At 71.0% G+C, this 56,918-nt stretch carries 52 protein-coding genes, 1 rRNA gene and 2 pseudogenes (2 of these 55 running past the window's edge); 40 read left to right on the top strand and 15 right to left on the bottom strand.

Going from position 1 to position 56,918, the window contains the following annotated elements; all coding sequences use genetic code 11:
- A 5S ribosomal RNA gene (gene rrf / locus N8I84_RS09950) occupies positions 1–14 on the top strand; it begins 103 nt to the left of the window's first position.
- A gap of 120 nt (positions 15–134) precedes the next feature.
- On the opposite strand, the gene N8I84_RS09945 is transcribed toward rrf, so the two are convergent.
- Complete coding sequence (locus N8I84_RS09945) at positions 135–1,055, bottom strand: hypothetical protein (protein WP_263235059.1); 921 nt, start codon at positions 1,053–1,055, stop codon at positions 135–137.
- 270 nt (positions 1,056–1,325) lie between these two features.
- Here N8I84_RS09945 and N8I84_RS09940 point away from each other — a divergent pair, with 270 nt between their 5' ends.
- Positions 1,326–2,060, top strand: coding sequence for a tetratricopeptide repeat protein (locus N8I84_RS09940; RefSeq protein WP_263234721.1), 735 nt, complete (start codon positions 1,326–1,328; stop codon positions 2,058–2,060).
- Between the two features lie 63 nt (positions 2,061–2,123).
- Here N8I84_RS09940 and N8I84_RS09935 read toward each other — a convergent pair whose 3' ends face one another.
- A complete protein-coding gene (locus N8I84_RS09935) occupies positions 2,124–3,413 on the bottom strand; it encodes a DUF1015 domain-containing protein (protein WP_263229184.1) in 1,290 nt (429 codons plus the stop codon).
- A 72-nt stretch (positions 3,414–3,485) separates the two neighbouring features.
- Between N8I84_RS09935 and N8I84_RS09930 the strand changes: the two genes are divergently transcribed.
- The 4 genes from N8I84_RS09930 to N8I84_RS09915 are packed head-to-tail and all read left to right on the top strand — an operon-like array spanning position 3,486 to position 7,561.
- Complete coding sequence (locus N8I84_RS09930) at positions 3,486–4,514, top strand: HAD hydrolase-like protein (RefSeq protein WP_263229183.1); 1,029 nt, start codon at positions 3,486–3,488, stop codon at positions 4,512–4,514.
- 53 nt (positions 4,515–4,567) lie between these two features.
- Positions 4,568–5,611 carry a FecCD family ABC transporter permease gene (locus tag N8I84_RS09925; RefSeq protein ID WP_263229182.1) on the top strand — a complete coding sequence of 348 codons (1,044 nt, stop codon included), beginning with the start codon at positions 4,568–4,570 and terminating at the stop codon, positions 5,609–5,611.
- Positions 5,608–6,645, top strand: a complete 1,038-nt coding sequence (locus N8I84_RS09920; protein ID WP_263229181.1) for a FecCD family ABC transporter permease — start codon at positions 5,608–5,610, stop codon at positions 6,643–6,645. The genes N8I84_RS09925 and N8I84_RS09920 overlap by 4 nt, the downstream gene beginning before the upstream one ends.
- 37 nt (positions 6,646–6,682) lie before the next feature.
- On the top strand, positions 6,683–7,561 hold the full coding sequence (locus tag N8I84_RS09915; RefSeq protein ID WP_263229180.1) for an ABC transporter ATP-binding protein: 879 nt from the start codon (positions 6,683–6,685) through the stop codon (positions 7,559–7,561).
- Here N8I84_RS09915 and N8I84_RS09910 read toward each other — a convergent pair.
- Positions 7,545–7,892, bottom strand: a complete 348-nt coding sequence (locus tag N8I84_RS09910) for an SCP2 sterol-binding domain-containing protein (protein WP_263229179.1) — start codon at positions 7,890–7,892, stop codon at positions 7,545–7,547. The genes N8I84_RS09915 and N8I84_RS09910 overlap by 17 nt on opposite strands.
- A gap of 52 nt (positions 7,893–7,944) precedes the next feature.
- On the opposite strand from N8I84_RS09910, the gene N8I84_RS09905 reads away from it, so the two are divergent.
- The 6 genes and pseudogenes from N8I84_RS09905 to N8I84_RS09880 all read left to right on the top strand — a co-directional run bounded on the left by N8I84_RS09905 (position 7,945) and on the right by N8I84_RS09880 (position 14,181).
- Positions 7,945–8,262, top strand: coding sequence for a hypothetical protein (locus tag N8I84_RS09905; RefSeq protein ID WP_263229178.1), 318 nt, complete (start codon positions 7,945–7,947; stop codon positions 8,260–8,262).
- A 55-nt stretch (positions 8,263–8,317) separates the two neighbouring features.
- Positions 8,318–9,133, top strand: coding sequence for a TlyA family RNA methyltransferase (locus N8I84_RS09900; RefSeq protein WP_263229177.1), 816 nt, complete (start codon positions 8,318–8,320; stop codon positions 9,131–9,133).
- Positions 9,130–10,035: an NAD kinase gene (locus N8I84_RS09895; RefSeq protein WP_103844455.1), complete on the top strand. Its 906-nt coding sequence runs from the start codon at positions 9,130–9,132 to the stop codon at positions 10,033–10,035. Before N8I84_RS09900 ends, N8I84_RS09895 begins: the two co-directional genes overlap by 4 nt.
- Before the next feature lie 209 nt (positions 10,036–10,244).
- Positions 10,245–11,963 carry a DNA repair protein RecN gene (gene recN / locus N8I84_RS09890; RefSeq protein WP_263234720.1) on the top strand — a complete coding sequence of 573 codons (1,719 nt, stop codon included), beginning with the start codon at positions 10,245–10,247 and terminating at the stop codon, positions 11,961–11,963.
- A 40-nt stretch (positions 11,964–12,003) separates the two neighbouring features.
- Positions 12,004–12,810, top strand: a complete 807-nt coding sequence (locus N8I84_RS09885; protein ID WP_263234719.1) for a hypothetical protein — start codon at positions 12,004–12,006, stop codon at positions 12,808–12,810.
- Between the two features lie 235 nt (positions 12,811–13,045).
- A pseudogene (locus tag N8I84_RS09880) lies at positions 13,046–14,181 on the top strand (glycosyltransferase family 4 protein).
- A gap of 7 nt (positions 14,182–14,188) precedes the next feature.
- Here N8I84_RS09880 and N8I84_RS09875 read toward each other — a convergent pair.
- Entirely contained in the window at positions 14,189–15,829 is a 1,641-nt protein-coding gene (locus N8I84_RS09875) for a PucR family transcriptional regulator (RefSeq protein WP_263229176.1), read from the bottom strand.
- Positions 15,830–15,878: 49 nt separating this feature from the next.
- Positions 15,879–17,258: an FAD-binding oxidoreductase gene (locus N8I84_RS09870; RefSeq protein ID WP_263229175.1), complete on the bottom strand. Its 1,380-nt coding sequence runs from the start codon at positions 17,256–17,258 to the stop codon at positions 15,879–15,881.
- 586 nt (positions 17,259–17,844) lie between these two features.
- Between N8I84_RS09870 and N8I84_RS09865 the strand changes: the two genes are divergently transcribed.
- Both N8I84_RS09865 and N8I84_RS09860 read left to right on the top strand, forming a co-directional pair.
- A complete protein-coding gene (locus N8I84_RS09865) occupies positions 17,845–18,279 on the top strand; it encodes an ATP-binding protein (RefSeq protein ID WP_263229174.1) in 435 nt (144 codons plus the stop codon).
- 23 nt (positions 18,280–18,302) lie between these two features.
- Positions 18,303–18,719 carry a Fur family transcriptional regulator gene (locus N8I84_RS09860; protein ID WP_263229173.1) on the top strand — a complete coding sequence of 139 codons (417 nt, stop codon included), beginning with the start codon at positions 18,303–18,305 and terminating at the stop codon, positions 18,717–18,719.
- Positions 18,720–18,986: 267 nt separating this feature from the next.
- On the opposite strand, the gene solA is transcribed toward N8I84_RS09860, so the two are convergent.
- The 5 genes from solA to N8I84_RS09835 form a co-directional block, all read right to left on the bottom strand.
- Positions 18,987–20,132: an N-methyl-L-tryptophan oxidase gene (solA, locus tag N8I84_RS09855; RefSeq protein ID WP_263229172.1), complete on the bottom strand. Its 1,146-nt coding sequence runs from the start codon at positions 20,130–20,132 to the stop codon at positions 18,987–18,989.
- Between the two features lie 20 nt (positions 20,133–20,152).
- Positions 20,153–21,556 (bottom strand): NAD(P)/FAD-dependent oxidoreductase, encoded by a 1,404-nt coding sequence (locus N8I84_RS09850; protein WP_263229171.1) that lies wholly within the window; start codon positions 21,554–21,556, stop codon positions 20,153–20,155.
- Between the two features lie 41 nt (positions 21,557–21,597).
- Positions 21,598–21,888: an SDR family oxidoreductase gene (locus tag N8I84_RS09845; RefSeq protein ID WP_263229170.1), complete on the bottom strand. Its 291-nt coding sequence runs from the start codon at positions 21,886–21,888 to the stop codon at positions 21,598–21,600.
- Between the two features lie 221 nt (positions 21,889–22,109).
- Positions 22,110–22,622, bottom strand: a complete 513-nt coding sequence (locus N8I84_RS09840; RefSeq protein WP_263229169.1) for a RidA family protein — start codon at positions 22,620–22,622, stop codon at positions 22,110–22,112.
- A gap of 23 nt (positions 22,623–22,645) precedes the next feature.
- The gene (locus N8I84_RS09835) at positions 22,646–23,326 is read right to left on the bottom strand and encodes a haloacid dehalogenase type II (RefSeq protein ID WP_263229168.1); all 681 of its coding nucleotides are present in this window, start codon (positions 23,324–23,326) and stop codon (positions 22,646–22,648) included.
- A gap of 303 nt (positions 23,327–23,629) precedes the next feature.
- On the opposite strand from N8I84_RS09835, the gene N8I84_RS09830 reads away from it, so the two are divergent.
- Entirely contained in the window at positions 23,630–24,316 is a 687-nt protein-coding gene (locus N8I84_RS09830; protein ID WP_263229167.1) for a GntR family transcriptional regulator, read from the top strand.
- A 648-nt stretch (positions 24,317–24,964) separates the two neighbouring features.
- On the opposite strand, the pseudogene N8I84_RS09825 reads toward N8I84_RS09830, so the two are convergent.
- Positions 24,965–25,417, bottom strand: a pseudogene (locus N8I84_RS09825) (Tn3 family transposase); the annotation flags it as partial.
- Between the two features lie 401 nt (positions 25,418–25,818).
- Between N8I84_RS09825 and N8I84_RS09820 the strand changes: the two are divergent.
- From N8I84_RS09820 to N8I84_RS09785, 8 genes are all read left to right on the top strand, one after another.
- Positions 25,819–26,304: a RidA family protein gene (locus N8I84_RS09820; protein WP_263229166.1), complete on the top strand. Its 486-nt coding sequence runs from the start codon at positions 25,819–25,821 to the stop codon at positions 26,302–26,304.
- 124 nt (positions 26,305–26,428) lie between these two features.
- A complete protein-coding gene (locus N8I84_RS09815) occupies positions 26,429–27,535 on the top strand; it encodes an alanine racemase (RefSeq protein WP_263229165.1) in 1,107 nt (368 codons plus the stop codon).
- 73 nt (positions 27,536–27,608) lie between these two features.
- Positions 27,609–28,343, top strand: a complete 735-nt coding sequence (locus tag N8I84_RS09810; protein WP_263229164.1) for an SDR family NAD(P)-dependent oxidoreductase — start codon at positions 27,609–27,611, stop codon at positions 28,341–28,343.
- Positions 28,344–28,698: 355 nt separating this feature from the next.
- Positions 28,699–29,655 carry an ABC transporter substrate-binding protein gene (locus tag N8I84_RS09805; RefSeq protein ID WP_263229163.1) on the top strand — a complete coding sequence of 319 codons (957 nt, stop codon included), beginning with the start codon at positions 28,699–28,701 and terminating at the stop codon, positions 29,653–29,655.
- A gap of 7 nt (positions 29,656–29,662) precedes the next feature.
- The gene (locus N8I84_RS09800; protein ID WP_263229162.1) at positions 29,663–30,616 is read left to right on the top strand and encodes an amino acid ABC transporter permease; all 954 of its coding nucleotides are present in this window, start codon (positions 29,663–29,665) and stop codon (positions 30,614–30,616) included.
- The gene (locus N8I84_RS09795; RefSeq protein ID WP_313884247.1) at positions 30,613–31,380 is read left to right on the top strand and encodes an amino acid ABC transporter ATP-binding protein; all 768 of its coding nucleotides are present in this window, start codon (positions 30,613–30,615) and stop codon (positions 31,378–31,380) included. Before N8I84_RS09800 ends, N8I84_RS09795 begins: the two co-directional genes overlap by 4 nt.
- Before the next feature lie 92 nt (positions 31,381–31,472).
- Positions 31,473–31,805: a hypothetical protein gene (locus N8I84_RS09790; protein WP_263229161.1), complete on the top strand. Its 333-nt coding sequence runs from the start codon at positions 31,473–31,475 to the stop codon at positions 31,803–31,805.
- A 5-nt stretch (positions 31,806–31,810) separates the two neighbouring features.
- Positions 31,811–33,289 (top strand): NAD-dependent succinate-semialdehyde dehydrogenase, encoded by a 1,479-nt coding sequence (locus N8I84_RS09785; protein ID WP_263234717.1) that lies wholly within the window; start codon positions 31,811–31,813, stop codon positions 33,287–33,289.
- A gap of 118 nt (positions 33,290–33,407) precedes the next feature.
- Here N8I84_RS09785 and N8I84_RS09780 read toward each other — a convergent pair whose 3' ends face one another.
- Positions 33,408–35,210 (bottom strand): glycoside hydrolase family 15 protein, encoded by a 1,803-nt coding sequence (locus tag N8I84_RS09780; RefSeq protein WP_263234716.1) that lies wholly within the window; start codon positions 35,208–35,210, stop codon positions 33,408–33,410.
- A 493-nt stretch (positions 35,211–35,703) separates the two neighbouring features.
- Here N8I84_RS09780 and N8I84_RS09775 point away from each other — a divergent pair, with 493 nt between their 5' ends.
- The 14 genes from N8I84_RS09775 (at position 35,704) to der (ending at position 51,563) form a co-directional block, all read left to right on the top strand.
- Complete coding sequence (locus N8I84_RS09775) at positions 35,704–37,380, top strand: CTP synthase (RefSeq protein ID WP_263234715.1); 1,677 nt, start codon at positions 35,704–35,706, stop codon at positions 37,378–37,380.
- Between the two features lie 84 nt (positions 37,381–37,464).
- Complete coding sequence (locus N8I84_RS09770; RefSeq protein ID WP_103840763.1) at positions 37,465–38,094, top strand: NUDIX domain-containing protein; 630 nt, start codon at positions 37,465–37,467, stop codon at positions 38,092–38,094.
- A 265-nt stretch (positions 38,095–38,359) separates the two neighbouring features.
- Positions 38,360–40,429 (top strand): tetratricopeptide repeat protein, encoded by a 2,070-nt coding sequence (locus N8I84_RS09765; RefSeq protein ID WP_263229160.1) that lies wholly within the window; start codon positions 38,360–38,362, stop codon positions 40,427–40,429.
- Positions 40,430–40,565: 136 nt separating this feature from the next.
- Complete coding sequence (gene ald, locus N8I84_RS09760; RefSeq protein WP_263229159.1) at positions 40,566–41,690, top strand: alanine dehydrogenase; 1,125 nt, start codon at positions 40,566–40,568, stop codon at positions 41,688–41,690.
- Positions 41,691–42,111: 421 nt separating this feature from the next.
- The gene (locus N8I84_RS09755) at positions 42,112–43,245 is read left to right on the top strand and encodes a ParA family protein (protein ID WP_103840758.1); all 1,134 of its coding nucleotides are present in this window, start codon (positions 42,112–42,114) and stop codon (positions 43,243–43,245) included.
- Positions 43,230–43,823: a hypothetical protein gene (locus N8I84_RS09750; protein ID WP_263229158.1), complete on the top strand. Its 594-nt coding sequence runs from the start codon at positions 43,230–43,232 to the stop codon at positions 43,821–43,823. The genes N8I84_RS09755 and N8I84_RS09750 overlap by 16 nt, the downstream gene beginning before the upstream one ends.
- Positions 43,824–43,842: 19 nt before the next feature.
- A complete protein-coding gene (locus N8I84_RS09745) occupies positions 43,843–45,150 on the top strand; it encodes a segregation and condensation protein A (protein WP_263229157.1) in 1,308 nt (435 codons plus the stop codon).
- A complete protein-coding gene (gene scpB / locus N8I84_RS09740) occupies positions 45,147–45,818 on the top strand; it encodes an SMC-Scp complex subunit ScpB (RefSeq protein ID WP_263229156.1) in 672 nt (223 codons plus the stop codon). Before N8I84_RS09745 ends, scpB begins: the two co-directional genes overlap by 4 nt.
- Positions 45,818–46,888 (top strand): pseudouridine synthase, encoded by a 1,071-nt coding sequence (locus N8I84_RS09735; protein WP_263229155.1) that lies wholly within the window; start codon positions 45,818–45,820, stop codon positions 46,886–46,888. Before scpB ends, N8I84_RS09735 begins: the two co-directional genes overlap by 1 nt.
- Before the next feature lie 171 nt (positions 46,889–47,059).
- Positions 47,060–47,422, top strand: a complete 363-nt coding sequence (aroH, locus tag N8I84_RS09730) for a chorismate mutase (protein ID WP_263229154.1) — start codon at positions 47,060–47,062, stop codon at positions 47,420–47,422.
- Positions 47,419–48,504 (top strand): prephenate dehydrogenase, encoded by a 1,086-nt coding sequence (locus N8I84_RS09725; RefSeq protein WP_263229153.1) that lies wholly within the window; start codon positions 47,419–47,421, stop codon positions 48,502–48,504. Before aroH ends, N8I84_RS09725 begins: the two co-directional genes overlap by 4 nt.
- A gap of 164 nt (positions 48,505–48,668) precedes the next feature.
- Positions 48,669–49,364, top strand: coding sequence for a (d)CMP kinase (gene cmk / locus N8I84_RS09720; RefSeq protein ID WP_263229152.1), 696 nt, complete (start codon positions 48,669–48,671; stop codon positions 49,362–49,364).
- Complete coding sequence (locus tag N8I84_RS09715) at positions 49,361–50,008, top strand: lysophospholipid acyltransferase family protein (RefSeq protein WP_263229151.1); 648 nt, start codon at positions 49,361–49,363, stop codon at positions 50,006–50,008. Before cmk ends, N8I84_RS09715 begins: the two co-directional genes overlap by 4 nt.
- 73 nt (positions 50,009–50,081) lie before the next feature.
- Positions 50,082–51,563: a ribosome biogenesis GTPase Der gene (der, locus tag N8I84_RS09710; protein WP_263229150.1), complete on the top strand. Its 1,482-nt coding sequence runs from the start codon at positions 50,082–50,084 to the stop codon at positions 51,561–51,563.
- Between the two features lie 70 nt (positions 51,564–51,633).
- On the opposite strand, the gene N8I84_RS09705 is transcribed toward der, so the two are convergent.
- Complete coding sequence (locus N8I84_RS09705; RefSeq protein ID WP_263229149.1) at positions 51,634–51,960, bottom strand: hypothetical protein; 327 nt, start codon at positions 51,958–51,960, stop codon at positions 51,634–51,636.
- Between the two features lie 84 nt (positions 51,961–52,044).
- Positions 52,045–52,818, bottom strand: coding sequence for a hypothetical protein (locus tag N8I84_RS09700; RefSeq protein ID WP_263229148.1), 774 nt, complete (start codon positions 52,816–52,818; stop codon positions 52,045–52,047).
- A 541-nt stretch (positions 52,819–53,359) separates the two neighbouring features.
- On the opposite strand from N8I84_RS09700, the gene N8I84_RS09695 reads away from it, so the two are divergent.
- The 3 genes from N8I84_RS09695 (at position 53,360) to N8I84_RS09685 (ending at position 56,135) form a co-directional block, all read left to right on the top strand.
- Positions 53,360–54,016, top strand: coding sequence for a LysM peptidoglycan-binding domain-containing protein (locus N8I84_RS09695; protein WP_263229147.1), 657 nt, complete (start codon positions 53,360–53,362; stop codon positions 54,014–54,016).
- A 240-nt stretch (positions 54,017–54,256) separates the two neighbouring features.
- Complete coding sequence (locus tag N8I84_RS09690; protein WP_263234714.1) at positions 54,257–55,051, top strand: hypothetical protein; 795 nt, start codon at positions 54,257–54,259, stop codon at positions 55,049–55,051.
- Between the two features lie 46 nt (positions 55,052–55,097).
- Complete coding sequence (locus N8I84_RS09685; RefSeq protein WP_263229146.1) at positions 55,098–56,135, top strand: helix-turn-helix transcriptional regulator; 1,038 nt, start codon at positions 55,098–55,100, stop codon at positions 56,133–56,135.
- On the opposite strand, the gene ctaD is transcribed toward N8I84_RS09685, so the two are convergent.
- Positions 56,017–56,918: the 3' portion of an aa3-type cytochrome oxidase subunit I gene (ctaD, locus tag N8I84_RS09680; RefSeq protein WP_263229145.1), read on the bottom strand. It continues 790 nt past the right edge of the window; only the last 902 of its 1,692 coding nucleotides appear in the window; its start codon lies off the right edge, out of view; it ends in the stop codon at positions 56,017–56,019. The two genes, N8I84_RS09685 and ctaD, sit on opposite strands and share 119 nt — an antisense overlap.

Below are 56,918 nucleotides of genomic sequence, written 5' to 3'. Positions count from 1 at the left end.
GGACGCCGCCGAACAATCTTTGGAGGACCCTTGGTCCCAGCGACATGCTGGGACCAAGGGTCCTTTTTCGTTTTCCCCGGGCGCGCCGGGTACCCGGCTGCGCGACAATGATTTTGCGGTACCGAAGACAGGAGTCACCCATGTCCACCAACTCTCCCGACGAGCGTCCTGAGCGCGACCAGCGCCGCCGGGACAGTGGTGACCGTGGCGGCTACCGCGGCGGCCCGCGCCGCGGCGACGACCGTGGAGGCTACGGGCGGCGCGACGATCGCCGTGGAGACGACCGCCGGGTCGGCGACCGCGGCGACAAGAGCGACAGGGGCGACCGAGGCGGATTCCGTAGCCGGGACGACCGCGACCGTGGTGGACGTCCTTCCTTCCGCCGTGACGACCGCTCGTCCGGCCCGCGCCGTGACGACCGCGACCGGGGCTTCCGCCGCGAGGGCGACCGCCCCTCCTTCCGTCGAGACGACGACCGTGGCGGGCACGGCCGTCGGGACGACGACCGTGGCGGATACCCCCGCCGGGATGACGACCGTGGTGGCTACGGCCGCCGGGATGACGACCGTGGTGGCTACGGCCGCCGGGACGACGACCGTGGTGGCTACGGCCGCCGGGATGACGACCGTGGTGGCTACGGCCGCCGGGACGACGACCGTGGTGGCTACGGCCGCCGGGATGACGACCGTGGTGGCTACGGCCGCCGGGATGACGACCGTGGTGGCTACGGCCGCCGGGATGACCGCGGCTTCCGTCGTGACGACCAGCGCGGTGGTCACGGCCGTCGTGACGATCGAGGCGGCTACGGACGTCGTGACGACCGGCGGGATGACCGTCGCGACGATCGTCGTGACGACCGCCGTGACGGCGACCGAGGCGGATTCCGTCGGGATGACCGTCGTGACGACCGGCCGTCCGGCCCGCGCCGTGACGACAGCCGCGACGATCGTGGCTACCGCCGTGACGACCGCGGCGACGATCGTGGCTACCGCCGTGACGACCGCGGCGACGATCGTGGCTTCCGCCGTGACGACAGCCGCTCGGACCGTGGTCACCGCCGTGACGACCGCGGCGACGATCGTGGCTTCCGTCGTGACGACAGCCGCTCGGACCGCGGTCAGCGCCGCGACGACAGCCGTTCCGACCGCGGCGGTTTCCGTGGGCGTGACGATCGCGGTGGGCGTCCCGGTGGCTTCCGTGGGCGTGACGACCGCGGTGGGCGTCCCGGAGGGTTCCGTGGCCGCGACGACCGGCGTGGTGACGACCGGCGCGGTGGTGGCCGGTTCCGCGATGAGCGGGACCGGGACCGTGAGCCGATCAAGCGGCTGCCGATCCCCGAGGACGTCACCGGCGAGGAGATCGACAAGGACGTACGGCAGGAGCTGCAGAGCCTGCCCAAGACGCTCGCCGAGGACGTCGCCAAGAACCTGGTGATGGTCGCCCGGCTCATCGACGAGGACCCGGAGGGCGCATACGGCTACTCGAAGGTGGCGCTGCGCCTCGCGTCACGCGTCGCCGCCGTGCGCGAGGCGGCCGGCTTCGCCGCGTACGCCAACCAGAAATACAGTGAGGCGCTTGCCGAGTTCCGGGCCGCCCGGCGTATGACGGGCACCGTCGACCTGTGGCCCGTCATGGCGGACTGCGAGCGTGGTCTCGGCCGGCCCGAGAAGGCGCTGGACATGGCCGGGGCGCCCGAGGTCCACAAGCTCGACAAGGCCGGTCAGGTCGAGATGCGGCTGGTGGCGGCCGGTGCGCGCCGCGACATGGGGCAGCTCGACGCGGCGATCGTGACGCTGCAGAGCCCCGAGCTGGCGTCCAACTCCGTCCAGCCGTGGACCGCGCGGCTGCGGTACGCGTACGCCGACGCGCTGCTGGCCGCCGGTCGGGAGGGCGAGGCGCGCGAGTGGTTCGCCAAGGCCGTCGAGGCCGACAGGGACGGCAGCACGGACGCCTCCGACCGGCTCGCCGAGCTGGACGGTGTGGAGTTCGTCGACGCCCTGGACGAGGGCGAGAGCGAGAGCGAGCCCGACGCGGCCGAGGACGACGACGACAACGACTGACGCCGGTCGGCGACACCGGGACGAGACAGGGCGGGACCCCAGCGGGTCCCGCCCTGTCGCATGTCAGAGCTCCAACGCCCGCAGCACCAGCCCCGACGCCGGCTTCGGGCCGAACGACGTCGACTTGCGCGGCATCGTCACCCCCTGGCGGGCCAGTGCGCGGACGACCTCCTCGCGGACCGGGTGCATCAGGACCGCCGTGCCGCCGTCGCGCTCGGCCTTCTCTACCGTGGCGGCCGTGTCGTGGATGTAGGCGATGTGTTGCGGCGAGTCCTCGGGGATGCGCCAGACGTGTTCGAGGAGCGCGGCATGCAGGACCGTCGCGTCCAGCGTGCGCCAGGCCTGAGGGCGGTCAGCCGGGACCGTACGGGCCAGGAGGTCCGGGGACGGCTGGTCGACCAGGTGGAAGGCGCCGTCGCCGGCCAGGAGGTAGGCGTTGCCGGCGCAGGCGGCGTCGGCCAGCACCTCCAGGGCCTCGGGCAGCGGCAGGTGCAGGTCCCGCACGCGGAACAGGCCGTCCAGGGCGGACAGCGCCTCGGCGACCGGGAGCCGGTGCAGGAGGCGGTGGATCGCCCGGACCCTCAGCGGGTAGCGGGCGGTGTCCACCAGCAGGACAAGGCCGTAGTCCCACGGGCTCGGGGAGGTGTGCTCCGCGCGTAGACGCACGTAGGTCGCCCAGCGGTGGTGGCCGTCTGCGATCAGGGCCTGTTGCCGGGCCAGGTCGGCCCGGATCTCCGCAAGGGCGTCGGGATCCGTCACCGACCACAGGCGGTGGCTGAAACCGTCCTCCGTGGTGGTGGCGAGCAGTGGCAGGCGTTCGACGGTGCGCTCGACGACGGCCGTCGCACCGGTCTCGGAGCCGTTGCCGCGGTAGGTGAGCAGCAGGGGTTCGAGGTTGGCGCAGGTGGCGCGCATCAGAGCCGCACGGTCCGCGACGACGTGCGGCATGACGTCCTCGTGGGGCAGCACCACACCCTCCGAGGGCTCCGAGACGCGCAGCGCCCCTATGAGGCCGCGCTGGAGCACCCCGCCGCCCCGCTGCTCGTAGACGTACAGGCCGGGCTCGGTGTCGGTCCTCAGGACGCCCTCGGCGAGCCAGCGGCGCAGGGTCTCCGCCGCCTGCTTGGTGCGTGCCGCCGGGGTGGCCGCCTGGGGCAGTATGAGGCGCACGATGTTGTGCGGGTCCGCCGACTCCAGATGGAGGAGTCCGTCCGGGCGCACGACCACGTCGTACGGCGGTGAGGTGACCGCGGCGAGGCTGCCGACGCGGTCAGGGTCGTAGCGCAGGCCCTGGAAGGGGGCCAGGTCAAGGCCCGTGTGCGCCGGTACGTCCCCGCCACCTGCAGTGTTCATTGATGCATCGTAAGTGTGTCAGCGCCGTGCGGGATGATCGGGGGAAGGCGATCGAACGAGGAGCGATGCGTAATGAGCCAGACCGTCAGGACGCGGCCCGAGGGCAGTGATGCGCCCCTGAGCGAGGCGTACGACACGGCGCTGCTCGACCTGGACGGCGTGGTGTATGCGGGTGGGATCGCGATCGCGCACGCTGTGGAGTCGCTGGGCGCGGCGAGCCGGGGCGGGATGCATCTGGCGTACGTGACGAACAACGCGCTGCGTACGCCGGACGTGGTGGCCGAGCATCTGACGGAGCTGGGGATACCGACGGGTGCCTCGGACGTCATCACGTCCGCGCAGGCGGTGGCCAGGCTGATCAGTGAGCAGGTGCCCGCCGGGGCGCGGGTGCTGGTGATCGGTGGCGAGGGGCTGCGGGTCGCGCTGCGGGAGCGGGGGCTCGTGCCGGTCGAGTCGGCCGACGACGACCCGGTGGCGGTGGTGCAGGGCTATGGCGGGCCCGAGCTGCCGTGGGGGCGGTTCGCGGAGGCGTGTTACGCCATTGCGCGCGGAGTTCCGTGGTTCGCGTCGAACACGGATCTGACGATCCCGAGCGCCCGCGGCATCGCGCCGGGGAACGGGGCGGCCGTCGAGGTCGTACGCATCGCGACCGGTGCGGAGCCGCAGGTGGCGGGCAAGCCGCTGCCGCCGATGCACCGCGAGACGATTCTGCGCACGGGCGCGGAGCGGCCGCTGGTGGTGGGCGACCGGCTGGACACGGACATCGAGGGCGCGTTCAACGGCGGAGTCGACTCGCTGCTGGTTCTGACGGGCGTGACGGACGGCGCGCAGTTGCTGGCGGCGCGCCCGCAGCACCGGCCGACGTACGTGGACGCGGATCTGCGCGGGCTGCTGACGGGGCAGCCGGAGGTGGTCGCGGCGGGCGGCGGTTTCCGCTGCGGCGGCTGGACGGCGACCGCACAGGAGGAGAGGCTGCAGCTGGAGGGTGACGGGGAGGCTCTGGACGGGCTGCGGGCGCTGTGTGCGGCGGCCTGGGGGGCAGCCGGGGAAGGGTCCTGCGGGTTGGACGGGGGGAAGGCGCTGGCGCGGCTGGGGCTGTGAGCGGAGGGGACGGCCGGTCGAGACGCGAAGCGAGGGTAGGCTAACCTAACCTGGTGTTGGTCGACAGCCCTCCCGAACCGCGCGCGGACACCGCCCCCGCGTCCCCGACCCGCCGGGCGATACGGTCCCTCGGGCTCCTCGTCTCGGTCGTGATCCTGGCGTCCGTCGCGCTGGCGAGCATCGCGATCGGGGCGAAAGGCCTCTCGCCGGCGCAGGTCTGGCACGGCCTGTTCCACGACTCGGGGACGTACGCCGACGTCGTGGTCGGCGACCGGCTGTCGCGCACGGTGCTCGGCCTGCTCGCCGGCGCCGCGCTCGGTCTCGCCGGTGCCGTCCTGCAGGCGCTCACCCGCAACCCTCTGGCCGATCCGGGCCTGCTCGGCATCAACGCGGGCGCGTCCGCGGCGGTCGTCACCGCCACCACGTACTTCGGTGTCACCAGCCTGAGCGGCTATGTGTGGTTCGCCTTCCTCGGCGCGGCCGCCGTCGGGGCCCTGGTGTGGTTCCTCGGCGGCAGCCGGGGCGCCACACCGGTGCGGCTGGCGCTCGCCGGCACCGCGATCAGCGCCGCGCTCTACGGCTACCTCCAGGCCGTGATGATCATGGACGACGCGGCGCTCGGCAGGATGCGCTTCTGGACCGTCGGATCCCTGGCCTCGGCGACGGACGCGACCATTCGGCAGGTCCTGCCGTTCCTGCTGGCCGGTACGGTCCTCGCACTCGCGCTCGCCCGCCCGCTGAACGCCGTGGCGATGGGCGACGACACCGCCCGTGCACTCGGCGCGCACCTGGGCCGCACCCGCGCCCTGTCCATGGCCGCCGCCACCGTGCTCTGCGGGGCCGCGACCGCCGCCTGCGGGCCGATCGTGTTCGTCGGGCTGATGGTCCCGCACGCCGTACGGTCCTTCACCGGCCCCGACCTGCGCTGGATCCTGCCGTACGCGACCGTCCTGTCGCCGGTGCTGCTGCTCGGCGCCGACGTCGTCGGACGAGTCGTCGCCCGGCCCGCCGAGCTCCAGGTCGGCATCGTGACCGCGCTGCTCGGTGGCCCGGTCTTCATCCTTCTCGTACGGCGGCGGAGGACGGCCCGACTGTGAAGTCCCAACGTGTCCTCAGGGCCCCCGGCGGGCTGTCCTTCCGACTGGACGTCCGGGCGCTCGCCGTCGTCGTCCTGCTCCTGCTCGTCGCGCTCACCGGGAGCGTGCTGCTGATCGGCACCGGGGACTTCCCGATCCCGGCCGGAGACGTCCTCAGAACACTGGTCGGCGGCGGCAAACCGGGTCAGGAGTTCATCGTCACCGAGCTGCGGCTGCCGCGTGTGCTCGTCGGCCTGCTGGTCGGCGCCTCGCTCGGACTCGGCGGCGCACTGTTCCAGTCCGTATCCCGCAATCCGCTGGGCAGCCCGGACGTGCTCGGCCTCAATCAGGGTGCGACGGCAGGGGCGCTGGTGGTGATCGTGCTGTTCTCCGGCAGCGCCACCCAGGTCGCCCTGGGCGCGCTCGCCGGCGGCCTGGTGACCGGAGCCGCCATCCATCTGCTCGCCTGGAGGCAGGGCGTGCACGGTTACCGGCTCGTCCTGGTCGGCATCGGCGTGTCCGCGATCATGACGGCGGTCAACGGGTTTCTGCTCACCAAGGCCGACATGGTCGACGCGGCCCGCGCGGTCGTCTGGATGACGGGCTCGCTCAACGGCCGCGACTGGGACCAGGTCCGGCCGCTGTTCGCGCTCTGCGCCGTCCTCGTACCGCTCGTCCTCGGCAACGCCCGTGGGCTGCGGATGATGGAGATGGGCGACGACGTCTCGAGCGCCCTCGGGGTACGGGTGGAGCGTGTGCGGCTGCTGCTGATGGTGTCCGCGGTGCTGCTCACCGCCGGTGCCACGGCCGCCGCGGGCCCCGTCGGGTTCGTGGCGCTCACCGCGCCGCAGCTCGCCCGTCGGCTCAGCCGCTCGCCCGGCCCCAGCCTGGTGCCCTCCATGGTCATGGGCGCCGCCCTTCTGATCGTCGCCGACTGGGCCTCGCAGCGTCTCTTCGGCGCGGACCAGCTTCCCGTGGGCGTGGTGACCGGAGTCCTCGGTGGCGCCTATCTGCTGTGGCTGCTGGTCACCGAACGCAGGGCGGGCCGGATATGAGCCCGCGGAAGGTCCGGCCAGGGCGGAAGGGCCGGACATGAAGGCCACGGGCGGACCGGACACGAACGACACCAGGACCACGAGGAGCACTGTGAACCGCCTCTGCGCCGACGACGTCACCCTCGCCTACGACCAGCGCGTGATCGCCGAGCGGTTGTCCGTGGAGATCCCCGACAACTCCTTCACCGTGATCGTCGGGCCGAACGCCTGCGGCAAGTCCACGCTGCTGCGCGCACTGTCCCGGATGCTCAAGCCGGCGCAGGGGCGGGTGCTGCTGGACGGGCAGGTCATCCAGTCGATGCCCGCGAAGAAGGTCGCGCGCACCCTGGGCCTGCTCCCGCAGTCCTCCGTCGCACCCGACGGGATCACCGTCGCGGACCTGGTGGGGCGGGGGCGGTACCCGCACCAGGGGCTCCTGCGCCAGTGGTCCGGCGAGGACGAGCGGGTCGTGAAGGAGTCCATGGCACGGACCGGCGTCGCGGAACTGGCCGACCGCCACGTCGACGAGCTCTCCGGCGGCCAGCGGCAGCGCGTGTGGATAGCCATGGCGCTGGCCCAGCAGACCCCGCTGCTGCTGCTCGACGAGCCGACCACCTACCTCGACATCCAGCACCAGATCGACGTGCTCGACCTGTGCGCCGAACTGCACGAGGAGCAGGGGCGCACCCTGGTGGCGGTCCTGCACGACCTCAACCACGCCGCCCGGTACGCCAGCCACCTCATCGCCCTGCGCGACGGCAGGGTCGTCGCCGAGGGCGCCCCGAACGACATCGTCACGGCCGAGCTGGTGGAGGAGGTCTTCGGCCTGCGCTGCCAGGTCGTCCCCGACCCGGAGACGGGAACACCGCTGGTGGTCCCGGCGGCCCGCAGGGCACGGGCGCAGGCGGCCGCCGCGGCCGCTAGAGAAGCTTCCTGAGGCGGAACAGGTCCCTCAGTCCCGCCTCCAGCTTGACCCGGCCCGAGCCCCACGCCTTGGCGAAGTGAAGTTCCCCGTCGACCATCGCCACCAGGTCGTCCCCGGCCATGGCGAGTCTGATCTGGGCCTTCTCGCGCGGTGGCCCCTGGAGCGTGTCGAGCACCTGGATCCGGCCGTCCTCGAGGCGGCCGACGAAGGTGACGTCCAGGTCGGTGATATGACAGCTCAGCGAGCGGTCCAGGGCCGTGGCTTCCCGCACGTCCCCTTCGGCGCCCGCCAGGTTGTCCGAGAACTTCTCGAGTGCGCTGCGGCACTCCTCAATCGTCGCCATCGTGAGCGACGGTACCTCAGAGCCTGTCGGCGCTTCGCGGTAGCGTCGTGGCATGAGCGACTCTGTGACGGAGGCCGGAGCCCCGGCGGAAGCAGCGGTACCGGGGCCGGACGCCCCGGCGGACTCCGCGTCCGAGCGGGAGGACGCCCCCTCCGCGCCCGTCCCGCTGAACGTGCCCAGGACTCCCACCGGCAACGCCGATGTGGACGCGGCCCTGGAGCGTCTCGCCGACGCCGACCACCTCGCCACGGACGGGCACATCGAGGTGTACGAGGATGTGCACCGGGGGCTGCGCGACGCGCTCACCGCGCTCGACGCCCGCCCGGGACCTCCGGCTCCCACCCGGCACCCGACCACCACCCCTCGATGAGACCCTTCGGGTCGTACCTTGTGAATGACGTACGGGAACAGGAGCTGAACCGAACGTGGCAGGAGCCGCACGCCGCCGTCTCGACGCGGAGCTGGTCCGTCGGAAGCTCGCGCGCTCGCGCGAGCACGCCAGCCAGCTGATCGCCGCCGGCCGGGTCACCGTCGGCAAGACCGTCGCGACCAAGCCCGCCACGCAGGTCGAGACCGCCGCCGCCATCGTGGTGGCGCAGGACGACGGCGACCCCGACTACGTCTCGCGCGGCGGCCACAAGCTCGCCGGCGCCCTGAAGGTCTTCGTCCCCCGGGGCCTGGTCGTCGAGGGACGGCGGGCGCTGGACGCCGGCGCGTCCACCGGCGGCTTCACCGACGTCCTGCTGCGCGCGGGCGCCGCCCATGTCGTCGCCGTCGACGTCGGATACGGACAACTGGCCTGGTCTCTCCAGAGTGATGAACGCGTCACCGTCAAGGACCGTACGAACGTGCGCGAGTTGACGCTCGAAGCGATCGATGGGGAGCCAGTGGATCTTGTCGTGGGGGATCTGTCCTTCATCCCGCTCGGACTGGTGCTGCCCGCCCTGGTGCGGTGCGTGAAGCCGGACGCCGACCTGGTGATGATGGTCAAGCCGCAGTTCGAGGTGGGGAAGGAACGGCTCGGCAGCGGCGGCGTGGTCCGCAGCCCGCAGCTGCGCGCCGAGGCCGTGCGCGGGGTGGCCGAGCGGGCCGCGGAACTGGGGCTCGGGGTGAAGGGCGTGACGGCCAGCCCGCTGCCCGGGCCGTCGGGCAATGTCGAGTACTTTCTGTGGCTGCGAGCCGGAGCACCCGCGCTGGACCCGGCCGACGTTGACCGTGCTGTGGCGGAGGGGCCGTGTTGACAACGAACCGAGCTCGTACTGTTTTCCTGCTGGCCCACACCGGTCGGTCCGCCGCCATCCGCAGTGCCGAGCTGGTGGTCAAGGGCCTGCTGCGCTCCGGGATCGGCGTGCGTGCTCTGGAGGACGAGGCGGCCGACCTTCCGCTGCCGGACGATGTGCAGCTGGTCAAGGAGGCCACCCCGCAGTGCCTCGACGGGTGCGAGCTGCTCATCGTGCTCGGCGGTGACGGCACCCTGCTGCGCGGCGCCGAGTTCGCCCGCGCCTCCGGGGTGCCGATGCTGGGCGTCAACCTCGGCCGGGTCGGCTTCCTCGCCGAGGCCGAGCGCGACGACCTCGACCGGGTCGTCGACCGGGTGGTGATGAAGGCGTACGAGGTCGAGGAGCGGATGACGGTCGACGTCGTCGTGCACAAGAACGGCGACATCGTGCACACCGACTGGGCGCTCAACGAGGCGGCCGTGCAGAAGGTCTCCGCCGAGAAACTTCTCGAGGTCGTCCTGGAGATCGACGGGCGGCCGGTGACGGGGTTCGGCTGCGACGGCATCGTGTGCGCCACCCCGACCGGGTCCACCGCGTACGCCTTCTCCGCGGGCGGGCCCGTGGTGTGGCCGGAGGTGGAGGCGCTGTTGATGGTGCCCATCAGCGCGCACGCCCTGTTCGCCAAGCCGCTGGTGACCTCGCCGGACTCCGTGCTCGCCGTGGAGGTGCAGCCGGACACGTCGCACGGGGTGCTGTGGTGCGACGGGCGGCGGATGGTGGAGCTGCCGCAGGGGGCGCGGGTGGAGGTGCGGCGGGGGGCTGTGCCGGTGCGGCTGGCCCGGCTGCACCACGCGTCGTTCACCGACCGGCTTGTGGCGAAGTTCGCGCTTCCGGTGTCGGGGTGGAGAGGCCGACCTCACTGACCGGGTTGTCCGTCGGGTGCCGGTCCGTCGTGGTTGCTCCCGCCCCAAGTTCTCTGCTTCGCTCGAACAGGGGGACCCCCATCGCGGCGTAGCCGCGTGTCGGACGCAGCCACGCGCCCCTTTCGGGGCGCGTGTACCTCCCGGGAGTGACACGGGCCGCTCGCACTTCCCCAGCCGGACCTCGTAAGGTCTTCTCCGTGTTGGAGGAGATGCGGATACGGTCCCTCGGAGTCATCGACGACGCGGTCGTCGAGCTGTCGCCCGGCTTCACCGCCGTGACCGGTGAGACGGGTGCGGGTAAGACCATGGTCGTCACCAGTCTCGGGCTGCTGCTCGGCGGGCGCGCCGACCCCGCACTCGTGCGGATCGGGGCGAAGAACGCGGTCGTCGAGGGGCGGATCGCCCTGCCCGAGGACGCCTCCGTCGCCGTACGCGCCGAAGAGGCCGGGGCCGAGCTCGACGACGGGGCGCTGATCGTCAGCCGTACCGTTTCCGCCGAGGGACGCTCGCGGGCGCACCTGGGCGGGCGTTCCGTGCCCGTCGGCGTGCTGGCGGAGCTGGCCGACGAACTGGTCGCCGTGCACGGGCAGACCGACCAGCAGGGCCTGCTCAAGCAGACCCGGCAGCGGCAGGCGCTGGACCGGTACGCCGGGGACGCCGTCGCCGTACCGCTCGCCAAGTACCAGGAGGCCTACCGGCGGCTGCGCGCGGTCTCCGCCGAGCTGGACGAGATCACCACGCGCGCCCGTGAGCGCGCCCAGGAAGCCGACATGCTGCGCTTCGGGCTCGAGGAGATCGCGGCCGTGGAGCCGCGGCCGGGCGAGGACGTGGAGCTGGCCGAGGAGGCCGAGCGGCTCGGGCACGCCGAGGCGCTGGCGTCGGCAGCGACGGCCGCGCACACGGCGCTCGCGGGCAACCCCGAGGATCCCGAGGGCGTCGACGCCTCCACCTTGGTCGCGGGCGCCCACCGGGCGCTGGAGGCGGTGCGGTCGCACGACCCGGCGCTTGCGGGGCTCGCCGACCGGATCGGGGAGATCGGCATCCTGCTGGGCGACGTGGCCGGTGAGCTGGCCGGGTACGCCGACGACCTGGACGCCGACCCGCTGCGGCTCGCGGCCGTGGAGGAGCGGCGGGCCGCACTCACCGCACTGACCCGGAAGTACGGCGAGGACATCAACGCCGTTCTCGTCTGGGCCGAGCAGAGCGCCACCCGGCTGACCGAACTCGACGGCGACGACGACCGGATCGAGGAGCTGACCGCCGAGCGGGACGCGCTGCGTTCCGAACTGGGCGGCCTCGCACAGGAGTTGACCGATGCGCGGGTGGAGGCCGCCGAGCGGTTCGCCGCCGCCGTCACCGCCGAGCTGGCCTCGCTCGCCATGCCGCACGCGCGCGTGTCGTTCGAGATCCGGCAGACCGAGGACCCGGACGGGGTCGAGGTCGGCGGGCGTACGGTCGCCTACGGACCGTCGGGCGTCGACGAGGTCGAACTGCTGCTCGCGCCACACCCCGGCGCGCCGCCACGGCCCATCGCCAAGGGCGCCTCGGGCGGTGAGCTGTCGCGCGTGATGCTCGCCGTGGAGGTCGTCTTCGCGGGCACCGACCCCGTGCCGACGTACCTCTTCGACGAGGTCGACGCGGGCGTCGGCGGCAAGGCGGCGGTCGAGATCGGGCGCCGGCTCGCGAAGCTCGCGAAGACCGCGCAGGTCGTGGTCGTCACCCATCTGCCGCAGGTGGCGGCGTTCGCCGACCGGCAGCTGCTGGTGGAGAAGACCGACGACGGCTCGGTCACCCGCTCCGGGGTGAAGGTCCTGGAGGGTGAGGACCGGATCCGTGAGTTGTCCAGGATGCTGGCGGGCCAGGAGGACTCGCAGACCGCCCGCGCCCACGCGGAGGAACTACTGGCCACGGCACGGGCGCACGCGTAGGACACGGTTCCGCCGCGCGCTCGCTTAGGGTGGCGGGATGATGATCGGGCGTTCCCGCAGGACCGTTTCGTTCGCGCTCGCCGCGGCCGTCACCCGTGCCGCAACCGCCGCCCTGCGTGCCGCGGCACCGGGCGGGCGGTGGCGTTGGGAGCGGACGAACCACGCCGGGCGGACCGTCGTGCTGTACCCGGGGCCCGCGGTGGCCGCGGCGGCCACGGCCGGGGCCTGGCGGGTCCACCCGGCGGCCGGGTTCGCCGTGCTGGCCGCCGGTGCCTGCGGGGTCTACGACGACGTCGCGGGCGCGGGCGACCCGCGGCGGGGGTTCCGGGCGCATCTGTCGGCCCTGCGGGACGGTGACGTGACCAGTGGTGCCGTGAAGTTGTTCGGGATCTCGGCCGCCGCCCTCGCCGCGGGGGCCGTGCTCAAGGAGCGGCCCCTGGACAAGGTGCTCGCGGGTGTGGTCATCGCCGGAGCCGCGCACTTCGTGAACCTCGTGGACGTACGGCCCGGGCGCGCCGCCGGGTCCGTCCTCGCGCTGGCCGCCCCCGGGCTGCTGCGTAAGGGCGCCTGCGGGGAACTGGCCGCCGTCGCGATCGGGGCCGCGGCCGCCGCCCTCCCCGACGACCTGGGCGAGCGCGCGATGCTCGGCGACACCGGGGCGCATGCCCTGGGCGCCGCGCTCGGCGCCGCCGCCGTCGTGGGCAACGGGCGAGCCGGAGTTCTTGCCCACGCGGTCGCCTTCGTCGCCGCGGCGGCGTACGGGGACAAGGTGAGCGAAGCCGCGAGGTCGTGGCGGATCGGGCCGATCCCGGTGGCCCTCCCGCCGGCCGCCGCCTCACCCGTGTGAGTGACACGGTGCGCGCCGGGGCGCCCGCTCCGTCGTCCCAGGGCATGTCTGACGATTCCCGCCGGGCGCGCGATGCTCGGACACCCCTGAGCCGCGCCCGCCGGTGCCGCAACACCCCCGCGCCCTGGCATCCTTGAGTCAACCGCGGTCCACCTCGCGCGGTCCACGCCCACCGCGCGATCCTTCTGTACGTTTCTTCGTGACCGTCCGACGCCGAACCAGGAGCCCCGGCCACGTGAGCCTCGCCAGCAGCCCCTCACCGCACGGCCGGTCGCCGCTGCGCACCGTGCAGGTGCTCGGCGGGGGCAGCGCGGGCAGCAGCGCACACGTGCGCACACTGGCGGCGGGCCTGGTCGCCAGGGGCGTGCGCGTGACCGTGTGCGCCCCCTCCGAGTCCGAGCGCACCTACGATTTCACCGGCGCCGGCGCGCAGCACGTCCCCGTGCCCCGTAGCACGGACCCCGCGTCCCTGGCCACGCTCCGCATCGCCTGCGGCGACGCCGACCTGGTGCACGCGCACGGGCTGCACGCGGGCCTGCGCGCCGCGCTCGCCCTCGGCGGACGCCGCACCCCGCTCGTCGTCACCTGGCACACCCGGGCGCACGCCGAGGGCGCCCGCGCCCATCTGCTGCGCCTGCTGGAGCGGCGCGTGGCCCGGGCCGCGTCCGTCGTGCTCGGCACATCGTCCGACCTGGTCGAACGGGCCCGCAGACGGGGTGCCCGCGACGCCCGGCTCGCCGCCGTCGCGCTTCCCGCACCCCGCAGGCCCACCGAGTACGAGGACCCCGACCGGCTGCGCCCCAAGCTCCGCGCAGAACTCGGCGCCACCGGCCGGCCGTTGCTCATGGCCGTCGGCGCCCTCGACCGGCACCGCGGCCACGACGTGCTGCTGGACGCCTCCCGCGCCTGGCGCGGCATCGACCCGGCGCCGCTGGTCGTGATCGCGGGGAGGGGCCGCTGCGCACGGTGCTCCAGCGGCGCATCGAGGACGAGGGGCTCCCGGTGCGGCTGCTGGGGAGGCGTGAGGACGCGGCGGAGCTGCTCGCCGCCGCCGACGTCGCGCTGCTGCCCAGCAGTTGGGAGTCGCGGTCCGTCCTCGCCCAGGAGGCCCTGCACGCGCGCGTGCCGCTCGTCGCCACCGATGTCGGCGGCATCCGCGAACTCGTCGGCGACGCCGCCGAACTCGTCCCGTACGGGGACGCGGAGGCGCTCGCCGCCGCCGTCGTACGCCTCCTCGACGACCCGGCACGCCGCGAGGCGCTGAAGGAGAAGGGCACGAGGCAGGCCGCGACCTGGCCCACCGAGGACGAGACGGTCGCCCAGGTCCTCAGCGTCTACGACGAGTTGACCCAGGTACGGCCCTACCCCTAGGGGCCTGTCAGGGCACGTGGCGACGTGCCCGCAGCGCCAGGCTCAGGGTCAGCACCGTCTGCGGGTCGTCGAGGTCCGCGCCCAGCAACTCCCCGATCCGGGCCAGCCGGTTGTAGAGCGTCTGCCGGTTCAGATGCAGCTCGCGGGCCGTCTCCGCCTTGCGGCCCGCATGCGCGAGATACGTCTGAAGCGTCGGCAGCAGCGGCGGCTTCGAACGGTCGTCGTGCTCCCGCAGCGGGCCGATCGCGCGGTCCACGAACGCCGCCAGGTCCGGATGGTCGCGCAGCCGCCACAGCAGCAGGTCGATGTCCAGGCGGCGGGCGTCGTACCAGGGCAGCTCCGGCAGGCCCTGCGCCGCCGTCGCGGTCTCCGCCGCGTGCCGCAGCCCCGCCGACGCCGAGGCCCAGCCGCCCGCCACCTCGACCACCACCACCGGCGGCCTGGCGCCCGGCCGCTGCATGCCCGCCCGCTCCACGCCCGCCCGCAGCGCCGCGGCCACCCGATCGGCGACCGCCACCCGCTCCGACTCCGAGCGCAGCCCCAGCAGCAGCGGCACCCGCCCCTCGACCGGCCGCACACCCAGCAGCACCGGTACGCCCAGCGACGCCAGCTCCTCCGCGACCGCCCGCGCCAGCACCGCCCAGCCCCCACCGCCCGGCGTCGGCCCGTCCGCGAGGCGCATCACCACCGGCAGCAGCGGGCCGCGGCCCGGCTTGAAGCCCAGCACCCGGGCCTGGGCGGGCGCGTCCTCGGCGGTGATCCGGCCCTCGGCTAGGTCGGTGAGGAAGTCGCCGCGCCCGCGCGCCGCCAGCTCCTCCTCCTGCCGGGCCTGCATCAGCACCACGGCGAGGCTGCTCGCCGCCCGCTCGGCGGCGATCCGGTGCACCGGCGCCACCGGTCCGCTCACCGGGAGCAGCACCAGCCGGGCCCGTACGGACCCGGCGCCGGGCCCGCCGCCGGGCACGTCCACGATCGCCGTCCCGGCCGGCGGCTCGTCCTTGTGGTGGCCGCGCAGCCCTTCCCACACCTGCAAGGGGTCCGTGTCCGCAGGGCCGGTCCCGGCGGCGTAGAGCAACTGACCGTCGGCGGTCTCCAGGAACACCGGATTGCCGCCGAAGTCGGCCAGGATGCCCAGGACCTGCGGCACCCCGCCCCCGCCGAGCAGCGCCTCGGTGCAGCGGCGGTGCACCTCCTCGGCCCGCTGGAGCAGCGCGTAGTGGCCGTTGACGATCTCCGTGTGGATCTCCTCGGTGACCGTCACGAACGGCACCTCGCGGTGCAACTGCACGAGCGGCAGCCCGGCGGCCTTCGCCGACTCGACGAGGGTGGCGGGCAGCCGGGTGAAACGGGTGCCCAGCTCCACCACCAGGGCCGCGATACCGCGCTCGGCCAGCGTGCGCACGAACGCCCGCTGGTCGGCGGGGCGGGTGCCGAGCCCGTACCCGGTGGTCAGCAGCAGCTCACCGCCCTTGAGCAGCGAGGCGATGTTCGGGACCTCACCCGCGTGCACCCAGCGCACCGTGCGGCCCAGCCGGTCGGCGCCCGCCAGCACCTCCGGCAGTCCGCTGCGCAGTCCGGGCAGCTCCAGCGCCCGCCGCACCGTGATCCCGGCGCCCTCGGTGCCCGGGAGGTCGAAACGGCTGTCCATGCGGCGACGCTACCTGCGCGGACGCCCCGGGCGCAGCGTCGGGCCCCGGTCAGGCGGGCGGGATGTTGTGGTTGTAGCGGAACACGTTGTCCGGGTCGTGCTGCCGCTTGACCCGCGCCAGCCGGTTGAGGTTCTCGGTGCCGAGCCCGGCCACCACCCGGTCCCTGCCCTCGTCCCCGATGAAGTTGAGATAGACCGCACCCGTACGCCAGGGCCGGACGTCGGCGCGCACGTCCCGGACCCAACGCAGGGCCTTCTCGTCGTCGGCCGGGTCCTCCCAGACGCCGAAGGGGTGCACGGTCCAGGCGGCGTCCCGGTAGGGGACCGGGTACTCGGGGGGCCCGGCGACGGCGCCGCCCTGGGGGAACAGCACGTGCCGGCAGGAGCTGGGAACGGGCATCGAGGGGGCGCGGGCGCAGAAGATGTCGACCAGTTCGTCGGGCAGGGCGGTCAGGTACTCGGCCGACCAGTGGTTCCGCAGCCCGGGCGGGACGTCGAGCATGCACTGGAAGTCGGCGTAGGGCATCGCGGACACGACCTCGGCCGGGTGCGGCAGCGCCAGCAGCGGCTGGGCGAGCTTGCGCAGGCCGTCCTCGCCGCCGACGTACGTGACCAGCACTGCGCACAGCAGCGTCCCGACCAGCTGACCGGGGACGAACGGCTCGGGCGGACCGGTGATGTACAGCACGCCGCCGCCCACCTCCGGCGGACCGGTAGCGATGATCTCGCGATAGATCCGGATCGCTTCCGGGCCCGTCTCGGGCACGAACATGAGCAGCGCGACGGAAAACTCGGGCAACTCGTGCAGTTTCAGCGTGAGCGCGGTGGCGACACCGAAGTTGCCGCCGCCGCCGTGCAACGCCCAGAACAGCTCCGGGTTCTCCCGGGCGGTGGCGAGCACCGTGGAGCCGTTCGCGGTCACCAGTTCGACGCCGAGCAGGTTGTCGACGGCGAGGCCGAAGGCCCGGTCCAGCCAGCCGTTGCCGCCGCCGAGCACGAAGCCGCCGACGCCGGCGGTGGAGACCCGAGCCCCCGTGGTCGCGAGCCCGTGGGGCTGGGTGGCGCGGTCCAGGTGGCTCATCACGGCTCCGCCCTCCACCCGCACCGACGCCGATCCGGGGTGGACCGTCACGTCATGCATCCGGCGCAGGTCGACCACCAGACCGTTGTCGTTGAGCGCCATGCCCGCGACGCTGTGCCCGCCGCCCCGCACGGCGATCTTCAGATCCAGGTCCCGTGCGAAGCGCACCGCCCGTACGACGTCGGCCTTCGTCTCGCACTGCGCGATCACCGCCGGATGGCGGTCGATCATCGCGTTGAAGACCGTCCGGGCCCCGTCGTAGCCCGGATCACCAGGGGCGAGGACCTCGCCGGCCAGGTCCGCGCGGAGCGCGGCGAGCGCCGTGCGCGCCTTCGAAAGGGGAGCCATCGCAGCCGCCCCCCTTCCAGCCAGGGGACAGGTCTGCCTTCAGCGTAGGCGGGGACGGCACGTGGGTCCTGTCGGCGGAGGGCTGCGGGTTCCCGGGGAGTCCTCCCGCCCGGAGCCGAGCCGGCGCACCAGGGCCACGAGACCGAGGGCGAGGATCGCGAAGGCGACTGCCTGACGACCAGCACGGTCAGGCGTCGCCTCCGGCGTCGACCGTGCGGCAGGTCACCGGCTGGCTCACCAGGAGGGAACTCTGCGGACGGGTCGGATTCGAGCTACTCGACGAGGTGATCCTGCTCCGGTAACCCTCCGCGACCGCGCCCCAAGATCTGTGCCAGAACCCGTAACTCGTGAACAAGGTCAATTTGGAGAGGTCATGAAAAATGATGCTCTCCATTCTCTTGACCGACTCCAGAAAAGGCGTAGCGTCATGGGGGACATTTGCGGTATCGCCCCGAAGGGGGGAGCCATGGACAGCGCAGTTCCTCGAGACACCCGCCCGGGGGGAACGGTTGCCGGCCCGGCTGTCCCCGCCCCGCAGCACTCCGTGCGGCCCCTGTCGCCAGGCGCACCTCCGGCCACGAGCTGCGTGGAGTCGTTCGCCGGCGGGCCGTGGGCACTGCCCTGGTCGCCGACCGCGTGCGCCTCGGCGAGGGCCGCCGTACGCGAGGTGTTGCTCCAATGGGATCTGTGTGACCTCGTCCCGACCGCCGAGCTGCTGGTCAGTGAGCTCGTATGCAACGCACTGCGTCATGCTTCCGGTCCGCTGCGTCTGACCCTGGAGCGGGTGTCCTCTGTGCGCTGTCTGGTCAGCGACGGCTCTTCGGAGCCTCCGCGCCGGACCGACGTCGGCTCCGAGGAGGAGCACGGCCGCGGACTCACCCTGGTGGACACCCTGGCAGCACGGTGGGGCTTTGAGCCCGGGCCCGTCGGCAAGACCGTGTGGTTCGAGCTCTCCACGGACACCGCCCCGGAGGGTGATGAGGCGGCCCCGGGGGACGACAGGGAGCACGAGGCAGAATGACAGCGACCGCCGCAGAGGAACCCATGGAGCTGGCCGCGGCACGGCTGCGCAAGGCGGGCATGCGGGTGACCGCTCCGCGCATGGCCGTACTCATGGCCGTCTCCGATTCGCCAGGCCATCTCGATGCCGAAGCCCTGCGTGAGCGCGCCCAGCGGGTCACAGGAGGCCTGTCCCTGCAGGCCACCTACAACGTGCTGCGTGCGCTCACGGACGCCGGCCTGATCCGGTGCACTCAGATCGCCGGACACCCGGCCCGCTACGAGGTCGAGAACCACGACAATCACCATCACTTCGTGTGCCGCAGCTGCGGTGCCATCCGTGACGTGGAATGCGCGGTGGGCGCGGCTCCCTGCATGGAGCCTCAGTTGCCGAAAGAGTACGCCGTCCAGGAGGCCGCAGTGACGTTCTGGGGAGTGTGCCCCGACTGCCGAATCACGTGACGACGGAGCTCTTCAGTACGTTGTCCGCGGCGAGAGTGCTCGGCCAATGCGGCGGCAGGTCGGCACCGGGCCTCGGCCACAAGCCGCGCAGCATGGGCAGTAAGGCCCCGGGCCGCCGGATCGGAGTAAAGCTGAAGCCACCTTTCACGGGTGGATGGTTCAGCAGATGACACACGGCCGTTGCGGACACCAAGAGATGAGTCCTGCAACGACCGTCAGCCGAATGGCGATACCGAGCTACTGCGCCGAGGCGGCGGGAGTGAGTGGCTACCTGGTCTTGAACCGGTCCGGACGCACGAAGTCCAGCCCTTCGACGGTCTGTTTGCCGAGCGCCTCGTGTGCGGCGATGTGGCCGTAGCCGGTCGCCATTTTGAAGCCCTTTCCGGAGAATCCGGTGGCGCAGTAAACCCTGCTGTTCTCATCCAGCCAGCCGAGGAGGGGATGCCTGTCCTCGGTGAAAAGGTCGGGGAAGGCGTCGGAGCGCACGATGGTGGGGATCAGGCCGGGGAAGAAGTCGGTGACGATCTCGGTGACCTTCTCGGTTTCTTCCCGGGTGAGATCCCTGGGCACGGAGTCCGGGTCGGGGGTTGTCCTTCTGCGCCCGTCCATCGGTGCGTCCACCGATGCCTTGACCGTCACGCCATCGACGGCGGGTGCGCCGTACAGGGAGCGGTCGCCGTGCAGTCGGCTGAAGACGGGGAAGTTCTCCGGCGAGAACTGTGTGCCGTCCTGGGCGATGAACCAGGTCAGGACGATCCGATGGGTTTCCGTGACGGCCTTGAGGTGGTCGGGCATGAGCCTTCGGGACCAGCCGCCCGAGGCGACGATGACCTTCTCGAAGGTCCAGGTTCTGTCGCCCGAGGTGACGACCACGCCGTCTTCGGTTTCGGTGATGCTGTCCACGGGTGTGTTCTGAAGGACGGTAGCGCCGCCTGCCTGGGCCGCCGCGACGGCGGCGCTGACGGCGCGGTCGGTGCGCAGAACGCCGGCGCGAGGGTCGTAGATGGCGCAGTCGTCGGGGCGGAGGTTGTGCTGGGGGTAGCGTTCCGCCAATTCCTCCCGGCTGAGGACGTCGTGCTCGGCTCCGTTGATGCGCGTTGTCTCGAGGAGGCTGTTGATGAAGCTGCCGTTCGCCGTTCCGATGGACAGGCCCCCCGTAGGTATGAGGATCTCCTGCCCGGTTTCCGCTTCGAGCTCGGCCCACAGGCTGCGGGAGCGTTCCAGGATGGGGTAGTAGTCGGGCTTCCCGAAATAGACCATCCGGAACAGGCGGGTGTCCCCGCCCACGGCACTGCGGCCGTGGGCGGGGGTGGCGGCTTCGAAACCCACGACCGAGTCGGACAGCCGGGAGGCCTGCCACAGGGCCATGCTTCCGATGCTGCCCAAGCCGATGACTGCGAGTTCTGCGTCCATGAAAGCATTTTCCTTTTCGTTTACTCGTGAAGTCCGGCAAGCCTGCTGCCGAATTTGGCCAGGAGTGAGGTCTTGCTGGAATTCCGGCGCTCTTCCCACCGGTCGGCGATACCGAAGAGCCGGTACATGGCGTGAACGCCCAGCCAGCGGATGGGTTCCGGTTCCCACTTCCGGGCCCGGTAGCCGACCCAGGGAAGGGTGGTCCGTTCGGTTTCCTTCTCGAAGGCGAGCTCCACGAGTGTCCTGCCGCCGACGTAGGCTGACGTGACACCGTGTCCGGCGTAGCCGGTGGACGATCCGATCCCGGAAGCCGGGTCCCAGTGCACGCCGCCGTTCCAGTCCCGTGTGACGCCCAGGACTCCCGACCAGGCGTGGTCCACCTCGAAGGGGATGCCCGGGAAGAAGGAACTGAGCTTGTGCGAGATCAGGTCGATGGTGGAGGGGGCGGTTGCACCGGCTCCCCCTGTGCCGGACCCGAAGCGGTAGGGGACACCGCGGCCCCCCATGGCGATACGGCCGTCAGCTGTCCGCTGGGCGTAGATGAACGTGTGTGCGGAGTCGTTGAGGCACTGCGGCCCGTCCCAGCCGATCTGCTGCCATGCTTCCTCCGACAGTGGCCTGGTCACGATCATCGAGGAATTGACCGGGATCAGGGTCCGGCGGCCGAGCAGCTGTCCCGAATAGCCTTCGGTACAGATGAACGTCCTGGCCGCGCTGACACGTCCGTCGGCCAGGGTGAGGGTCTTGCCCTCGACGCTGTCCACTCGGCTGCTCTCGTAGATGCTGACCCCCATGGAGGTGAGGGTGTCGGCGAGGCCGTAGACGAGTTTCGCGGGGTGGAGCCGCGCGCAGTGCTTGTAGAAGAGCCCGCCGTGGACGGTGGAGATGTTGATCCGGCTCCGGAACTCGTCCCGGTCGAGCAGCTGGCTCTCGTCCTCGGTCAGCCCGTACTTCAGGTCGGCATCACGCCTGGTGACCAGCCGGCCCAGCCCCGCCTGTGTGTGGGCGGCGACGAGCGCGCCGCCCTTGTGCTGGTCGGCATCGATGCCTTCGGCCCGCAGGATGTCCAGGACCGCGTCGACGCCGGCGACGAACTCCTGCTGCAGTGCCCGGCTCGCTTCCAGCCCTCCGCCGACGCGGGCGAAGGTGGCACGGTTTCCCGGAGGCATTGCCGAGAGCCAGCCACCGTTGCGTCCTGATGCGCCGTAGCCCACCTGCTCGGCCTCGAAGACGGCGACCGAGAGTGACGGCTCGAGCTTCTTGGCGAAGTACGCAGCCCACAGGCCGGTGTAGCCGCCGCCGACAACGGCCACGTCCACGGAGTCCTGGCCGGTGAAACGGGGGAACGAGGGCTTCTTGCCGGCCAGACCGGCCACCCAGAAGCCGAGCTCTCCGTTCCGGGGTGGTACCGCAAGGGCGTTCATGGTGTGTCCTTCATCTGTCTCTGGGAACCGCGTGAGCCGTGCTAGGTCGTGTCCGCAAAGTCCCGTCGTCCGCCCGGAGGGCGGGCCCCGCGGCGTCGTGGGGGAGCGTGCTCTCGGCGTGCCGGGCGGAAGCCCTGGTACTGGACGTACTTGGGCTTTCGCTCGGTGCGGCGAATGGGGGGTCCCCCTCTGGGGGAGCGTGCCAGGCGTCGCGGGGCAGGAGGGACTTTGCGGACACGGCCTGGGGCGGTGTGGCCGCCGTCGACGGGGAGCGTTGCCCCGGTGGTGCACGAGGACTCCGACGACGCGAGGAAAAGGACGGCGTCGGCCATTTCCTCAGGAGTGGCGAGGAGCTGGAGCGGGATCTGCCCTCACGCTCACGGCGGGTGGCCTTTGGGTCGTACCTGCGCCGGTAGAACGCCTCGTTGACTCGGCAGGCGCTGTCTTGCATTGCGTCGGCCAGACGATCGGCCGGGGTGTCGATGCGCCAGGCGAGGGCGTCGCGTGCCTGTTGCCGCCGGCTACCGCGGCACTGCTCGCGATTGGCTCGCCGCTACACAGCCGTGCAGATCACCTGGATCTCGACAGGGGTGTTGAGCGGCAGCCCGGCGACACCGATCGCGGTGCGGGCGTGCCGTCCGTTCTCGCCCAGTACCTCGATGAGCAGTTCACTGGCCGCGTTGGCGACGTTCGACTGCTGACCGAAGTCCGGCGTGCTGGCCACGAAGACCAGCATCTGCACGATCCGGACCCGGTCCAGGTCGCCCACCGCCTGCACAGCGGCGGCAAGGCAGTTGAGCGCGGCATGGCGTGCGAGCTCCTGCGCGGTCTCCAGCTCCACGTCCCGGCCGACAACGCCCTGGCCCAGTAGCTCGCCGTCCTTGAACGGGAGTTGGCCGGAGAGGTGGATGGTGGAGCCCACCGTCCGGTGGGGCACGAGGTACGTGCTGCCGGCCAGGGCGGGTAGCTCCAGTCCGAGGGTCTGGAGCCTTTCTGAAGCCGAGCGGCCCTTGACGGATTGAGGCAGGGGCAGACTCCCGCCGCCACCGCCTTGCTGCGGATTCATTTTCTCAGTTCTCCGCTCGGGCGTCAGGGGCGCGGCAGGCCGAAGAGGACCGGGAGGTCGGCGATGTCAGTGATCCGCTCGTAGCCGAGCCAGTGCTCGTCGTGCTCCCAGCCGCGGTCGACGTACACCTTGTTCTCGATGCCCATGATGGCCGCGGAGCGATGGTCGTACATCGGGCTCGCGGAGACGTGCACGAGTTCGTCGGGCGTCACGCCGAGCTTGTCGAACAAGTACTCGAAGGCGCGGAGCCGTGGCTTGTAGACGCCCATCTCCTCGGCGCTGATGACGACCTCGAACGGGGCCTTGAGGTTCTCCGCGAGGCGCACGGCGTGCGCGGTGTCGCTGTTGGTGATGATGACCAGCGGGACAGCCTCGCCCAGGCGGTTCAGCGCCTCGGTGACACCGGGGTACGGCCCCCAGGTGGGGATGATCTCGTACACCGCCCGCGCGTCGTCCTCGCGATACTCGACACCGACGCTGCGGGAGGCGCGTTCCATGGAATGGGCGACGACCTGGTGGAACGGCTGGTACGCACCCGTGCACTCGTCGATCCGGTACGCCTTGCAGATCCGCAGGTAGTCATCGGCGACCTCGGGCGGCAGTCGGTCGCCCAGGACCTCACGCATCGCGTCGTTGATGCTGAACTTGATCAGCGTCCCGTTCATGTCGAACGTGACGAACTTCGGCTTGACGTCGAATCCCATTGGTCCTCCTAGTGCTTCAGTGGAGCAGCAGTGAAATGGTCGATTGTCGACCATTCGGTTGGTCGATTGTCGACCAACTAGGTCTCGGCTGTCAACAGCGGGAGAGGTGTACCTCGGACAGAACCGGCGCTGTTTCTACTTCCGGATGAATGAGGTGATCCACCGGGTCAGCCGGATGGTGGCACCGCTGTGAGTTCAGTGAGCTCCGGGTCGGACAACCGGCCTGAGGTGTGGATACAGAACCCGCAGAGTTATAGTCGACAAACGACCACAGGGTCGACCAAGAGTCGAGGGAGCGACGGGGTGGACCACAAGTTCGAGTGGCAGGAGCAGCGGACGACGACGCCGGAAGGCGTCTACCGCACACTGCGTGCCGCCATCCTTGATGGGACCGTGCCTCCTGGTGGCCAGCTGCGTGAGGCGCACATTGCCGCTGATCTCGGCATCAGCCGGTCTCCGCTGCGCGAGGCGTTGACCAAGCTGGAGGAGGAAGGGCTCGTCGTAAAGATCCCCTACCGTGGTGCGTTCGTCGTAGAGGTGAGCGCTCGTGAAGTCGCCGAGATCGACTCGGTTCGGCTACGTGTCGAGCCGTACGCCGCCGAGCTCTCGGCCGAAGCACTGCGCGGTCCTGCGCGGCCCCAGTTGCTGCAAACCGTCGAGGACCTCCGCCGGGCAATGGAGAAGGACGACATCCCGGCCAGCATCGACGCGCACCTTCGCTTCCACCGGCTCTTCTACGATCTCTCGGGGCACGGCGTGCTGCAGAGTCTCTGGAACGGCTGGGAGACCAAGCTGCGCCTCCACCTCAGCGTCGATCACCGCACCTACAGCGACGACCCGCACCAATTGGTCGTCGAGCACGAGCGGTTGGCCGCAGTCGCCCTGGAAGGCGACACGGACGCGTTCCGCCAGGAACTGGCTGCCCATTTCCCCATGGGGCTGGGGGCCCGAACGGCAGATCCAGGGGAAGGCGCGCCCCGGCACGCTTGAGGCCATGCCGACGTGCGTGAAGCGTGCAGGCCCGCTCGCCACCGTGATGTCGCACGCCCATGCCGAAACGTCGAGGATCAAGCTCGCACTCTCCACACGATCTTGTAGCGGATCTTGAGTGAGGGTTGCCGGTTGCCGACCGCCGGCACGGGGAGGCGGGTAGAGGGCCCCCGCTGTGCGTCGGCTGGTTTCCTACGCGTCATGGTCGTTGTTCTGCCGGATCCGCCCGAAGGCCGGCGGTGTTCTTCCGGCCGTGAACGGGCCCATTACCGCCACGCTACGCCGCTGCCAGGTTCGTCACCACGGGCCTGCAGGGCAAACGCCGGTGCTCTTGCGAGGTTCCTGGCGCGGCCGGAGCCGCGGCTGCCGCGCGCTGAGCAAGCCGCCTGGCCGGTTCCGGCCGGTGGTCAGCGGGTGTGGCGGCGGACCGCGTCCAGGAGCTGGTCGATGTCTTCGGGGGTGTGAGAGAAGGAGGTGACGAGGCGGACGATGCCCGGCGCCCAGCGGTCGTGGTAGAAGGTGTAGCCCTCCGCGAGAAGCCCTTCGGTTGCCTGCTGGGGCAGGCGGCAGAAGAGGATGTTGGCCTGCGGGCTGCTGAGGAGTTCGGTGCCGGGGATGGCCTTGAGACCGTCGCCGAGCCGGGCGGCCAGACAACCGCGCGGTGTCCTCCTCGCAGCTCATGGCCCTCGCCGTTCAGCCGGGCAACGGCGGCGTTGATGTACTTCGTGGTTCACAGCACCATGGCGTTGAGGACCAGGCCGAGCGCGCCGAGCCGGCCCTCCATGCCGTCGCGGTACGCCTGGTGGATGGTGCCGCGTTTGCCGTGGCACACGTCCCGGGCCGGCTTGTACCTCGATTCCTGCACGGGGAACTGCCGGTTCATCTGCCGCCGGTAGGTGTCGGCCACCGGGTCGACCACCCGTAACAGGTGCTCAGTCTTGGCGATCCGCCCGTACTCAGCGAACGCCGCATCCACCGCGCCGTACGTGCCCGTCTCGACACCGGGCATCAGTGGCCCCGGAACCGCTGGTCGTCCAAGTCGCGGAATCGACTGAAGTCGTAGCTGAGGATCTTGAACAGGCCGAACACCATGTCGGAGTACTCGCGGTACTCGTAGCCGTCCCGGAGCTCCCGCGCGTGCTCATACGCCGTCTTCGGCCGCTTGGTGAGGCCGGCCACGCCCATGGCCGTCCATGCCGAAGCGGATGAAACCGGTGAGCCAGGTCCCGCCGTCGACCGTCGCTTCCAGCGACGGCAGGTGCAGCCCCACATGGTGTTCCGAGGTCGTACTCGAGACTGAAGTTTGTATTGACAGTGCTCGACGGGCGCCCATATGGTCGACAAACGACAATACGTTGGCGGTTTTAAGCCACCATAAGGCGCTTTGTCGCCACTGTTACTCGAGAGGAGAGCCGAGTGCAGATGATCAAGATTCATGAGAAGCGGGTTCTCGTGGCCCACCGCGAGGGTTTGTTCCCTGCGCCGTCCGCGGCGGTGGCGGGATGAGCCAGTCCGTGACTTCGGTAGCGAGCACCGGCTCGGCTTCCGATCGGCTCCACGCCTTGGGTCTGGACCTTCCCGAGCTCCGTGACAACCCGTACTACGTGCATCACCGGACGGTGGGCTCCAGCATCTACATTTCGGGCCAACTGCCCTACAGGGACGGTTGGTTGCTCCGACAGGGCACCGTCGGCCGGGACGTGGGGCTGGAGACCGCGCAGGAGCTCGCACGCCATGCCGCGCTCAACTGCCTTGCCGCCGCTGTGCAGGCGGTGGGCGACCTGGACCGGGTCCGGATCGTGCAGATGCTGGTCTTCGTGGCCAGCACGCCGGACTTCGGTCAGCAGTCGAACGTCGCCAACGCGGCCAGTGAACTGCTCATTCAGGTGCTGGGCGAGAACGGACGGCACGCCCGCACCGCGATAGGTGTCGCCGGGCTGCCGCTCAACACCCCTGTCGAGATCCAGATGGTCTGCACCGCGGTGTAGGCCGGGCCGACGGCGGCGGTGTACGCAAGCGCGCGATATCGCGGACCGCACACATTCGGCATCCAGGGGGAGTCAGCACCCGCGCCCCTCGATCATTCCCAGGCAGAACCACAAGGAGGGCAGCGTGAACCGGCTGCAACGAGCACTCGACGCTCTCGCCGAGCGGATCGACACCCCCGCGCCGATCGTGCTGGTCGACGTCATGCAGGGCAACATCGACCGCGTGCAGGGCTTCGCCGACCAGCACAACCTCAAGGTCAGGCCGCACGTCAAGACGCACAAGTGCGTGGAGATCGGGCGACGCCAGATCGAAGCCGGCGCGGTCGGGATCACCGCGGGCAACGTCGGTGAGGCCGAGGTCTTCGCCGCGGCCGGGTTCGACGACATCTTCCTCGCCTACCCGATCTGGGTCGCGGGAACGAAGAAGCCCCGGATCCGCCGGCTCGCCGAGTCCGCCCGGCTGCGGGTCGGCGCCGACAACGTCGCGGCGATCGAGGCCCTCGCCGACGCGATGGGAGACGAACCGGACCGGCTGCAGGTCGTGATCGAGGTCGACTGCGGCGCCCGTCGTTCCGGGGCGCCGCCCGAGGCTGCGGGCGATCTCGCGCTCGCCGCCCGCAAGCGGGGCCTGGTGCCGGTGGGTGTCTTCACCTATCCGGGGCACGGCGGTGCCGGCCGGGACCTTCGCGGGCGCGCCGCGCAGGACCAGGAGGCCGCGCTCACCACCGCGGTACGCAGCCTCGAAGGTGTCGGGGTCACCGCTGAGGTGGTCAGCGCCGGCTCCACTCCGACCCTCGAGTTCTCCACGAGCGGCGTGATCACCGAGATCCGCCCTGGCGAGTACGTCTTCGGCGATCTGAACAACGCCCGGCTGGGCTCGTGCACGGAGGACCAGATCGCGCTGTTCGTCGCCGGCACCGTGGTCAGCGACTGGGTCCCCCACCAGGTCATCGTCGATGTGGGCAACAAGGCCCTCAGCAAAGAAGGAAGCCCCGAGATCGGCTACGGCGGCATCGCCGGCACGAAGGCGGTCCTGTCCAAGGTCAACGAGTACCACGGGTTCCTCCCGCTGCCGGACGGCGAGTTCCGCCCCAGCGTCGGCACCGTCGTACCCGTGGTGCCGAACCACGTGTGCCCAGTCGTCCTCGGTTTCGAGGAACTGATCGTCACCGACAGCACGGGCACGTCGCTGGAGCGGTGGCCGGTCGACGCCCGCGGGTTCCTCAACTGACCGGCGCCGGGGACGGGACCCTCGTACCCGAACCCGCGACCCGACCGACATCCCCCGCAAAGGAGTGCCTGACATGAGACTCAACAACGTCACGGCCCTGGTGACAGGCGCCAGCAGTGGCATCGGGGAAGCTGTGAGTTCCCACTTCCGCCGCGAGGGCGCGCGACTGCTGCTCACCGGCCGCAGGGAGCGGCTCGACAGCGCCCAGCCCGACGACCTGTACGTTCCCGGAGACCTCAACGACGAGGCGTTCGTCGAGAGCCTGGCCAAGCAGGCCGCCGAGTCCTTCGGCACCGTCGACGCCGTCGTCCTCAACCACGGCCTGCAGGCGGTCAGTCCGCTCACCGAGATGGCCTGCGACGACGCGAAGAACGTGCTGGAGAGCAACCTGCTCAGCGCGTTCCTGGTGATGAAGCACTTCGCGTCGCTGATGCCCGAGACGGGGGGATCGTTCGTCTGCGTCAGTTCACGGCTGGGCATGGTCGGCATGGCCGGGCAGGTCCTGTACTCCGCCGCCAAGGGGGGCCTCATCATGCTCGCCAAGGGCGCGGCGATCGAATGGGCGCCGCGCAACATCCGCGTCAACGTCGTCGCTCCGGGCCTGACCGCCACCCCGATCATCGAAGCGGCGTTCCAGCGCAGGCCCGACCCCGAGGGCTACCGCCGCGAGCGCGAGAGCCAGATCCCGCTCAACCGCCTCGCCACCCCCGAAGAAGTCGCCGACGCGGTGCTCTTCTTCGCGTCGGCGGAGTCGTCGTACGTCACCGGATCGGTCCTGACCGTCGACGGCGGGTACACCGCCTTCTGAGCATGGGCCATGCCCACGAGTGTCGCTCGGCACCGGCTTGTCGACCGCTTTGTCATGAAGTGACCTAGAGGACGCGCGACCCGATCGTCCTCGAGTTTCTCGCGAAGTTACCTGCTGAGCAGCTTCGCCGGCGCCAAGGGACGCTCGGCACGTCCCTCAGCCGCGGGCCCGGGCTCTGCCTCGTCCCTCAACGAGTGCCTTCATACTGCGCCCCGGCACGCACCTCGCCGCCATCGCCATCCCGCATCACTGACGGGCCGCAGGCCCGCCCACTGAACCGCCCCCCATCCCACTGAGCTGGTCCCCGATCCGAGCGGCTCCCAGCGCGCTTTCCCCTTTGATTAAGGAGCAACCCATGCGAGTCAGCAGAAACTTGAGCGTCACGATCGTCACGACGGCCCTGGCCCTCGCGCTCGCCGCGTGCGGGGCGAGCGGCACCGCGCAGAACGTGGGGTCGAAGAGCACGACGCAGGGCGGGGGTTCTGGTTCGTCGGCCGAGCACACCGACGACATCTCGGTGGGTGTGCAGCCGGATGCGAAGGCGGTGAAGCTGCTGCCCGCGGCGGTGAAGGCCAGGGGCACGCTGTCGGTGGCCATGGACCTGACCAGCCCGCCCACTTCGTTCATGGCGTCGGACAACAAGACCCCGATCGGGTTCAACCCGGACTTCTCCCGGCTGATCGCGGCGAAGCTCGGGTTGAAGCTGCAGATCAACAACATCAAGTTCGACACCATCATCACGGGCCTGCAGGCCGACCGGTACGACTTCACGGCGTCCACCATGGGTGCCACCAAGGACCGGCTGAAGGTGCTCGACATGGTCGACTACTTCAAGGCCGGTACCGGAGTGTCGGTCCCCTACGGGAATCCGCAGAAGCTGGGCACCCACACGCTGTGCGGGCACCGCGTCGGTGTCCAGTCCGGCAGCACCGCGGAGCTGCAGTGGCTGCCTCAGCTGTCCAAGCAGGACTGTACGAGCAAGGGCAAGCCGGCCATCGCCGCGGTGAGCCTGCCCAGTGTGAACGATGCTCTGACCCAGCTGGTCTCCAAGCGGATCGACGCGGTGATGTACGACTTCACCGGGCTTCAGTGGGCGGCCACGCAGCAGCCCAAGACGTTCGACGTGCTGCAGCCCCTGGTGGCCACCAAGACCGTGACCGTCGCGCTGAAGAAGGACTCGCCGCTGACCCCGGCGGTGCAGGCTGCCATCCAGTCGATCATCGACAGTCCCAAGTACGCCGAGGCGCTGGGCCGCTGGGGCTTCAACACCCTGGGGATCAAGACCGCGGCCATGGCCGTCCCGCAGGACTGAGGTTCCGATGGATGTGATCGAGACGACGATCAGGAGCCGACCGGTGCCGGAACTGCTGGCCGAAGAAAAGAAGCGGATCACGCCGAAACGTCCGCGTGACTACGTCGCCTGGGTGGTGGCGGTCGCGATCGTCGCCGGTCTGGTGTGGACGGCGGTGACGAACGAGAACTATCGCTGGCCGGTGGTCTTCAGCTACTTCACCACCCAGACGATCCTCAACGGCCTGCTGACCACGCTCCTTCTCACGGTGGCGAGCATGGCCCTGGGCACCCTGCTGGGGCTGGTGCTGGCGGTGATGCGCATGTCGCACCAGCGGCCCGTCTCCGGGCTGGCCCAGCTCTACATCACCTTCTTCCGCGGCACCCCGGTGCTTGTGCAGTTGATCTTCTGGTTCAACATAGCGGCGTTGTACCCGCACCTGTCGATCGGCATCCCCTTCACCCATATCTCTGCGCCGGTGAACGTGAACGCGATCATGACTCCGATGACCGCGGCCGTCGTGGGGCTGACGCTGAACCAGGCCGCGTACATGTCCGAGATCATCCGCGGCGGGTTCGCAGCGGTTCCTCGCGGACAGCACGAGGCCGCGGAGTCCCTGGGCATGTCGGCCTTCACCAAGCTCCGCCATGTGATCATCCCGCAGACCATGCCGACGATCATTCCGGCCACCGGCAACCAGGTGATCGGGATGCTGAAGGAGACATCGCTGGTGAGCGTGCTCGGCGTCGCCGACCTGCTGCAGAGCGCACAGGCGATCTACGCCCGCACCTACCAGACGATCCCGCTGCTGATCGTGGCCAGCCTCTGGTATCTGATCATGACGCTGGTGCTGAGCGTGCCGCAGTCCATGATCGAGCGTCGTTTCTCCCGCTCGACCAGGATGCGGCTGACCCCGGCGGCCACCTCGGCCGAGCCGGGGGCGGGCCAGCCCGTTCCCACCATGAGGGAGTCCCTGCTGTGAACCCGGACGGAACGATCGTCGCACGCAAGCTGTGCAAGAGCTACGGCCGTCACCAGGTCCTGCACGACATCGACCTGACCGTCAAGGCCGGGGAGATCTCCTGCATCATCGGGCCCAGCGGATCCGGCAAATCGACCCTGCTGCGGTGTATCAACGGGCTGGAGACCGTGGACCGCGGGGTGCTGAAGGTCAACGGTGAGGACTTCGGCTACGTCGAGAAGGACCACGCCTACCACGCCGTGCGCCCCAAGCGGCTGGCCGAGCAGCGCACCCGCATCGGCATGGTGTTCCAGCAGTTCAACCTGTTCCCCAACATGACCGCCGAGAGCAACGTCATGTCCGGACCGGTACTGGTGAAGAAGAGGAACCGCGCGGCCAGCCGGGAACAGGCGCGGGAACTGCTGGCTAGGGTCGGCCTGGACGGGTGCGGCCACAAGTACCCCGCCCAGCTCTCCGGCGGCCAGCAGCAACGCGTGGCCATCGCCCGCGCACTCGCCATGGAACCCACCATCATGCTGTTCGACGAACCCACCAGCGCCCTGGACCCCGAACGCGTGGGCGAAGTCCTCGCCGTCATGCGCGACCTCGCCGGCAACGGCATGACCATGCTGGTCGTCACCCACGAGATGGGTTTCGCCCGCGAGGTCGCCGACGAGGTGCTCTTCATGGACGGCGGCATCGCCGTCGAACGCGGCGACGCACGTGAAGTCCTGGCCAACCCTCGCGAGAAACGAACCCAGGCATTCCTCGAAAGAGTGCTGTAGCAGCGGCACGGACATGCGGTAGCGGTTTCGGCAGCGTGGCCGGCCCGGCTTTGCTCCGGTCAAAGCCCTCGTCTTCGGCGAGCTTGTAGGACTTGGCCGGGGTGCCGCCGATGCCGAGGCAGTGGCGCGAATTCTGCCCCGGCTACTCGCCGCAGACTTTCCTGTCGGGCAGGCGGCCGGCGGACGAGCACACCCGGATGTTGCGCAGGGTGACCATGCAGCTCGCTCATCTGATGCGTCAGTGCACTCGCGCGAAGACCCAGATCCACTCCTTGCCCCACCGCGACCTGCTACCCCGCCCGCTCGCCTCTGACCTGCGCGGCAACACCGTGCAGATCAGCGCGCCATTCATCACCACCGACGACGAGGTCCGGCAGCTCGTGGCCGCCGTCGAAACCGTCGTCTCCGACCAGGAAGCCGAGTGACCACCATGCGCACCCTCCCCGAGGCGGAACCGACCGCCCTGGCCGACTCCGAGAAGGTCCTGGCCAACCTCGACCTCGCCGTTCCGGGCGTGACCCGGACCTTCGACGTCCACGATCCGGCCACCGGCCAGACGATCGCGCAGGTCCCCGACTTCGACGTCCAGCAGGCCCTGGAGGCCGTCGCGCGCGCCGACACAGTAGGCCGGTCCTGGGCCGCCACCACCACCCGGCACCGCGCCGACATCCTGCGCGCCTGGTACGACCTGATCACCGGCAACGCCGAGATGATCGCCCTGCTCATCACCCGTGAGATGGGCAAGCCGCTCGCCGAGGCCCGCGCGGAGGTCTCCTACGGGGCCGACTTCGTCCGCTGGTACGCCGAGGAAGCGGTACGCCCGGCAGGAAACCTTCGCGACGCTCCCACCGGCGGGGCCCGCCTGCTCACCCGGCGCGCACCGGTGGGGTTGTCGGTTTTGATCACCCCGTGGAACTTCCCGCTCGCCATGGCGACCCGCAAGATCGCCCCGGCGCTCGCCGCCGGCTGCCCGGTGGTCGTCAAGCCCGCGCCCAACACGCCCCTGACCACCATCTTCGCGGTCCAGCTCGCCCTCGCAGCCGGCGTCCCCGAAGACCTGGTGCAGGTCGTGACCACCACCGACGCACCCTCCTTCAGCACCGCCGTGCTGGCCGATCCGCGCGTGCGCAAGGTGTCCTTCACCGGATCGACCGCGGTCGGCAAGGTCCTCCTGCATCTCGCCGCGGACAACGTACTGAAGAGCTCCATGGAACTGGGCGGCAACGCCCCGCTGCTGGTCTTCGACGACGCCGACCTGGAGCGGGCCGTCGACGGAGCGTTCGCCGCCAAGATGCGCAACGGCGGCCAGTCCTGCATCGCCGCCAACCGCATCTTCGTCCAGGACGGCATCGCCGACGCCTTCGTCGAGGCCCTGACCGACCGGCTGGCCACGCTGGAGGTCGGCAACGGACTCGCCCCCGGCATCGGCCTCGGCCCCGTCATCGACCACAACGCCGTGACCAGACTCGCCGGCCTGGTCCAGGACGCGACCCGCCGCGGCGCACACCTGGTCACCGGCGGCTCGGCTCCCAGCCATCCCGGCTCGTTCTTCGAACCGACGCTCCTGGACCACGTACCGGCTGACGCCGCCCTCGCCCACACCGAAATCTTCGGGCCCATCGCCGCCATCCAGCGCTTCTCCCACCAGGACGAGGCGATAGCACGCGCCAACGACACCGAGTACGGCCTGGCAGGCTACGTCTTCACCGAAAGCCTCGACCGCGCCTTCAACGTGGCCGACCAACTGGCCACCGGCCTGGTCGGCATCAACCAGGGCGTCCCCTCGAACGCGGCCGCACCGTTCGGCGGCATCAAACAGTCCGGCCTCGGACGCGAGGGCAGCAGCGAAGGACTCGAGGAGTACCAGGAGATCCGCTACTACAACCTTCAACTGCGTCCGACCAGGTGATCCGTGTACAGCCGACACCTGAGAGCGGACGCTCGACGAGCTCACCGGGCTCGCCGAAGATCGGCGAGCCCGGTGATGTCGAAGACCGCCCGGGTCCCCCTCGAAGAGGGGCAATCACTCAGCCCCCGTACGCCCCGGAAGCCGTCAGCCGCAGTGCCGTGTCGATCAGCGGCACGTGGCTGAACGCCTGCGGGAAGTTGCCGACCTGGCGCTTCAGGCGCGGGTCCCACTCCTCCGCGAGCAGCCCCACGTCGTTGCGCAGTGCCAGCAGCTTCTCGAACAGCTTGCGGGCCTCGTCCACGCGGCCGATCATCGCCAGGTCGTCGGCCATCCAGAACGAGCAGGCCAGGAAGGCGCCCTCGTCGCCCGGCAGGCCGTCCACGCCCTCCTCCTCGCCGGAGGTCGGGTAGCGCAGGATGAAGCCGTCCGAGGTGGACAGCTCCCGCTGGATCGCCTCGATCGTGCCGATCACCCGCTTGTCGTCCGGCGGCAGGAAGCCCATCTGCGGGATCAGCAGCAGCGAGGCGTCCAGCTCCTTGGAGCCGTAGGACTGAGTGAAGGTGTTGCGCTCCTTGTCGTAGCCCTTTTCGCACACGTCCCGGTGGATGTCGTCGCGCAGCTCACGCCACTTCTCCAGCGGTCCGTCCGCGTCACCGGACTCGATCAGCTTGATCGTGCGGTCCACCGCCACCCAGGCCATCACCTTGGAGTGCACGAAGTGCCGGCGCGGGCCGCGCACCTCCCAGATGCCCTCGTCCGGCTCGTCCCAGTGCTGCTCGAGGTAGCGGATCAGCTTCAGCTGGAGCAGGGAGGCGTAGTCGTTGCGGGCGAGCCCGGTCATGTGGGCCAGGTGCAGGGCCTCGGTGACCTCTCCGTACACGTCCAGCTGCAGTTGGTGTGCGGCGCCGTTGCCGACGCGCACCGGGGCCGAGTTCTCGTAGCCGGGCAGCCAGTCCAGCTCCGCCTCGCCCAGCTCCCGCTCGCCCGCGATGCCGTACATGATCTGCAGGTTCTCGGGGTCGCCGGCCACGGCCCGCAGCAGCCACTCGCGCCAGGCGCGCGCCTCCTCGCGGTAGCCGGTGCGCAGCAGCGACGACAGGGTGATCGCCGCGTCCCGCAGCCAGGTGTAGCGGTAGTCCCAGTTGCGCACGCCGCCGATCTCCTCCGGCAGCGACGTCGTGGGCGCGGCCACGATGCCGCCGGTCGGCGCGTACGTCAGGGCCTTCAGGGTGATCAGCGAGCGGATGACGGCCTCGCGGTAGGGGCCGTGGTACGTACAGTGCTCCACCCAGTCGCGCCAGAAGTCCTCGGTCGCCTCCAGCGACTGCTCGGGCTCGGGCAGCGGCGGCGGCTCCTTGTGCGAGGGCTGCCAGGAGATCGTGAACCCGATCCGGTCACCCGGCGCGACCGTGAAGTCCGCGTACGTGGTCAGACCCTTGCCGTACGTCTCGGCCTCTGTGTCGAACCACACGGAGTCCGGCCCGGCGACGGCCACCGTGCGGCCCTCGTGCTTGTGCACCCAGGGCACGATGCGCCCGTAGGAGAAGCGCATGCGCAGCGCCGACCGCATCGGCACCCGGCCCGTGACGCCCTCGACGATCCGGATCAGCTGGGGGGCGCCGTCACGCGGCGGCATGAGGTCGATGACCCGGACCGTGCCGCGCGGGGTGTCCCACTCGGACTCCAGGATCAGCGACTCGCCGCGGTACGTGCGCCGGGTCGCCCTCGGCGGCTCGGCGTCCGACGCGTGCGCCGGACCCAGCCGCCAGAAGCCGTGCTCCTCCGAGCCGAGCAGTCCCGCGAAGACGGCATGGGAATCGAAGCGGGGCAGGCACAGCCAGTCCACGGTGCCGTCCCGGCAGACCAGCGCCGCGGTCTGCATGTCTCCGATGAGTGCGTAGTCTTCGATGCGCCCGGCCAATGCAACTCCAGTCGAACGGCCACGTCGCCCCGAGGGGCGGTCGCTCTGTGCGGTCATGGGGGTCATGAGAAACGGCGTTGTTCACCGACCCATTCGAAAATGATGCAGTCGATGTTCAACGAACTGACGAGCTCTTGTTGTTCCGGGGACCGGCGGGGGTGGTGCCGTTTTCCGGGAGCGCTCGGCAGAGAGTGTCCGAGCAGGATACGACGCAGGTCCATGATCCGCGTGCCCCGCCGGGCAACCGGACTGCCCCGAACGAGTGAGCCGCGGGTGAAACCCCGGTGAAAACCTCTTAAGGTTCGCGCGTCCGTGGTGACACATGCGCGGAGCGTGGCCGGAAGCAGTCCCCTCGTGGCGCTGATACGCTGGTAGCCCGTGGACCGGTGGGCTCGAAACCCCCGAACCGCAGCGACGGCACCCCCGAAAAAAATACTTCGAGGACCAGCCGTACCGCACCCCAGACCGCGACCACGGGAGCCCCCTCTTGGCCATGCCGCCCGCTGCTTTTCGAAACAGCACAGCCACGACGACCAAGCACATCTTCGTCACCGGGGGTGTCGCCTCCTCGCTCGGCAAGGGTCTGACCGCCTCCAGCCTCGGCATGCTGCTCAAGGCCCGGGGCCTGCGGGTCGTGATGCAGAAGCTCGACCCGTACCTGAACGTCGACCCGGGCACGATGAACCCGTTCCAGCACGGTGAGGTGTTCGTCACCAACGACGGCGCCGAGACCGACCTGGACATCGGGCACTACGAACGCTTCCTCGACCGCGACCTGGACGGATCGGCGAACGTCACCACCGGGCAGGTCTACTCGACGGTGATCGCCAAGGAGCGGCGCGGCGAGTACCTGGGCGACACCGTGCAGGTCATCCCGCACATCACCAACGAGATCAAGCACCGCATCCGGCGTATGGCCACCGACGAGGTGGACGTCGTGATCACCGAGGTGGGCGGCACGGTCGGCGACATCGAGTCGCTGCCGTTCCTGGAGACCGTCCGCCAGGTCCGCCACGAGGTCGGCCGCGACAACGTCTTCGTGGTGCACATCTCGCTGCTGCCCTACATCGGCCCCTCCGGCGAGCTGAAGACCAAGCCGACCCAGCACTCGGTGGCCGCGCTGCGCAACATCGGTATCCAGCCGGACGCGATCGTCCTGCGCTGCGACCGCGAGGTCCCCACCGCGATCAAGCGCAAGATCTCCCTGATGTGCGACGTCGACGAGGCCGCCGTCGTCGCCTGCCCGGACGCCCGCTCGATCTACGACATCCCGAAGACCGTGCACGGCGAGGGCCTGGACGCCTACGTCGTCCGCAAGCTGGACCTGCCCTTCCGCGACGTCGACTGGACGACCTGGGACGACCTGCTCGACCGCGTCCACAACCCCGAGAACGAGGTCACCCTCGCCCTGGTCGGCAAGTACATCGACCTGCCCGACGCCTACCTCTCGGTGACCGAGGCGCTGCGCGCGGGCGGCTTCGCCAACAAGGCCCGGGTGAAGATCAAGTGGGTCACCTCGGACGACTGCAAGACCCCGGCGGGCGCCAAGAAGCAGCTGTCCGACGTGGACGCGATCTGCATCCCGGGCGGCTTCGGCGACCGGGGCGTGTCCGGCAAGGTCGGCGCCATCCAGTACGCCCGTGAGAACAAGATCCCGCTGCTCGGCCTCTGCCTCGGCCTGCAGTGCATCGTGATCGAGGCCGCGCGCAACCTGGCCGGCATCCCCGACGCGAACTCCACCGAGTTCGACGCCGCCACCGCCCACCCGGTCATCTCCACCATGGCCGAGCAGCTCGACATCGTCGCGGGCGAGGGCGACATGGGCGGAACGATGCGGCTCGGCATGTACCCGGCCAAGCTCGCCGAGGGCTCGATCGTGCGCGAGGTCTACGACGGCAAGGAGTACGTCGAGGAGCGCCACCGCCACCGCTACGAGGTGAACAACGCCTACCGCGCCGAGCTGGAGAAGAAGGCGGGCATCGTGTTCTCCGGGACGTCGCCCGACGGCAAGCTCGTGGAGTACGTGGAGTACCCGCGCGAAGTGCACCCCTACCTGGTGGCGACCCAGGCGCACCCCGAGCTGCGCTCCCGCCCAACCCGCCCGCACCCGCTGTTCGCGGGCCTGGTGAAGGCGGCCGTGGAACGCAAGAACGGGAAGAACGGCAAGTAAGACGGGGCCTGTACGGTGGCCGGGGTACGCGTCCTCACGGAGGCGTACCCCGGTTCGTGCGAGGTGTGGGAGGAACAGGGCGACATGGCGACGATCAAGGACACCGCCGAGGAGTGGGAGATCCGGGCGAGCGAGACCCCGTTCGTCGGCAACAAGACCTCTGTCCGCACCGACGACGTGGTCATGCCGGACGGCTCGGTGGCGCGCCGCGACTACCAGGTCCACCCCGGATCGGTGGCCGTCCTCGCCCTGGACGCCCAGGACCGGGTGCTGGTCATCCGGCAGTACCGCCACCCGGTGCGCCAGAAGCTGTGGGAGATCCCGGCCGGCCTGCTCGACGTCCCCGGCGAGAACCCGCTGCACGCCGCCCAGCGCGAGCTGTACGAGGAGGCGCACGTCAAGGCCGAGGACTGGCGCGTGCTGGCCGACGTCTACACCACCCCAGGAGGCTGCGACGAGGCCGTGCGCATCTTCCTCGCCCGCGACCTGTCCGAGGCCGACGGGCAGCGCTTCGAGGTGGAGGACGAGGAGGCCGACATGGAGCTGGCCCGGGTGCCGGTGGCGGACCTCGTGCGGGGCGTCCTGGCGGGCGACCTCCACAACAACTGCCTCGTCGTCGGCGTGCTGTCGCTGGTCGCCGCGCGGACCGGCGAAGGCCTGGACGCCCTGCGCCCGGCCGAGGCCCCGTGGCCGGCCCGGCCGTTCCAGGCGTGACGCCTCCGGTTCGGACACCGTCCTCGGGGGCTCCGCCCCTTCGCCCCCGGACGGGGTGTCGAGGGGATGCGGGCCGGGAGCCGGTTCGAGCCGTGGCGCCCCGAGCGGGCTGAAAAATCACCACCGGTCGTACGATCGCCTGATCCGATCGAGGGACCCGTCCGCCGTGCTCCGCCGGGATCGTCGCAGAGCGTCAACTAGGCTCTGACAGCGACCCGCCCGAGGCTCGGCGGGCCCGTGTGCGCAGTGGACGGGAGCGTGGCCCGTGACGGATCAGGCGGTGGACACAGACGGTGGCGTGCGGTCGGACAGCGATCCGCGTCCCGTCGTCGGCCACGGTCGGTTCCTCGGCCGCACACGGGAGTTGAAGGAACTCCGTGCCGACATCCAGCGCGCGGGCCTGGACACCCTCTCCGGACGCAAGGCACCCCGCGCCCGCGTGCTGCTCGTCGCAGGCCGCCCCGGCTACGGCCGCACCGCGCTCGCCGAGGAACTGGCGCGCCAGGTCGCGGACGGCTACCCGGACGGCGTGCTGCGCGCCCGCCTCAGCGAGCCCGACGGCACCCCCGTCCCCACCGAGCGCACCGCCCGCGAGCTGCTGACCGCCCTCGGTGTGCCCACCCCGCCCGGGGCCGACGAGGACGAGCTGGGCCAGGCGGTGCGTGAGGCCCTCGTGGGGCGCCGAGCGCTGCTGCTGCTCGACGACGCCGTGTCCGCCGAGCAGGTGGACGCGGTGCTGCCGGACACGCCCGACTGCCTCGTCGTCGCCGTCGCCCAGGGCCCCCTGACCGGGATCGCGGACGTGCGCCCCTGCACCCTCGGCGGCCTCGACACCAAGGCCGCCCTGGAGCTGCTCACCCGGTACGCCGGCTCCGTGCGCGTCACCGTCGACCCGCGTGCCGCCGAGGGGCTCGTCGAGGAGTGCGCGGGCCAGCCCGCCGCGCTGGTCCTCGCCGGGGGCTGGCTGGCCGCCCAACCCAAGGCCGCCGTCGCCGACCTCGCCCGGCACCTGCGCACCGGTGCCGAGGACGGGCCGCCCCTCGCCCGCGCTTTCCGGCTTTCCTACGAGGCGCTGCCGGGCTCCGCCCAGCGGATGCTGCGGCTGCTGTGCCTGGCCCCCGCCGGCCTGCCCGATCCGCACACCGCCTCCGCGCTGGCCGGCTGCCCCGTCGACACGGCCCGCGCCGCCCTCGACGATTTCGCGGAGCGCGGCTTCCTGCGGCACCTTGGGACACCACTGCCGCAGTACGAGGTCCCGGGCTGCCTGCTGCCCCTGCTGCGCGCGCTCGCCGAGCGTCACGACCGTCCGGCCGAGCTGCAGCTGGCCCGCGCCCGGATGCTGGAGCGGACGGTACGGCTGCTGCAGTCCTGCCGGGTGATCACCGAGACCGACAGCCCCGAGGCGCGCGAGAAGCTCGCAGGGCTGCCCCGCGAGTTGCGCTTCGCGAGCCCCCGAGCGGCCGAGGACTGGCTGCGCCTGCGGCAGCCCGCGCTGCTGGCGTCGGCCCGGCTCGCGGTCGCCGACGGCGAGCTGGACACCCTCGCCCGGCGTCTGATGGCCGCGCTGGTGCGGGCCCTGGTCGCCCACTTCGGCACCCGGGCGGCCGCGCCCGAGCTGTACGGCATCCACCGGCTCGTCCTCGATGTCGCCGAGCGCCGCGGACTGCACCGAGAGAAGGCGGCGGCCCTGCTGAACCTCGCCGACGTGGACGCGCGGACCGGCCGTACGAGGGAGGCACTGGCCCGCTACCGGGCCGCGCTGGACGCCGGACGGGCCGGCAACGACCCGTATGCGACCGGCCGCGCGATGGAATCCGTAGGCGGCGCCCACCAGGAGATCGGGGACTTCGACCGGGCGGCCGACTGGTACGGCAGGGCCCTGTCCCATCGCCTCGCCCGCGACGAGCGCGCGGAGGCCGCCCGCCTGTACGGCCGCCTCGCCACCGTCCAGACCTACGCCGGCCGCTACGGCGAGGCGCAGCGCAACTGGCGCGCGGCGATCGCTCTGCACCGCAGGAGCGGCGATGTGGCCGCGCACGCCCGGGCGTTGAGCGAACTGGCCCGTGTCCAGGAGTACGCCGGACGCCCCGAGGAGTCGCTGCGCACCTGCGAGGAGGCCGTCGAGTGGGCGCGGCAGGCCGACGACGCCCGGCTGCAGGCGGCGCTCCGGCTCCGGGTCGCCGACACCCTGGAACGTCTCGGCGACCCGGCGGCCGCCGCCCTGCACCGGTCGGCGGCCGAGCGCATGCTGGGAGACGGTGCGCAGGAAGGCCCGATGCCCCCGGAACACACCGCTAACGCCTGCGAAATCCGTAGTACATCCGCTGAAGATTGATGCAATGAAAGGCTAGACAGCGGGAACACCTTCATTAAACTGGCTTCGCCGCACGTTCTCCTGCGGTGTCTCCCGGTGTGCTCCTGTGCGTCCGGGTATGTCTTGCAATGCCCCCACATTCCCTGAGCCAAGGACCGTGATCGACGTGAAGGTCGGCATCCCCCGCGAGGTCAAGAACAACGAGTTCCGGGTGGCCATCACCCCCGCCGGCGTGCACGAGCTGGTGCGCCACGGCCACCAGGTCGTCGTCGAGCGGAACGCCGGTGTCGGCTCCTCGATCCCGGACGAGGAGTACATCGCCGCAGGCGCACAGATCCTGGACACCGCCGACGAGGTGTGGGCCACCGCCGACCTGCTGCTGAAGGTCAAGGAGCCCATCGCCGAGGAGTACCACCGCCTGCGCAAGGACCAGACGCTCTTCACCTACCTGCACCTGGCCGCCTCCAAGGAGTGCACGGAGGCGCTGCTCGAGTCCGGCACCACGGCGATCGCCTACGAGACGGTCGAGCTGTCGAACCGGGCGCTCCCGCTGCTCGCCCCCATGTCCGAGGTCGCGGGCCGGCTCGCCCCGCAGGTCGGCGCCTACCACCTCATGGCCGCCAACGGCGGCCGCGGCGTGCTGCCCGGCGGCGTCCCGGGTGTGCCCGCCGCCAAGGCCGTCGTCATCGGCGGCGGCGTGTCGGGCTGGAACGCCGCGCAGATCGCCATCGGCATGGGCTTCCACGTCACCCTGCTCGACAGGGACATCAACAAGCTCAAGGAAGCCGACAAGATCTTCGGCACGAAGATCCAGACCGTCGTCTCCAACGCCTTCGAGCTGGAGAAGGCCTGCCTCGACGCCGACCTCGTCATCGGCGCCGTCCTCATCCCGGGCGCCAAGGCCCCCAAGCTGGTCACCAACGAGCTGGTCTCCCGGATGAAGCCCGGAAGTGTCCTTGTCGACATCGCGATCGACCAGGGCGGCTGCTTCGAGGACTCGCGCCCGACCACGCACGCGGAGCCGACCTTCAGGGTCCACGAGTCGGTCTTCTACTGCGTCGCCAACATGCCCGGCGCCGTCCCCAACACCTCCACCTACGCGCTGACCAACGCCACGCTGCCCTACATCGTGGAACTCGCCGACCGCGGCTGGGTCGAGGCCCTGCGCCGCGACGCCGCGCTGGCCAAGGGGCTCAACACCCATGATGGCAAGGTGGTTTACAAGGAGGTCGCCGAGGCACACGGCCTGGAGCACGTCGAGCTGGAATCCCTGCTCGGCTAGTTCCTCGCCAGGCCGGCCACTGGTGCGGGTTCGATTTCCCGTGCCCACAAGGCGATAGGTCAACACGCCTCGTCAACACCGCTCATCCGGCCGGACCTTGCCCGACAAGGTCCGGCCGGATGTGTGTATGGTCACTTTGCGACACTCGTTCAAGTCGCCTCGAACGCAACCCTTCCACCGTTTCGCACACCGGTGAAACCGGGCGAACGACGCCCGGACGCCCTTGACAGCGGGATGTTTCATTGCCGACACATCGATCCGGGTCCGGCGGATTGTGTTGCTGCGGACCGCCGACACGCCATAGAGTCGCCAACCGTCGGCATGGTGCCACGCTGACCTATCTAGAAGTTTCCTGGTCACCAAGGAGGTAAGACGACTTGTGAATGAGTCGACATTTACTCCCGGGGGTGGTCAACCAGGAATGCCTGCGCGGGGCACGGGCCCCACGGGGCTCGAGGCTGTCGGCTCCGTCGCTGTCCGTACCTTCGCAGCCCACCAGAGCCAGAGCCCCCACATGGCTCAGACAGCACACCAGAGCATGGATGGCCAACACGTGAACGCCATGTCCGGCGACGGAAGTGGCGGAGTCCACAACCACTTCGCCGACTACGAAGAGCTGCCCGAGGGGCACTTCTACGACCCCGACGCCGAATACGAGCCCGATCCCGAGTACGCGGCCACGCTCGCGCCCGACGCGGCCCGGCAGCGCCGTGAGCGCATCGGGCCCACCGGCCGCCCACTGCCGTACTTCCCGATCCCCGGACCGCTGACCGACCACGGCCCGGCCACGATCATCGCGATGTGCAACCAGAAGGGCGGCGTCGGCAAGACCACGTCGACCATCAACCTGGGTGCCGCGCTCGCGGAGTACGGGCGCCGGGTGCTGCTCGTCGACTTCGACCCGCAGGGCGCGCTGTCCGTGGGACTCGGTGTGAACCCCATGGAGCTGGACCTCACCGTCTACAACCTGCTCATGGAGCGGGGCATGTCGGCGGACGAGGTCCTGCTGAAGACCGCGGTCCCCAACATGGACCTGCTGCCGAGCAACATCGACCTCTCGGCCGCCGAGGTCCAGCTGGTGTCGGAGGTCGCGCGCGAGTCCACGCTCCAGCGGGCGCTCAAGCCGCTGCTGCCGGACTACGACTACATCGTGATCGACTGCCAGCCCTCGCTCGGCCTGCTCACCGTGAACGCGCTCACCGCGGCGCACAAGGTGATCGTGCCGCTGGAGTGCGAGTTCTTCGCGTTGCGCGGTGTCGCGCTGCTCACCGAGACCATCGAGAAGGTCCAGGAACGGCTCAACCCCGACCTCGAACTCGACGGCATCCTCGCCACGATGTACGACTCCAGGACCGTGCACAGCCGTGAGGTCCTCGCGCGGGTCGTCGAGGCGTTCGACGACCACGTCTACCACACGGTGATCGGCCGGACCGTGCGCTTCCCGGAGACCACGGTCGCCGGTGAACCGATCACCACGTACGCCTCCAACTCCGTCGGTGCCGCCGCCTACCGCCAGCTCGCCAGGGAGGTGCTCGCCCGGTGTCACGCCGAGTGAGTCTGCCGGGGGCCGACGAACTGTTCCGTACCACCGGGGGAACGGCGCTCCAGGCGTCCACTCCCAGGCGCCAGGCCAACGGCGAGGCCCGGGTGCCGGCTCCCGCGGGCGAGACCGACCCGGCGGCCCAGGCGGAGGACGCACCGCCGTCGGTGCCCGTGCAGGGCGGCGACGGGGAGGGCGACGAGCACGTTGCGGCAGACGTCGCGGAGGCCGAGGCCGGGGAGTCCCGGGCACGGTCCACCGCCGCGGAGCGGACCGCGCGGCGTGGCGCCGCGGCGGCGCAGGAAGGTTCTGCCGGTTCCTCCGCGGCCTCATCCGCGGCCGAGCAGCGCAAGCGGGGGCGTGCAGCCGGGCGGCGGCCCAGCGGCCGCGAGCGGCACGACGAGAAGATCACCGTGTACGTGTCCGCCGAGGAGCTGATGGACCTCGAGCACGCACGGCTGGTGCTCCGGGGCGAGCACGGGCTCGCGGTGGACCGCGGGCGGATCGTGCGGGAGGCCGTCGCCGTGGTGCTGGCGGATCTGGAGTCCCGGGGGGACGCGAGCATTCTCGTACGTCGGCTCCGGGGGCGGTAAGAGGTAGCCTGCGACGGCTATGACCTCGAACGACGGCTCCGCTTCCGCTACCGGCTCCCCCGGCTCCGGCGGGCGTCGGCGTGCGCTGGGGCGGGGCCCCGGAGCCGCACGGGTCGTACCGGCGCTGCCTGCCGAGGAGGCGGAGCCGCTCGAAGAGGTACCGCCGGCTGCCGAGCCTGAATCTCGCCCCGAGCCCGAGCCCGAGCCTCAGCCCGAGCCTGAGCCTCGCCCCGAGCCTGAGCCTCGACCCCAGCCCGCGCCTCGCCCCGAGCCCGAGCCTCGGCCCGAGCCCAAGACCGCGCCTCGCCCCGAGCCTGAGACCGAGCCTCGGCCCGAGACCGAATCTCCGTCCGAGCCCGAATCTCGGCCCGAGCCCGAGCCTGAACGTCGGCACGAGCCCCAATCTCCGCCTCGGCACGAGCCCGAATCTCCGCCTCGGTCCGAACCGGAAGCCGTGGTCGAGGCGACCGGGGCTACCGCACCTCCCGTCGACGAGACCGAACCCGGCGACGGTGTCTTCAAGGTCCGGCTCCACAACTTCGAGGGGCCCTTCGACCTGCTCCTGCAGTTGATCTCCAAGCACAAACTCGACGTGACCGAGGTCGCCCTGTCCAAGGTGACCGACGAGTTCATGGCGCACATCCGGGCCATGGGGCCGGACTGGGACCTGGACCAGACGACCGAGTTCCTCGTCGTCGCCGCCACGCTGCTCGACCTCAAGGCCGCGCGGCTGCTGCCCGCCGCCGAGGTGGAGGACGAGGCCGACCTCGCGCTGCTCGAAGCCAGGGACCTGCTGTTCGCGCGGCTGCTGCAGTACCGCGCGTACAAACAGATCGCCGAGATCTTCAGCCGGCGCACCGACGACGAGGCCCGGCGGTATCCCCGTACCGTCGGCCTCGAGCCGCACCACGCCGAGCTGCTGCCCGAGGTCGTCATCAGCATCGGCCCCGAAGGGTTCGCCAAACTCGCCGTCAAGGCGATGCAGCCCAAGCCCAAGCCGCAGGTGTACGTCGACCACATCCACGCCCCGCTCGTCAGTGTGCAGGAGCAGGCCGGGATCGTCGTGGCCCGGCTGAGGGAACTCGGGGAGGCCAGTTTCCGGGCGCTGATCGAGGACACCGCCGACACCCTCACCGTCGTCGCCCGCTTCCTCGCACTGCTGGAGCTGTACCGCGAGAAGGCCGTGGCGCTGGAGCAGGAGGCCGCCCTCGGCGAGCTGGTCGTGCGCTGGACCGGTGGGGACGGGGACGCCGACGTCATGGTCACCGACGAGTTCGACCGGCCGCCCGAGGAGCCCGAGCCGGCCAAGGAGGAGGAGAAGGCGTGAGCGAGGACACCATCGACGCACCGGCAGGGCTGAACACCGTCGCCGGCCTCGACCTCAAGCCCGCTCTCGAGGCCGTCCTCATGGTCGTGGACGAGCCCGCCACCGAGGAGAACCTGGCGAAGATACTGGAGCGGCCGCGCCGGCAGATCGCGGACGCGCTGCGCGAGCTGGCGGACGAGTACACCGTGCAGGGCCGCGGCTTCGAGCTGCGGTTCGTCGCGGGCGGCTGGCGTTTCTACACCCGTGCCGAGTACGCCCCCGCCGTGGAGCGGTTCGTGCTCGACGGGCAGCAGGCGCGCCTCACCCAGGCCGCCCTGGAGACCCTCGCCGTGGTCGCGTACCGCCAGCCGGTCAGCCGCAGCCGCGTCTCGGCGGTGCGCGGAGTGAACTGCGACGGGGTCATGCGCACCCTCCTCCAACGCGGTCTGGTCGAAGAGGCGGGCACGGAACCCGAAACAGGTGCGATCCTGTACAGGACGACGAACTACTTCCTGGAGCGGATGGGCCTGCGCGGCCTGGACGAGCTTCCGGAGCTCGCGCCCTTCCTCCCGGAGGCGGAGGCGATCGAGGCCGAGACCCAGGAGGGCGTACCGTCGTTCGACCCGGACGCTCCCGATGCTCCGGACGCAGACGACGATCACACGACGAAGACGACGACGGAACTTTGATGCGAAGCAGCGGCAGCGGCAAGAGCGGCGGGCGCGGTAACTACCGCGGTGCCGGCAACGACAGGGACCAGAAGCAGGGGCAGGGACGCCCCCGCAAGCCCCGCCCCGAGGAGCGCCGCTACGACGTCGGCCCGGGCGCCACGCAGGACGGCCCGAAGTCCGGGCGCGGCGGCGCGGCCCGCGGTGGCGCCAAGGGCGGCCCGAAGCAGTCCCAGCAGCGCGGCGGGCGCGGTCGTACGGCCCCGGCGCGCCCGCGCGAGTACGAGGCGCAGATCGAGGAGCGCAACCGCGAGCGGTACGCGGGCAAGAAGGACCTCAAGCTGCCCAAGACCTTCCCGGGCGCCGAGCAGGAGGGCGAGCGGCTGCAGAAGGTGCTCGCGCGCGCGGGCTACGGCTCCCGGCGCGCCTGCGAGGAGCTGATCGAGCAGGCCAGGGTCGAGGTCAACGGCGCGATCGTCACCGAGCAGGGCCTGCGGGTCGACCCCGGGAAGGACGAGATCAAGGTCGACGGGCTGACCGTGGCCACGCAGTCGTACCAGTTCTTCTCGCTCAACAAGCCCGCCGGTGTCGTCTCCACCATGGAGGACCCGGAGGGCCGCCAGTGCCTCGGCGACTACGTCACCAACCGGGAGACCCGGCTCTTCCACGTCGGCCGGCTCGACACCGAGACCGAGGGCGTCATCCTGCTCACCAACCACGGCGAGCTGGCACACCGCCTCACCCATCCCAAGTACGGCGTGAAGAAGACCTACCTGGCGCACATCGTCGGCCCCATCCCGCGCGACCTCGGCAAGCGGCTGAAGGACGGCATCCAGCTGGAGGACGGCTACGCGCGCGCGGACCACTTCCGGGTGGTCGAGCAGACCGGCAAGAACTACCTCGTCGAGGTGACCCTGCACGAGGGGCGCAAGCACATCGTGCGGCGCATGCTCGCCGAGGCCGGGTTCCCTGTGGACAAGCTCGTGCGGACGGCCTTCGGCCCGATCACGCTGGGGGACCAGAAGTCGGGGTGGCTTCGGCGGTTGTCCAACACGGAGGTCGGCATGCTGATGAAGGAAGTCGATCTCTAGAGCGACATGCTCCGCGGGGCGCAGGGCGCCTGGGAGCTCGGGTTCTCCCGCCGGTTGGCGACTGCGGGCTCGTCGTGGTTGATCGCGCAGTTCCCCGCGCCCCTGAGGGGCGCGGGGCGTGCCCTACGCTGGTGAGCAGACCTTTTCCGTAGATCAGCAAGGAGCATCACCGTGGCGGTACGAGCGGTCCGTGGCGCCGTTCAGCTTGAGCGGGACGAGGCCGGGCACATGGACGAGCAGGTCGGTGCCCTGCTCACCGCCATCCTGGAGCGCAACGGGCTGACCACCGACGACCTGATCAGCATCTGGTTCACGGCCACGCCCGATCTGCACAGCGACTTCCCGGCGGCCGCCGCCCGCAAGCTCGGCATCGTCGACGTGCCGCTGATCTGCGCCCAGGAGCTGGACATCGAGGGCGCGATGCCCCGGGTCGTCCGCATCCTCGCCCACATCGAGTCCGACAAGCCGCGCGCGGAGATCGCGCATGTCTACCTCGGTGCCGCCGCCGCTCTGCGCAAGGACATCGCCCAGTGAGGACCGCACTCGTCATCGGCACGGGGCTGATCGGCACGTCCGTGGCCCTCGCGCTCGCCGCCCGCGGGGTCACCGTGCACCTCGCCGACCACGACCCGGAGCAGGCCCGAACGGCCGCCGCGCTCGGAGCCGGGACCGACGAGGCGCCCGAGGGCCCGGTCGACCTGGTGATCGTCGCCGCCCCGCCCGCCCACGTGGCCGCCGCGCTCGCCGACGCCGTGCGGCGCGGCCTCGGGCGCGGTTACCTCGACGTGGCCAGCGTCAAGGGCGGACCGCGCCGCGAGCTGGAGGCGCTCGGCCTGGACCTGACCTCGTACATCGGCACACACCCCATGTCGGGCCGCGAGAAGTCGGGCCCGCTGGCGGCCAGCGGCGACCTCTTCGAGGGGCGGCCCTGGGTGCTGACCCCGACCCGGGACACCGACACCGAGGTGCTCAACCTCGCCCTGGAACTGGTCTCGCACTGCCGGGCCGTGCCGGTCGTCATGGACGCCGATGCGCACGACCGGGCCGTCGCGCTCGTCTCGCACATGCCCCACCTGGTCTCCAGCATGGTCGCCGCGCGCCTGGAGCACGCCGAGGAGGCGGCGGTACGGCTGTGCGGGCAGGGCATCCGGGACGTGACCCGGATCGCGGCCTCCGACCCCCGGATGTGGATCGACATCCTGTCCGCCAACCCGGGCCCGGTCGCCGACCTGCTCTCCGAGGTCGCCGCCGACCTCGACGAGACCGTCCAGGCCCTGCGGGCCCTGCAGTCCTCCGACGAGGCCAAGCGGCGCGAGGGGACCGAGGGCATCGAGGACGTGCTGCGCCGCGGCAACGCCGGGCAGGTCCGGGTGCCCGGCAAGCACGGCAGCGCCCCGCGGGCGTACGAGACCGTGGCCGTCCTCATCGACGACCAGCCCGGCCAGCTGGCCCGTATCTTCGCGGACGCGGGCAGGGCCGGGATCAACATCGAGGACGTCCGCATCGAACACGCGACGGGGCAGCAGGCGGGCCTGGTCCAGCTGATGGTCGAGCAGACGGCCGCCCCGGTGCTGAGCGCCGCGTTGCGGGAGCGGGGCTGGTTGATCAGGCAGTAGGGCGGGCGTACGACCGGCCGAGGGTCCGCGCCCGGCGCTGCGGCAACCGGGTGACGGGCAGGCCCGGCATGCCGGGCCCGGCGAGCCAGTAACCTTGTGCGGGGCGCCCTCGCGTCCCGCCCGTCCACCCACCCGCCCCACCCCACCAGGAAGGTGTTCCCACCGTGGAAAACGGCGCCGCCCGGACCGCCCCGGCAGTGATTGTCGCCATCGACGGCCCCGCCGGCACGGGCAAGTCGAGCACGTCCAAGGCTGTGGCCGCACAGCTCGGGCTCAGCTACCTGGACACCGGCGCCCAGTACCGGGCGATCACCTGGTGGATGGTGAACAACGGCATCGACATAGCGGACCCCACGGCCGTCGCGGCGGTGGCGGGCAAGCCGGAGATCGTCTCCGGCACCGACCCCAAGGCCCCCACCATCTCCGTGGACGGCACGGACGTCTCCGGGCCGATCCGCTCCCCGGAGGTGTCCTCCAAGGTCAGCGCGGTCAGCGCGGTGCCCGAGGTGCGCGCCCGGATCACCGAGCTGCAGCGCTCGCTGGCCGCCTCCGCCGAGAACGGCATGGTCGTCGAGGGCCGCGACATCGGCACGACCGTGCTGCCCGACGCCGACCTGAAGATCTTCCTCACCGCCTCCCCGGAGGCACGCGCCGCCCGTCGCAACGGCGAACTGAAGGGCGCGGACCTGCACGCCACCCGTGAGGCGCTGATCAAGCGGGACGCGGCCGACTCCAGCCGCAAGACGTCCCCGCTGGCGAAGGCGGACGACGCGGTCGAGGTGGACACCACCGACCTCACCCTCCAGCAGGTCATCGAGTGCGTCGTCACCCTCGTCGAGGAGAAGCGGGCCGGGAAGTGACCGAGGTTCCTTCCGCGCGGAGCGCCGAAGTCGGGCGTCGCATCGGCGTCCCGCTGATGTACGGGCTGTGGAAGCCGCGCGTGCTCGGCGCGTGGAGGGTGCCCGCAAGCGGCCCGGTGATCCTCGCCGTGAACCACTCCCACAACATCGACGGGCCCATGGTCATGGGCGTGGCGCCCAGGCCGACGCACTTCCTGATCAAGAAGGAGGCGTTCGTCGGCCCCCTGGACCCCTTCCTGCGGGGCATCGGCCAGCTGAAGGTGGACCGCACGTCCACCGACCGCACGGCCGTCACCCGGGCGCTCGGCGTGCTCCAGAACGGGGGAGTCCTCGGCATCTTCCCCGAGGGGACCCGCGGCGGGGGCGACTTCGCCTCGCTGCGCGCCGGGCTCGCCTACTTCGCGGTCCGCAGCGGGGCGCCGATCGTCCCGGTCGCGGTGCTGGGAAGCTCCGAGCGGCGGGGACGGTTGATAAAGGGGCTGCCCCCGCTGCGCAGCCGTATCGACGTCGTCTTCGGCGACCCGTTCCAGGCGGGCGACGGCAGCGGGCGGCGTACGCGCAAGGCGCTGGACGAGGCGACCGCGCGCATCCAGAAGCAGCTCACGGAGCACCTGGAAAACGCCAGGCGTTCGACCGGGCGCTAGGCGACACTTGAGTAGTGGATCACCGTAGGTGCGGTGCTCCACCGATCACCACGATGAACGAGGTACGGACTTCATGAACGACCAGATCCAGCCCGACGGCTCGGCGGAGCACGAGTACGAGCACGGGGCGCTCGGCGACGCCGAGTACGCGGAGTTCATGGAGCTCGCCGCCGAAGAGGGCTTCGACCTCGAGGACGTCGAGGGCGCCATCGAGGAGGCCGGACACGGCCCGCTCCCGGTGCTCGCCGTCGTCGGCCGCCCCAATGTCGGCAAGTCGACCCTGGTGAACCGCATCATCGGCCGCCGCGAGGCGGTCGTCGAGGACAAGCCCGGCGTCACCCGCGACCGTGTCACCTACGAGGCCGAGTGGGCGGGCCGCCGCTTCAAGGTCGTCGACACCGGCGGCTGGGAGCAGGACGTCCTCGGCATCGACGCCTCCGTGGCCGCGCAGGCCGAGTACGCGATCGAGGCCGCCGACGCGGTCGTGTTCGTCGTCGACGCCAAGGTCGGCGCCACCGACACCGACGAGGCGGTCGTCCGGCTGCTGCGCAAGGCGGGCAAGCCCGTGGTGCTCGCCGCCAACAAGGTCGACGGTCCGAGCGGCGAGGCCGACGCGGCGTACCTGTGGAACCTCGGCCTCGGCGAGCCCTACCCGGTCTCGGCGCTGCACGGCCGTGGCACCGGCGACATGCTGGACGCAGTCCTCGAGGCCCTGCCCGAGGCGCCCGCCCAGACCTTCGGCGGCGCCGGGGTCGGCGGACCGCGCCGTGTCGCCCTGATCGGCCGCCCGAACGTCGGCAAGTCCTCACTGCTGAACAAGGTCGCCGGCGAGGAGCGCGTCGTCGTCAACGAACTCGCGGGCACCACCCGCGACCCGGTCGACGAGCTGATCGAACTCGGCGGCAAGACCTGGAAGTTCGTCGACACGGCCGGCATCCGCAAGCGGGTCCACCTCCAGCAGGGCGCCGACTACTACGCCTCGCTGCGCACCGCCGCCGCCGTCGAGAAGGCGGAGGTCGCGGTCGTCCTCATCGACGCCTCCGAGTCCATCTCCGTACAGGACCAGCGCATCGTCACCATGGCGGTGGAGGCGGGCCGTGCGCTCGTCCTCGCCTTCAACAAGTGGGACACCCTCGACGAGGAGCGCCGCTACTACCTGGAGCGGGAGATCGAGACCGAGCTGGGCCAGGTGGCGTGGGCGCCGCGCGTGAACGTCTCGGCGCGTACCGGCCGCCACATGGAGAAGCTCGTCCCGGCGATCGAGACCGCCCTCGCGGGCTGGGAGACCCGGGTGCCGACGGGCCGCCTCAACGCGTTCCTCGGCGAGCTGGTGTCCGCGCACCCGCACCCGGTCCGGGGCGGCAAGCAGCCGCGCATCCTCTTCGGCACGCAGGCGGGCACCAAGCCCCCGCGGTTCGTGCTCTTCGCCTCCGGCTTCATCGAGGCGGGCTACCGCCGGTTCATCGAGCGGCGGCTGCGCGAGGAGTTCGGCTTCGAGGGGACGCCGATCCATATCTCGGTCCGCGTGCGCGAGAAGCGCGGCAAGAAGAAGTGAGGTGACACAAAGGGCCGGCCTCCGTGCGGGGGCCGGCCCTTTGTGTGTTCTGCGTCCTCTGCCGCCCTGCTCACAGTCCCCTGCGTGGTGCGGGCGGCAGCGCCGGGACGTGGTGCATGCCGCGGGCGTGCCGCGCCACCTGCTGCCAGACGCTGGCCGCCGAGGCCGTATGGCCGTGCTGGGCGGCCAGATGCCCGGTCCCGTGCTGGGGGGAGGCGGAGAAGGCGGTGAAACCCAGCTCCTCCTCGCCGCTGCGGTCGCCCGGGCACGCCCGGAAGGCCCTGACGTACTCGGCGTAGAGCGCGTCGTAGATCGGTGTGGCGGAGGGGTCCTGGGTCGGTGCCCCGGAGCGGATCGGCTGGTAGGACTGGCGGCGGGGGACGTCATATGCGTGCACGTAGGTGCCAACGACCCCGCCGCTCAAGGGATGCGCACGATTAGTCCGCTTTCGGCAGCGGCGGCGCCCTGGAGGAGCGCAGCCTCAGATGCCCGCCAGAGGCAGCGCCGCGGCCACGAGTTTGCCGTTCGCCGCCGCCCTGTCCAGCGCCTCACGCAGCAGGTCCTCGCGCGGCTGACGCCCGATCGATCCCACCGGCGCGGCGAACATCAGCACCTGCTGGTGCTTGTTGGCGGCCGCCCGCCACCCGTCCGTCACCTGCAGCGGCTGGTGGGCCTGCCACCATGCCACCGGCTGCCCGCCGTTCGCCCCGGGCTGCAATACCGCGTGCAGCTGGCCCACGGCGAGCAGCACCGACCAGCCGTGCAGCACCGGCGGCACCGACTCGATCGCCGTCAGCGGCATGAAGCCCTGCTCGATGAGCAGCGGCAGGAAGTCGTCGCCGATCCCGGTCGTGCCCGGGCGCGCGATCGGCGCGGTCGGCTCCACGACGAGCGCCGGGTGCAGCTCTCCGGCGATCAGGACGAGTCCGCTGGTGACACCGAGAACCGCCTGCTCGGGTACGGCCGTGCCGGGCCCCTGGTCGGCGGTGATGGAGCGGACGGCGCCCTGCAGCTGTTCCTCTGTGACCTGGACGACCTGGGAGGGCAGGCAGGTGGCGTGGGCAAAGGCGAGGACGGCCGTCTCCTCGCCGACGAACAGGACGGTGCTGGTGCGCTCCTGTGAGGAGTCGCCCGGGGTGCGGCAGGAGGTGCAGTCGTAACTGCCCGGGGTGTTGTCTCCGGCGAGCAGCCGGTCGGCTTCTTCGTCGCCGATCTCGGCGCGTACGGCGTCGCTGACGTCGAGCATGCGCGGCACGGGTGGCTCCCTCGGGATGCGGTACGTGACGGTGCCGGGTGGCTCCCGGCCCATGAGCCCGGGGGTCCCCGGCTCATGAAGATGACAACGGGCGATCTGTGGCCGGAGTCACGCCCGAAGGCGAACGGAATCGAACCAACCAGCGCGCAGGGTGAAGCTCCCCGCGGAATCGGTTACTCCATGTCAACCTCTCTGTCTCCGCGGCGAGTTGGTTCCGTGAGGTGACTCACAGACCGTCGCGTTCGCTGGTCGACAAATCCGGAAATCAGCGAATGAAGTGGGTGGCCTGAAATCGCCGATACCCGCGGTAACAGCCAACTGGCCTCGAATGACATGGAGTTGGTTGATTCCGGGCCGCCGACCTCCTTACATTCCTCCGCCGTGTGCAACGAGCACCGCCCGGGTACGTCCACCGGCCGCGCCGCACAGCCGGCGCGCAGCACCACCTCCGGTGGACGGGGCGGAGTGCGACGACCGCGTTCCATGCGCGGGACGGCGCGCTCTCGCCTTGGGGGATCCGGGTCTGTGGAGAGGGAATTACATGTCCGAATGTGCCGATAACACCCGTAAGACTCGTACGACCCGTAACTCGGCGGTCCTCGCCGGCGCGGCTCTGCTCGCCCCGCTCGGACTGCTCGCCGCGACCGGCAACGCCGCTGCGGCCGACGGTGGAGTGTGGGACCGCATCGCCCAGTGCGAAAGCGGCGGGAACTGGCACATCAACACCGGCAACGGCTACTACGGAGGACTGCAGTTCTCCGCCGGCACCTGGCGCGCGTACGGCGGTACGGCCTACGCCCCGACCGCCGACCAGGCCTCCCGCCAGGCGCAGATCGCCGTCGCCACCAAGGTCCAGCAGGCCCAGGGCTGGGGCGCCTGGCCGGTCTGCTCGCAGCGTGCCGGCGCCTACGGCAGCGCGCCCGCCGCATCGGGCGCCGAGGTGAGCACCCGCTCCTCCTCGAAGGCGGCCACCACCGAGTCCGCCCCGGCGAAGCAGTCGTGGAAGGCGCCGCAGCGCTCGACGGGCCATGTCAACCGCAGCGCGTCCCGCGGTGACTACACCGTGCGCCAGGGCGACACGCTCAGCGGCATCGCCGAACGGCACGGCACCACCTGGCAGCGGCTGTACGAGCGCAACAAGGCGGTCATCGGCGGCGACCCCGACCTGATCGTTCCGGGGCAGCGGCTCGAACTCTGACCGCGCCCGCCTCTCGGGCCCCGACGTCACAGCGGGACGTCGGGGCCCGACGCGTTCGTGCACCGTCGACGGGCTGCCGCTCCCCGTGGCCGTGAGCAGCCGCCCCGCCTCCGACGACGCGCACGAGCTGCCCGTCCGTGGGAGGCTGGGAGGACAGCGCCTTCGGGACCGGAGGGACGAACCGCACGACGTACAGCGTCGCGATCGCGGTCGCCGAGCAGCACGACGTGGCCCCGCATGATGACCGAGCCCTCACACACCGCCCCGCCCGTGTCCGCCGACTGCGTCGCCGACACCGCGGGAGGGCTGACCTTCGACATCGGCATCGCCGAGCCGGGTCCTGCCCACCTGGTGCTGCGCCGCCGCGACGGCGAGGAGTGCGCGCTGCCTCTGGCTCCCGCCGAGGGCGGCCGGCTGCGCGCCGCCCTGCCCAGCAGCGTCGACCTGCCCGAGGGCCGCTGGGACGCCTACGCACGGTTCGCCGAGGACGAGCGGCACCCCCTCGTCCCGGGCGTCAGTGACCTGCGGTCCCTCGTCGACCGCGTGCCCGGGGAAACGGCCGCCCGGATCGCCGTCCGCATCCCGTACACCACCAGGCAGGGCACCCTGGCCGTCCGCAGCTGGCTGCGCGCCCCGCACGCCGAGGCCGGAGAACTGCACCTCACCCAGGGCGGGTTCACCGTGAGCGGCCGGGTGTACGGCACCGGGCTCGGGCCCGACGCCTATGCCGAGGTCCGCGAGCGGAGCTGCGCGGAGAAGGTGCTGCGCGCGGACGTCACCGCCGAGGAGGCGGAGTTCGGCTTCACCGTTCCCTACGCGCCGCTCGACCCCGGCATCTGGGACTTGTGGCTGCGCCCGGCGGGGGAGGAGGGGCCCCGGGTGCGGATCGCACGGCTGCTCGACGACGTCGTGGACAAGAAGCCGGTCTTCCGCTACCCGAAGGCCGCGGTGCGGGCGGAGCACGGTGAGGTCCGGGCCCGGCCCTACTACACCGTCGACAACGACCTGTCGGTGACCGTCAGCGCCGTGAGCTGACCGCTTTGCGGACAAGCCCGGCCGCCGGGCCTGGCAGACTCGGCCCATGCTGGACACCTCGGCCCGACTGCTGCGCCTGCTGTCCCTGCTCCAGGCCCACCGCGAATGGTCCGGAGTCGACCTCGCGCAGCGGCTGGGCGTCAGCCCCCGCACCGTCCGCCGCGACGTGGAACGGCTGCGCGACCTCGGCTACCCCGTCAACGCCAGCCCCGGGACCGGCGGCGGCTACCAGCTCGGCGCGGGAGCCGAACTGCCGCCCCTGCTGCTGGACGACGACGAGGCGGTCGCCGTGGCCGTGGGGCTGCGCACGGCCGCCGGACAGGGCATCGAGGGCATCGGCGAGAGCTCCGTCCGCGCCCTCGCCAAGCTGGAGCAGGTGCTGCCCGACCGACTGCGCCGCCGCGTCGGCGCCCTCAACGCCTTCACCGTGCCGATGCTGCGCGGGCCCGCCCCGTCCCCCGTGGACCCCGGCGTCCTCACGGAGCTGGCCCACCTGTGCCGGGACGCGGAGCGGCTGCGCTTCGAGTACCGCGACCACGAGGGCGCCGCCACCCGCCGTACGGTCGAGCCGCACCGCCTGGTGTGCACCGAGCGCCGCTGGTACCTGGTCGCCTGGGACCTCGACCGCGACGGCTGGCGCACCTTCCGCGTCGACCGCATCAGCCCCAAGCCGCCGCACGGCCCCCGCTTCACCCCGCGCACACCGCCGGCCGACGACCTGGCCGTCTACGTGTCGCGGGGCGTCTCCACGCGCGCCTACGCCGCGCAGGCCGTCCTGCGCCTGCTGGTGCCGCTGCACGAGGCGGCCGAACGCATCTCCCCGTCGGCCGGGACCCTGGAGGCGGAGGGCGATGGCAGCTGTCTGCTGCGCACCGGGGCGCCCAGCCTCGAGGCGATGGTGGTTCATGTGATGATGACCGGCTTCCCCTTCGAGATCCTGGAGCCCGCCGAGCTCATCGAGACCGTCAGGACGGCTCGTGACCGGCTTGATGCCGCTCTGGCTCGGGCTGAGGGGCCTGACCGGCGTACAGCGGATGGTGCAGGTCGAACGCCGGGGACTCCGAGCGGATCCGGGGCAGCGTGACGAAGTTGTGCCGCGGTGGCGGGCACGAGGTCGCCCACTCCAGGGAGCGGCCGAAGCCCCACGGGTCGTCGGACTCCACCTTCGGCGCGTACTGGGCGGTGCGCCACACGTTGTAGAGGAACGGCAGCGTCGACAGGCCGAGCAGGAGGGCGCCGATCGTCGAGACGGTGTTGAGCGCGGTGAACCCGTCGGCGGCCAGATAGTCGGCGTACCGGCGGGGCATGCCCTCCGCGCCCAGCCAGTGCTGCACCAGGAACGTGGTGTGGAAGCCGGTGAACAGCGTCCAGAAGTGGATCTTGCCGAGCCGTTCGTCGAGCATCCTGCCGGTGAACTTGGGCCACCAGAAGTAGAAGCCGCCGAAGGTCGCGAAGACGACCGTGCCGAAGACCACGTAGTGGAAGTGGGCGACCACGAAGTACGAGTCGGTGACGTGGAAGTCCAGCGGCGGCGACGCCAGGATCACCCCGGTCAGTCCGCCGAACAGGAACGACACGAGGAAGCCGGTCGCCCACAGCATCGGCGTCTCGAAGGACAGCGAGCCCCGGAGCATCGTGCCGCTCCAGTTGAAGAACTTCACCCCCGTCGGCACCGCGATCATGAAGGACATGAACGAGAAGTACGGCAGCAGCACCGCCTGCGTGGCGAACATGTGGTGCGCCCAGACGACGATCGACAGGCCGGTGATCGCCATCGTGGCGCCGACCAGGGTCAGATAGCCGAAGATCGGCTTGCGGCTGAAGACCGGGATGATCTCCGTGATGATCCCGAAGAACGGCAGCGCGA

This window comes from Streptomyces cynarae (genome assembly GCF_025642135.1).
In the GTDB taxonomy this organism is placed as follows: Bacteria; Actinomycetota; Actinomycetes; order Streptomycetales; family Streptomycetaceae; genus Streptomyces; species Streptomyces cynarae.
Note: the sequence above shows the minus strand (reverse complement) of the source record. Positions and strands in the feature narration are given on the sequence as shown.

Excerpts from the sequence above, each read along its gene's own strand:
- N8I84_RS09685 (WP_263229146.1), top strand. The coding sequence starts at position 55,098 with ATGCTGGACACCTCGGCCCGACTGCTGCGCCTGCTGTCCCTGCTCCAG.
- N8I84_RS09695 (WP_263229147.1), top strand. The coding sequence starts at position 53,360 with ATGTCCGAATGTGCCGATAACACCCGTAAGACTCGTACGACCCGTAAC.
- N8I84_RS09935 (WP_263229184.1), bottom strand. The coding sequence starts at position 3,413 with ATGAACACTGCAGGTGGCGGGGACGTACCGGCGCACACGGGCCTTGAC.
- N8I84_RS09770 (WP_103840763.1), top strand. The coding sequence starts at position 37,465 with ATGGCGACGATCAAGGACACCGCCGAGGAGTGGGAGATCCGGGCGAGC.
- N8I84_RS09845 (WP_263229170.1), bottom strand. The coding sequence starts at position 21,888 with ATGGCCGACGCCGTCCTTTTCCTCGCGTCGTCGGAGTCCTCGTGCACC.
- N8I84_RS09835 (WP_263229168.1), bottom strand. The coding sequence starts at position 23,326 with ATGGGATTCGACGTCAAGCCGAAGTTCGTCACGTTCGACATGAACGGG.
- N8I84_RS09810 (WP_263229164.1), top strand. The coding sequence starts at position 27,609 with ATGAGACTCAACAACGTCACGGCCCTGGTGACAGGCGCCAGCAGTGGC.
- N8I84_RS09755 (WP_103840758.1), top strand. The coding sequence starts at position 42,112 with ATGCCTGCGCGGGGCACGGGCCCCACGGGGCTCGAGGCTGTCGGCTCC.
- N8I84_RS09735 (WP_263229155.1), top strand. The coding sequence starts at position 45,818 with ATGCGAAGCAGCGGCAGCGGCAAGAGCGGCGGGCGCGGTAACTACCGC.
- N8I84_RS09930 (WP_263229183.1), top strand. The coding sequence starts at position 3,486 with ATGAGCCAGACCGTCAGGACGCGGCCCGAGGGCAGTGATGCGCCCCTG.
- N8I84_RS09875 (WP_263229176.1), bottom strand. The coding sequence starts at position 15,829 with ATGGACAGCCGTTTCGACCTCCCGGGCACCGAGGGCGCCGGGATCACG.
- N8I84_RS09775 (WP_263234715.1), top strand. The coding sequence starts at position 35,704 with ATGCCGCCCGCTGCTTTTCGAAACAGCACAGCCACGACGACCAAGCAC.
- N8I84_RS09840 (WP_263229169.1), bottom strand. The coding sequence starts at position 22,622 with ATGAATCCGCAGCAAGGCGGTGGCGGCGGGAGTCTGCCCCTGCCTCAA.
- recN (WP_263234720.1), top strand. The coding sequence starts at position 10,245 with ATGCGGATACGGTCCCTCGGAGTCATCGACGACGCGGTCGTCGAGCTG.
- N8I84_RS09820 (WP_263229166.1), top strand. The coding sequence starts at position 25,819 with ATGAGCCAGTCCGTGACTTCGGTAGCGAGCACCGGCTCGGCTTCCGAT.
- N8I84_RS09915 (WP_263229180.1), top strand. The coding sequence starts at position 6,683 with ATGAAGGCCACGGGCGGACCGGACACGAACGACACCAGGACCACGAGG.
- N8I84_RS09690 (WP_263234714.1), top strand. The coding sequence starts at position 54,257 with ATGACCGAGCCCTCACACACCGCCCCGCCCGTGTCCGCCGACTGCGTC.
- N8I84_RS09850 (WP_263229171.1), bottom strand. The coding sequence starts at position 21,556 with ATGAACGCCCTTGCGGTACCACCCCGGAACGGAGAGCTCGGCTTCTGG.
- N8I84_RS09745 (WP_263229157.1), top strand. The coding sequence starts at position 43,843 with ATGACCTCGAACGACGGCTCCGCTTCCGCTACCGGCTCCCCCGGCTCC.
- N8I84_RS09910 (WP_263229179.1), bottom strand. The coding sequence starts at position 7,892 with ATGGCGACGATTGAGGAGTGCCGCAGCGCACTCGAGAAGTTCTCGGAC.
- N8I84_RS09805 (WP_263229163.1), top strand. The coding sequence starts at position 28,699 with ATGCGAGTCAGCAGAAACTTGAGCGTCACGATCGTCACGACGGCCCTG.
- N8I84_RS09860 (WP_263229173.1), top strand. The coding sequence starts at position 18,303 with ATGGAGCTGGCCGCGGCACGGCTGCGCAAGGCGGGCATGCGGGTGACC.
- N8I84_RS09785 (WP_263234717.1), top strand. The coding sequence starts at position 31,811 with ATGCGCACCCTCCCCGAGGCGGAACCGACCGCCCTGGCCGACTCCGAG.
- N8I84_RS09885 (WP_263234719.1), top strand. The coding sequence starts at position 12,004 with ATGATCGGGCGTTCCCGCAGGACCGTTTCGTTCGCGCTCGCCGCGGCC.
- der (WP_263229150.1), top strand. The coding sequence starts at position 50,082 with ATGAACGACCAGATCCAGCCCGACGGCTCGGCGGAGCACGAGTACGAG.
- N8I84_RS09870 (WP_263229175.1), bottom strand. The coding sequence starts at position 17,258 with ATGGCTCCCCTTTCGAAGGCGCGCACGGCGCTCGCCGCGCTCCGCGCG.
- N8I84_RS09800 (WP_263229162.1), top strand. The coding sequence starts at position 29,663 with ATGGATGTGATCGAGACGACGATCAGGAGCCGACCGGTGCCGGAACTG.
- N8I84_RS09905 (WP_263229178.1), top strand. The coding sequence starts at position 7,945 with ATGAGCGACTCTGTGACGGAGGCCGGAGCCCCGGCGGAAGCAGCGGTA.
- solA (WP_263229172.1), bottom strand. The coding sequence starts at position 20,132 with ATGGACGCAGAACTCGCAGTCATCGGCTTGGGCAGCATCGGAAGCATG.